A 57,671-nucleotide genomic window follows, 5' to 3' on the forward strand; every position below is an offset into this window, starting at 1 on the left:
TGGGAAGCGGTTGTCCGCAACAAAGGCCTCTTCTCGAACCTGAACGAATCCCAGATCGCAATCCGCAGGCTGCAAAAAAAGATTTTCAACAAGATGCCGATGAAGTGGGTGTTCGCCTTCCTGCATTCCTACTGTCTGAAGCTGGGCGTGCTTGACGGAAAAGCGGGGTTCCACTACGCGCTGGCGCGGTCGATGTATTACTGGCAGGTGGGTATCAAAATGTACAGCATGAACAGCGCCAATAAGGACAAAGCGCTATGACCGCATCCGTCAAAAGCGGCTTGTACATAGCTCTTGCACTTGTGATCTACGCGACGCTCAGCTCCCCGTTTCCGAAAAATCCCGGCTTGTTTGAAGCCGTCATCGCCTTGTTCCTGCTGCTGTTTGTCCGCATTCCGGTCGGTACGCTGATCGCCGCCGGTTCCTTTCGCGGGATGGAGCCGTACAGGAGCTTCCCGGCGTGGCTGCACATTCTTTTCTTCTTCCTGCTGTGGTGGGAGCTGTTTAACGGAGCCGTGCTGAAGGGCAACGGTTTAAGAGATATCATTCGCGATCTGATTCCGTTCGTTTATTTGTATATGCCGTTGTTCCTGCTTCCGGTTATAAACAAGTCGAAACACAATTTCGGAGCGATTCTGCCGTGGCTCATTTCGATGACAGGCGTGATTTTCGCAATTCGCTTCTATATAAAAGCAGGAGTCAGCCTGCTGGACATCGGCCGGATGTACTTTTCCGACTATCTCCTTTACTTCCCGTACGATCCCAGCGTCATCTTTGCCGGTATTTTCCTGCCGCTGACGGCGATTCAAATGTGGAAAATGTCCAGCCCGGCCCGCATGCTCGGCAGCATTGCGATGATCGCGGGAGGAGTCCTGGCCCTGGGCTCATTATTGGCGGTGGCCCAACGTGCGCCGATCGGTCTTGCCGCAGTCTGCTTTATTCTCTATTCGCTCGGCATGGCGCGGCAATCCTTGGCCAAATTCGTTCTGGTCGTAATCGTGTTCGCCGCCGTGTACGTCATCGCGCACGACCAGATTACAAGCTCCCTGGAGCTGCTGCAAGCGAAGCAAAGCGAATACGGCGCCAACGGAAAAACGGATGAAATGTTCACGATTTTTTCGGAAGTCGTAAGAGACCCCTCCGCATTTTTCCTGGGGAGAGGCTGGGGAGGGCTGTTTTTTGATCCGATCTACATGGATAAAGTGTCCTATACCCATTCCGTCATTACCTACTATATGCTCAAATCGGGGGTCATTGGACTTATAACATTCATTTTGTATATGGCGTGGATTTTGCATCATACGGCAAGGTCTTTGTCCATGAGCCGCCTGCCGGTCATTCTGGCGTCCATCGTACCGGTAAGCATCGGCATGTTTTTTCAACCCAGCTATAAATGCTTGTCTTACGGGGTTATTCTAACGGTATTATGCACACTTTCCCAGCGCGAACAAGTGAGGGAACGGGAACCGCAGAAGCGGGGCGCATCCGCATGTTGGCAAAAGCAAGCAGCTGACGAAGATGTATCGAAAATATGATACATATTGTATCTGTCGAAACAAAAAGAAAAAAAGAAAACCGACCCTGATGGCGTAGGATTTGCCAGAAAAAGGGAAATATATCTTCGAAAATGTTCTTGACACGATACAAGATGTATCATAAATTAGGTACATAAGAGAAAAGTGCTGCACATAATATGATTCTAAAAACGGTTGGAAAAGAGGTTCTTACATGAAAGAAGAAACTCCCATCACGCTTGACATATTGAAGGTGTTAGCGCAGCTTGGTTTGAAAGAAGAAGCGTTTATAAGCAGCGAGGACGATAAACTCGTTACTTTAGAGAACGCTCAGCCCTCACAAAAGCAATAAATCGCTTTGCTTCCTCGGGTGTCAATTTATTTCCGTCCACGGTTAGCGAAAACTTCTCAAGAATCGCATCGTCCGATAACTCCAGCTGGTCGACAAATTCCCGCACATCCTGATCAAGCACACTGTCCGATTTATTCGTTCTTCCTAACAAATAATCTATAGAGACGTGAAAGAAAGATGCGATTTTATCGATCGTATCGTAATCCGGTTCTCTTCGAGAAGTCTCGTAGTGAGATAGGGCCGCTCTGGAGATCCCCAATTTATGGGCCAATTCTTCTTGGGTAAGCGCATTTTTCTCGCGCAAAAAGGCAATCCTGTCCCCATACTTTGTCATAATGTAAGTTCCTCACATTTCGATAAGAATAATAGTAACCATTATTACCATTGTGTAAGACCTATTATACCAGTGTATGTAAGTTAGGAAAACCTAAAATATTGATTTTGTATATATTGCATGATACATATCGTATCTATGTTTAGTTCACTTTTGCCTGTTTATGAAAGGAAGATGAAAAATGTCCATGGCAAGAAGCACCTCGCAAAATTATAGAATCGGGTTCGCCCCCCGCATGCAAGGGGTTATGCAAATCGCCAGTCTCAACGGGCGGCGGATGGATTCCAAAATAGCTCCGATCGAGCTGTTGTCCGCAGATGCCGATGGCATCAGATTCCGCTCGGACCTTAAGCTGCCTGTCGGCGGGCAAGTCGTATGGCGGTTCCAATTTCATGGTGACAACCGCCATTCGGCAGAGGGCGTATTGGTCGCCGCAGCCGGCGAAGCGGGCGGTTATGAGTATGAAGCCGCCTGGCTGGACGGCGAAAAAGCGCGGAGTTCGCTGCTGGAATCTCTGTTCGTTTACGGGAAGCTGCAATACATTTTGTTTCAAGCGATGCGCAGCTATGTTAACCAGGATTCTCCCGACGCCCAGCGTCATACGATCAATTTACTAGGTTAGCGAAAGGGGGAACTTTATGCTTATCGACACCCATTGTCACATTTTGCCGGGGCTTGACGACGGCGCCGATCAGACGGATGACGCCATTGAGATGGCCAGGGAGGCGCAGCGGCAGGGCATACATACGATTGTAGCAACCCCCCACCATGCGAACGGCAAATATGATAATGCGGCGGTAGATATCGATCATGCAGTAGATGCGCTCAATCGGGAACTCCAGCTCAGAGGCATAGCGGTGAATATACTCGCCGGCCAGGAAGTCCGGGTCTATCCGGGATTGTTGAACGATTTATCCGCCGGCCTTATCCGCACATTGAACGGGTCGCGGTATTTGTTAATCGAATTCCCTTCGCAGAGCGTGCCCGCCTATTTTCAGGAGATGCTGTTTGAGCTGCAGCTGATGGAAATTACGCCGGTGATCGCGCACCCGGAACGCAACGCGGTTTTTTTGAAACAGCCGCGGGAGCTGGGCTCGCTGGTGAGCCAGGGAGTTCTATGCCAGGTCACTTCCCAATCGTTGTCAGGTTTGTTCGGCAAGAAGATTCAAAGATTTGCATTTGACCTATGCAAGGAGCAGGTCGCGCATGTCATTGCTTCCGATGCCCACAATATGGGATCGAGACCGTGCACCCTTGCCAGGGCATATGCTTATTTAAATTCCAGCCTGGGCGAAAAACACGTCGGGCATCTTGTGGAAAATGCCGGCCTGCTGATCCGCGATGAAACGATACGGATCTTTTCCGCAGGGCGGATAAAGAGAGATTGGCTGCGCTTTTTACGGCCGTATTCGAGTCATTTTTAAAATAATTCAGATACAAAATGTATCTTGTTATTTTGACTAATTGGCTTGTAAACAAATGAAAATTTTTGAAAATCACTTGACACTATACAAAACGTATCTTAAAGTAGAGTCATAGATACAAAATGTAACATAGAAAATGCAGCTGATGTAGAAAATCGTTTAGGCTGGAGGTCCAGATGGAACTAGAACTGAAAGAGTATGTAAGAATATTTCGCAAACGGCTGTGGATTATTTTCAGCATCGTGCTGGCCAGCACGCTGATCGCAGGAATCATAAGCTACTACTTCATGCAACCGGTGTATTCGGCAAGCGCCAAGCTGATCGTCAACAAGTCCGAGGACAGCAAAGGAAAAGAAGCGTTTGATTATGGGACCGTAAGCGTCGACATCAAGCTGGTGAACACTTATAAGGAAATCATAAAAACGCCCGCAATTATGGATAGAGTCGTGGAAAGATACCCCGAAATCAAGCTGTCATCGGAAGCTTTGATCAACAAAGTGAAAGTCAGCTCCGTGAACGAAACGCAAGTGATGACCATCTCCGTGCAGGACCAATCTCAGAAGCAAGCCGTGCGCATTGTCAATGCAATATCGGAGGTCTTCCAAAGCGAAATTTCCTCCATTATGAAGGTCGATAACGTTACGATTCTGAATCGTGCCAAAGAATCCGACCGGACCGCCCCCGTAAGCCCGAATCCGACTACCAATATCGCCATCAGCTTCCTGATCTCTTTGCTGGTTTCCATTGGAATCGCCTTTTTGCTGGAATATATGGACGATACCATTAAGACGGAAAAAGATGTTGAGAATTATCTTGGCATTCCGACGCTTGGCGTTATTACGAAAATCAAGCCCAAAGATGTAGTCAAAGGCTATTCGGCCAAAAAACAAAGAGTAGTGGGGGATGCAAAGTATGTCAACGTCAACCAATAAAAAGGGCATCCCGCTTATTACCAATACGAATCCGAAGTCGTACATCTCGGAAGCGTACCGTACGCTTCGCACCAATATTACCTTTTCCTCGGTAGATAAGGAAATACGTCGAATTCTGGTGACGTCCTCCCAGCCGAAAGAAGGAAAATCGACGACGATTACCAATCTCGCTGTAGCTTATGCTCAGGAAGGCAAAAAGGTTCTCGTGATCGACGCTGACTTGCGTAAACCGACACTTCATCATTATTTTCTCAAATCCAACCGGATGGGCCTTACCAATGTTTTGGCGAATCAATGCACGATGGAGGAAGTCGTCACGGCAACGGATATACCGAATCTGTCCTTTTTTCCTTCCGGGCCGGTTCCGCCCAATCCTTCGGAGCTGCTCGCTTCCCAAAAAATGAGCCTGCTGCTCCAACAGTTGGAAGCGGAGTTCGATCTGATCTTTTTCGATTCCCCTCCGCTGCTTGCGGTGACGGATTCGCAAATACTCGCCACATTGTGCGACGGAGTCATTCTTGTGGTTCAATCCGGCAAAGTGAAGCGGCAGCTCGCCAGACGGTCGCTGCAGCAGCTGGACAATGTGAAAGCGAACGTGCTCGGCGTCGTGCTGAACAACAAGCCGAATCTGAAGAACGACGATACGCCTTACTACTATTATTACGGTGCGACCGACAAGTAAATAAAGGATTAGGTAAAGTCTGCTGCACCTTTATCACTGCAGGCACTCGATCATGCTGTGGGTGTGCAAGCACCTTAGACGTATATCGTCGGTGGTGTGATGTGAGGAAGGGTTGAATGCCCCAAGTAAAAGTGCTAGTTATTCTGTTTTATGAAACGATAGCTTCTTAAGACGGAATACCTAACACTTTTATTTTAGACAGAAAGAGGCGTAGGAGCAGAATTCAGAAAATGGAGGTAACCGTATGAAACAAGTGAAGAAGGCAATTATCCCAGCTGCAGGACTCGGTACACGATTTCTCCCGGCAACGAAAGCAATGCCCAAAGAAATGCTGCCTATCGTAGATAAACCGACGATCCAGTACATTGTTGAAGAAGCAGTCGAATCGGGGATTGAAGACATCATCATTGTAACTGGGAAAGGGAAGCGGGCGATTGAAGACCACTTCGACAATGCCTTCGAGCTGGAGCAAAAATTACTCGAAAAAAACAAACTGGAACTGCTGGAGCAGGTACAGCGATCGGCGAAAATGGTGGACATTCATTACATCAGGCAAAAAGAGCCCCGCGGTTTAGGCCACGCCGTATGGTGCGCGCGTAAGTTTATCGGCAACGAGCCGTTTGCCGTGCTCCTCGGCGACGATATCGTAAAAGCTGAAACACCGTGCCTCCTGCAGTTGATTCATCAATATGAAATAACGGGCCGTTCGGTGATCGGGGTTCAAAGCGTGCCGGACGAAGAAGTTCACCGGTATGGCGTCATTGATCCTGCCGAATCGCTCGGCAGCAGACTGTATCAAGTGAGCAATTTTGTCGAAAAGCCGAGCAAGCTGATGGCCCCGTCGAATATGGCGATTATGGGCAGATATATCCTGACGCCGGAAATATTCAACTTTTTGGATAAACAAGAGGTGGGAGCCGGCGGCGAAATTCAATTGACCGATGCGATTCAGAGGCTGAACGAGCTTGAGCAGGTCTATGCCTACAATTTTGAAGGCACACGCTATGATGTGGGGGAAAAATTGGGCTTTATCCTGACTACTCTGGATTATGCGCTGATGAACAGCGAGCTGCGGGAGCCGCTTCTGGCCGCTCTGGAGCAAATGGTGAATCGAACCAATACTTATGCTAGATAAGGGGTATGAGTTATGAATCTGTCTGATGTAGATGTTGCTGCCCGGAGAAGCCAATATCAAGCTGCTCATTCGACAATTACTATCGAGAAAGATTTATCCTTGTACTTGTTTGTCAAAAGGACTGCGGATATTGTGCTGTCGCTGGGGGGAATTATTTTTCTGATCCCGGTATTTTTCTTCGTCGGCGCGTTGATCAAGATCGAGGACCGCAAGGGCCCTGTATTTTTCAAGCAGATTCGGGTGGGGAAAGACGGCAAGGAATTTTATATGTTCAAGTTTCGCTCCATGGTCAGCAACGCGGAGGAGCTGCTCGCAGACCTTTTGGCCAAAAACGAAGTGAGCGGAGCTATGTTTAAAATGAAAAACGATCCGCGGGTAACGAGAATCGGCAGATTCATCCGCAAAACGAGCATCGACGAGCTTCCCCAACTGTGGAACGTGCTGAAAGGCGAGATGAGCCTGGTCGGGCCCAGACCTCCGCTGCCCAGAGAAGTGGCGGAATATACGGCTTACGACAATCTGCGCCTGCTCGTTACGCCGGGCTGCACGGGCCTCTGGCAGGTAAGCGGGAGAAGCAACATCGGCTTCGAGGAAATGGTCGAGCTCGATCTGGAGTACATTATGAACCGCAGCGTAAGGAACGATCTGAAAATTATCGTTAAGACGTTTGCCGTTTTGCTTGGCTCCAAAGACGCTTTTTAATTTGGAAGAGATGTGAGGTGCCGTATGGAACTGAATGCCAACATATATGTGGCCGGCCACCGCGGTTTGGTGGGCTCGGCGATTTTAAGAAGCTTGCAGGCCAAAGGCTTTGCCAATCTGGTAACGCGCACGAGCGCCGAGCTGGACTTGCGCAATTTTGACGACGTGCTGAGCTTTTTCTTGAAAGAAAGAATCGAATATGTGTTTCTTGCGGCGGCCAAGGTCGGGGGCATCGTGGCGAACAACGAGTATCCGGCCGATTTTATTCGCGATAATTTGCTGATTCAGACCAATGTGATCGATGTATCGTACCAGACGAGCGTGCAGAAGCTGCTGTTCCTCGGTTCGACTTGCATTTATCCGAAGCTGGCTCCCCAGCCGCTCAAGGAAGAATATTTGCTGACCGGCGAACTGGAGCCGACCAACGAGCCTTACGCCATCGCCAAAATCGCCGGCATCAAAATGTGCCAATCATACAACCGTCAATACGGAACCCGCTACATATCGGCGATGCCGACGAATTTGTACGGCCCCAACGACAATTTCGATCTGGAAAAATCCCATGTGCTTCCGGCGTTGATCCGGAAATTTCATGAAGCGAAGGAGCAGGGGCTGCCTGCCGTAGAAATTTGGGGAACGGGCACGCCGAGACGCGAATTTTTGCATGCGGACGATTTGGCGAACGCCTGCGTCTTTTTGATGGAGCAGTACGAAGGCAGCGATATCGTCAATATCGGAGTGGGAGAGGATATTTCCATTAAAGAGCTGGCGGAGCTGGTCAAGGACATTGTCGGCTTTGAGGGCGGCATTGCATACAACACCTCTAAGCCGGACGGGACACCCCGCAAGTTGGTGGATGTAGCGAGAATCAACAGTCTCGGCTGGAAAGCGCAAATCCCGCTGCGAGACGGAATCCGCTCGGCCTATCGGTGGTTCCTCGACAATCAGCTCGCCGTAACCAAATAAAATACATTCTCTGGAGGATATATGATGAAAACAGCGTTAATTACCGGCGTTACAGGTCAAGACGGATCTTACCTGGCGGAGTTCTTATTGGAAAAAGGATACAAAGTGTACGGCCTGCGCCGCCGCACGAGCACGCCGAACTATGAGAACGTCGAGCACATTAAAGATCGAATCAACTGGATTTCCGGAGATTTGACCGACCTGGCTTCCCTGATTGAAGCTGTTCGCATTTCCCAGCCTGACGAGGTTTACAACCTTGCGGCCCAGTCCTATGTCGCTGCTTCATGGCCGCAGCCGCTCACGACAGGGCAAATCACGGCGCTCAGCGTGACGAATATGCTCGAAGCCGTGCGGATTATGAAGCCGGACGCGCGCTTTTATCAAGCCTCCAGCAGCGAGATGTTCGGCAAAGTGGTGGAAACCCCGCAATCGGAAACAACCCCGTTTTATCCGCGCAGCCCTTACGGCGTAGCCAAAGTTTACGGGCACTGGATCACCGTCAACTACCGCGAAAGCTTCAACATGTTCGCCTGCTCCGGCATTTTGTTCAACCATGAATCCCCGCGCCGGGGTTTGGAATTCGTTACGCGCAAAGTGACGGATGCCGCAGCGCGCATTAAACTGGGCCTGCAGTCGGAGCTGCGCATGGGCAATCTCGATTCGCTGCGCGATTGGGGTTTTGCCGGCGATTACATCAAAGCGATGTGGCTGATGCTGCAGCAGGATGAGCCTGACGATTACGTCATTTCCACAGGTGAAATGCACACGGTCAGAGAGCTGCTCGAAGTTGCGTTCTCCTACGCGGGATTGAATTACGAGGATTATGTCGTCATCGATCCGGCTTTCGTAAGACCGGCGGAAGTCGATCTGCTGCTGGGCGACTGCTCCAAAGCCAAGGAAAAATTAGGCTGGAAGCTTGAAGTCGGCTTCAAAGAATTGATCCATATGATGGTCGATTCCGATCTGAAAAAGGTAGAGGCCGAAGGAAGGGCGAAGCTCATTCAAGTCTGACCGGTAAGGATGCTGGACACATGCATGCAATCATCAAAAAAATCCCGGCGCTCTATGCGAAGTTCAGAAATCACGGCGATCTGAAAAAAATCGCCTTTAACGCCGGCTGGCTGTTTCTCGACAAAATTGTGCGAATGGGCGTCGGCCTGATCGTAGGCGTATGGGTGGCCCGGTTTCTCGGGCCCGAACAGTTCGGCATGTACAATTATGCGCAGGCTTTTGTATTTCTGTTCAGCCCTTTGATTACGCTCGGTCTGGACGGCATCGTCGTGAGAGATATCGTCAACAAGCCCGAGGAAAAGGAAGAAATTCTCGGCACCGCCTTTACGATGCGGATCGTCGGAGCCGCGCTGACGCTCGGCCTGTCGGTGACGGCCATCTCGCTCATCGACGACGACTCGGTCATCCGCTGGCTGGTCGGCATCGTGGCGGTCGGCACGGTCTTCCAGACGTTCGATACGATCGACCTCTACTTCCAGACGAAGCTGAGGTCGAAGCTGACGGTATATGCCAAAAACATTGCGTTTCTGCTCACCTCCGTCATGAAGGTGATTCTTATTCTGACGCAAGCGCCTCTTTTGAATTTCGCCTGGGTCGGATCGCTGGAAATCGCGATCGGCGCGGCCGGGCTGTTCGTCAGCTACCGGATGCAGGGCTCAAGCATCCGCAACTGGCGGTCGAACATGCGGCGCGCCAGGCAGCTTCTGGGCGACAGCTGGCCGCTTATTTTATCCGGCCTCGTCGTCATGATCTATATGCGGATCGATCAGATCATGATCGGCCAGATGCTCGGCCAGGCGAAAGTCGGCATCTACACGGCCGCCACGAAGCTGTCGGAGCTGTGGTACTTCGTGCCGACGGCGATCGTTAGTTCCGTTGCGCCTTCGATCATCGAGGCGAAGAAGCAGAACGAGGAGCTGTACTACGCGCGGTTTCATAAAACGTTTGTCCTGCTGATCGGGATGGCTTATGCAGTGGCCGTTCCGATTACTTTTTTGGCGGATACGATCGTGCGGATCATGTACGGGGAAGCTTTTCAGGAAGCGGGGCCGGTGCTGACGATTCATATTTGGTCGGCGGTGTTCGTGTTCCTGCAGCTTTCCACGGCTACCTGGTTTATTAATGAAAACCAGAGGCTCGAAGCTTTCCTCAGAAACCTGGCGGGGGCCGGCATCAACATTGCGCTCAATCTGTACACCATTCCCGCTTTCGGCGTGAAGGGCGCGGCCATCTCCACCGTATTCGCCTACGTGTTCGTGATTTGCTCCCCGGCGCTGTTCTCCAGGCCGTACCGGAAGCTGTTTCGGATCATCCTCAAGTCATTATTTTTAAGGAAGGTATAACATGAAAATCATTTCCTTATTCGATACATCGATTTCCAGTTCGAATCTTGGCGATCAGATCATTATGGATGCCGTCAAAAGCCATCTGACCGAGCTGTTCCGGGATTCCTTGTTCATTCCGATCCAGACGCATGACGTCATTTCCAAAAACTCGTACCGCTACATCCGCAAAAGCGACTTGAAGTTTGTCGGGGGAACGAACCTGCTATCCTCCAACATGAATGCTTACAGCCAGTGGAAAATCAACCTGTTCGATTCTTTGTTCATCCAGGACATCACTTTGATGGGAGTCGGCTGGTGGCAGTATCAGAACCCGCCCAACGCGTACTCCAGAATGCTCTACAAGCGGGTGCTCTCCGGCACGACGATGCACTCGGTCAGAGACTCGTTCACGGAGCGGCAGCTGAGGGCGGCCGGCATTCACAATGTCATCAACACGGCGTGCCCGACGATGTGGAGGTTAACCGAGGACCACTGCAAAGACGTTCCGGCGAGCAAACAGAAGGCAGTCGTCGTAACGTTTACGGATTACAATCAGGACAGAACGAACGATGCGAAGCTGTTTGAATTGCTTAGTAAAGAGTACGAAACGGTCTACTTCTGGACGCAGGGGCCTGCTGACTACGAATATATGCAAAGCATCGGCGGAAGCAAGGTGAAATACATTCCCCCGAGCCTGCAAGCGTTCGACCATGTTCTGGCCACTCTGGATTGCGATTATATCGGCACAAGGCTTCACGGCGGCATCCGGGCGCTGCAGCACAAAAGAAGATCGCTGATCCTGGCCGTCGACAACCGGGCCAAGGAAATTTCCAAAGACACCGATCTTCCTGTCGTGGACCGGGCGGACATTTCCGGCATCGGGGCGTGGATTGCGAAGCCGCAAGCAACGAAAATCCGCCTGCCGCTGGAACAAATCCGCGCCTGGAAAGAGCAATTCACCGGCGAAAGCAAGGCCGCAGCCGCCAGCCAGTTCGTATCATCGGTATAATCCCGCGTTTGTCGACCGGAGAAGGAGGGCCGTACATTGAACGCACTGCTAGTGAACACTACCGACATAGAAGGCGGGGCTGCGCGTGCGGCTTACCGGCTGCACAAAGGGCTGCAAGGCATCGGCCTGACGTCCAGGATGCTTGTGCAAAGCAAGAGCAGCAGCGACCACTCGGTATTCGGGCCGCTCAGCAAAACGGACCGGATCCGGAGCAGCCTGCAGCCGTCGATTGACAATCTGCCGGTGCATTTGTACCGGAACCGGGTGAAGTCGCCCTGGAGCATATCGTGGCTGCCCAGCAAAGTAGTGAAAAGCATTCACGCGCTGAATCCCGACATTATTCATCTGCATTGGATCAATCACGGATTCGTGCCCATTCATGCGCTCGGCAAATTCAACAAGCCTATCGTTTGGACGCTGCACGACATGTGGGCGTTTACCGGAGGCTGCCATTACTCCGGCAGCTGCACAGGCTACTTGCAAGGCTGCGGTTCGTGCAGCCAGCTGCAGTCGACCTCTGCCGGCGATTTGAGCAGCAGAATGCTCAAATGGAAAAGAAACGCCTGGGGAGATCTCAATCTGACCGTCGTCACCCCGAGCAAATGGATGGCGGACTGCGCGCGGGCGAGCACGTTGTTCCAAGCCGTGCGGGTCGAGGTCATTCCCAACGGCATCGACCTTGACCGCTTCAAGCCGCTGGACAAATCGCTGGCCAGGGCGATGCTGAATCTGCCGCAAGACAAGCGGCTGATTTTGTTCGGGGCGATGAGCGCGACGAGCGATCCGCGCAAAGGGTTCCAGTATTTACAGCAGGCGCTGCTGGAGCTTGCGGGCAAGGATGTTTTGCCGGATACGGAATTGGTCGTATTCGGCTCCGATCCGCCGGCGAACCCGGTGCCGCTGGGCATGCCGGTTCATTATACGGGCCGGCTGAACGACGACATCAGCCTCGCGCTGCTGTATTCGGCGGCGGACGTATTTCTCTCGCCGTCGCTGGAAGACAACTTGCCGAACACGGTGATGGAAGCGATGGCCTGCGGCGTTCCGTGCGTCGCTTTTCGGATCGGCGGCATGCCTGATTTGATCAACCATTGCCACAACGGCTATCTCGCCAAAGCGTTTGACGTGTCCGACCTTGCGCACGGCATTGCCTGGGTGCTGGAGGGCGAAGACCGCAGGTCACGGCTGTCGCAGGATGCGCGGGAGAAAGTCGAGAGCTCTTTTGAGCTGTCTCATGTTGCAGGCTGTTATGCGCAATTGTACGAGGAACTCATGCAGGAACGAAGAGCGTAATTGAGATAAGGGATACAAGGAGTCCGTCCGACGGAGTTACTCCCAGAAACGAACTATGAAGGGGAATTACAATGAACCGTTTGATTTACATAGCTGCCTTTTTACTGCCATTAGATAATTTTCCGTTCATGTTCGGGGGCGGCTACAAGCCGGTATCCCTTATTTTTATCGCTCTCTATTTGATGGTGAACTTGTTTTCGGTGTTTCGGGCGAAGTACAAAGCTTCGGAGATATACGTACTGCTTGTTATGATCACGTTCGTGCTGTGCACCTTTTTCCAAAATCTTTACTATCACTACGAAAATACGGGCTTAGTAGATGCGCTTTTGACGATCATGTCGGGAATAGTAATTTATTTAAGCTTTAAAATATTTGTCGCCAAGCATGAGGAGCCCGGCGCCTATCTCAAGCTTTTCAAGTATATGATCTACGGTTACGGAATTGCGATCGGCATAGGCGTGCTGCAAGTGATCTATGTCTACGTGCTGCCGGCCGGCTTCCTGTCCAAGTTCATCGGGCTGTTCGTCAGCAGAACCGGATATATGAGTACGGCAAGGATCCATTTCACCTTTTCGGAACCTTCCTATATCGCCTTGCATACGAATCTGCTGCTCGTCCCGGCGTTCATCGCTCTGAAAAGGGCGAATCAGCTCAACTGGGTCATCAAAAGCATCGTCATCGGACTGTTCGTCGTCTCCCTGTTCTCCTTCTCGCTGCGCTACTACATGGACAGCATCATTTTGCTGGTGGTGTTTTTATTCCTGTATACGAAGCGGGTCGTCAAGCTTAGCCTGATTACGGGATTCAGCCTCGCCGGCCTGTACGCCGTCTTGTATCTGGTGTTTGTGATCAACGTGTTCGGCATCAATGCCGACCATTTCGGGCGAATCGGCGCATTCCTGAAAAATCCGACGGAAATCAACCAGGACGAATCGTTTTCCATCCGCAGCACGTTCTCGAAGGTGGCGATGGATTCGTTCAAACAGAAGCCGCTGATGGGTTACGGGTTGGGCAACTATTACTACGGTTATAGGGAAAATTATTCCGAGATTGTCGACCTGAGCTCCATCAAGCAGAAGGAACTGCGGGACGCGGACAAAGACAAGACGCTGCATCAATACAACATGTATACGAGAATCCTTTCGGAAATGGGGCTGCTCGGCATTTTACTGGTTGCCCCGCTCTTGTATTTCGTCATTCACCAACCGAAGAAAAGCTATTTAAAAATGGTGCTCATCCTTTTGGCATGGTCGCAGGTGCAGTTCGATTCGTTCGCGCTGATCCAGATTTATTTGTGGCTGGCTCTTATGCAGCATCCGTACATAGCGGGGCTGGAGCTGAGGGAACCGTTGCCGCAGCAGGCTTTGAGAGCCCCGTCGCCGGCGAAAAGCCCGGTGATGGCCAAAACAACATTACATTATCGATAGGATGATTAGGGTGGAAAAAGAAACGGTGCTTATTGCCGACTGCTTGCAGCTGGTCGATGCGAACGGACAGCCTTCGGGTCACTATTGGAAAACGGCGGCGCAGTATGCGGAGACGTTAAAGGAACATTTTCACGTAGAGGTTACGGCCAGCACCAGCTACGTCGGCAAACTCAGCCGCTATCCGCTGCTGCCGCTCAAACATGCGATTCTCGACCATCAGAAAGGGCCCGTAAACAAAATCAAGCGGTTATACAAGCTGTTCGCCAATCTGTTTCGCATTCTGAACTCGGAATCGTCCAAGGTGATCATCCAGGCTGTCGACATATTTGCTCTCTGCTTATGCCTGCTGTTCTATGTCGGCGGCAAAGACATTTATTTGATCCGCTACGACAATCTGAGCCATAAAAGCGAGCTGAAGCGGTTCATGTTCCGCCTCGTCAGCCGCAAAGTCAAAGGCGTCATCTCCGGTCTGGAGGAGTCGATGAATTCCTACCGGAAGGACGGGATCGTCATTCCGGACTACCTGTTCTTCGAATCGTCGGCGCAGACGGCGGCCCGGAGAAAGTACGATTTTGTAACGGTGGGCATAATCAGGGACGACAAAAATATCGAAGATGTCGTAGACAGCTTCATCGGCACGCCATACAAAGTGTGCATCGCCGGACGGTTCGTCGATCCCGGCAGGTATGAAGCGATCAAGCCGAGGCTGACGGACAACATCGAAATCATCAACGATTACATCAGCGAGGAGCGGTACGACGAGCTTTTGGCCAGTACCGGATTCGTTATTCTGCCTTATCGCAGCAGCTACAATTCCACATCGAGCGGGGTCGTATTCGATTCCCTTTACAAATATAAGCCGGTGATCGCTTCCGACGTGGCGTGCATGCAGTTCATCAGGTCCGAGGATCTGGGTTACGTGTACGGGCAATCCGTCAGGGAGTTCGTGCAGTTCATGGAATCCCGCAGCGTGGAAGCTTTGCTGGAGGGCTACCAGACGCATATCAGGGCGTACATCGCCCGGCTGGACGAGGAAAGCAAAAACAAGCTGATCTTTTTCATCAAAGGGCAGCTGCAGTATAAACCGGTCAGACAAGCAATCTGAAAGGCCGCGCCAGGGGACCCAAGCAAGCCGGAGTAGACGAATCGTTCTGGAGGTTATCTTGATGAAGATTTTAACGAATGCCACAGCGTTGGATTCGAGAGGCGGGTATTCAGTCATTCACGATTTTCTGTATGAAATTGCAGGCAAATCCGATGTGCTGCGCGAGAGCCGGATTGAGTTAACCGCCCTGGTGGCTAAAGAAAATCTCTGCAAATTCGAAACCGGGCAGGTCAAAGTGATCTATGAGCCGTATCCGAAAAAAAGCCCGCTGCACAAATGGAACTATGAAAACCGCTTGCTCCCTGCATTTATCAAGGAAAACAAGTTCGATTTTTATTTGTCCCTGCAAAATTTCGGATTATCCAATCTGGATATTCCGCAGTACGTGCTGATTCATCAGCCGATTCCTTTCTCCGATTTGCGGGCGAACGAGCTGGAGCTGAAAAATTTTATCAAATATAAAGTAATGCTGCACTCTATCTATAAAAAGCAGCTGGCCCATGTCGACGGCGTGTTCGTGCAAACAAGCTGGATGAAAGAAGCGATTCAGCGCAAATACAGCTACCGAAAGGACATTCATATCGTGCGGCCCGCGATCCAGAGCATCGAAAACAATACGAACCCGCTCGGCAGCGATCTGGATCTGGAATTTCAGCGGGCCGGGACGAAGCTGCTCTATATGACGAACCGTGAAAAATACAAGAACAACGACATTCTCATCGAGGCGATCCGGGAATGGAACGCGCAGAACGGGGGCAAAGTCGTCCTGTATTTGACTCTGGACGGTCAGAGCTCGGAGCATGTCCGGTATATCGGCAAAATTCCGTACGAAAGCATATTCAAAGCTTACCAAAGCGTGGACGCCTTGATTTTCCCGTCTTTGACCGAGACTTTGGGCCTGCCGCTGCTTGAGGCGCAGGAGGCCGGGCTGCCGATTCTTGCCGCGGATTTGCCTTATGCCAGAGAGGTTTGCGGCTCCAATGCCGTCTATTTCGATCCGCGAAGCAAATCGGCGATCATGCGTTCCATCAACAGCTTCGTCAAGAAGCGCTATGTACGGACTCCCGTGCAGAACTACGAAAGCAATGCCGCTGCCCCGAGCGATAATTATATGACATATATCCGGATTATTGACAGCCATATCGAGCAGTACCGCGGTATTGCCAAGACAAATCAGATGCTGGGTGGAACATGAAAACTAACGTCGAACTGAACAAATATAATCAGGACTGGTATTCCCGGGGACGAAGCAAACTTGTCGTTATGCTGTGGTGGTTCGTACAGAGTACGCTATTCCGGCTGTCCCTGCACAACATGTACGGCTGGCGCCGGTTTCTGCTGAACCTGTTCGGCGCGAAAATCGGCCAAGGCGTCAGAGTCAGAGCTTCCGCCAAATTCCTGTACCCCTGGAAGGTCGAGATCGGCAGCTATTCCTGGATCGGGGATCAGGTGGAATTTTACAGTCTCGATCGGATCAAGATCGGCGAGCACTGCGTGATCTCGCAAAAAAGCTATTTGTGCACAGGCTCGCACGACATTCAGGACCCCCAGTTCGGACTCATTACGAAACCGATTCATATCGAGAACGGCGCCTGGGTAGCTACGGACGTGTTCGTCTATCCGGGCGTTATTATTCAGGAAAAGGCTGTGGTAGCTGCTCGAAGCACGGTAACCAGAAACGTACCCCGCAATGAAGTGCATGCGGGGATGCCTGCGAAATTTTTGAAATTTCGCTTTGAAGAGGGGAAGTAAGTAATGAAGAAAAAAATCGTATTCGTCGCCAATTACTTTTATCCGGATTTTGCCTCGACGGGGCAGCTTTTGACGGAGCTGTGCCTGGAGCTGCAAAAAGATTTTGAAATCATCGTTCTGGCCGTGCAGCCGGAGCAAAACAAAGACAAGAAAACCCGCCTGTTCGAAGAAGACTATTTGGAAGACATCAAGATCATCCGCGTGAAAACGCCTGAAGTCATCAAGACGAACAAGATGAGCCGGCTGAAGTTCATTACGGCGTATTTCATCCTTTCCACCATCGCCTTGCTGAGGATCAAGACGATCGACACGATCTTTACGATCTCTTCGCCGCCGGTGCTCGGGGGGCTGATCGGAACGATCGGCAAGCTGTTCAAGCGCAGCAAGCACGTGTACAACATTCAGGATTTCAATCCCGAGCAGGCCGAGGCCGTCAGCTACACGGACAAAAAATGGGTGTTCGACATCGCGAGGCGGATCGACAACTGGAACTGCAAAAAATCGGACCATATCGTCGTCGTCGGCAAAGATATGCAGGAGACGCTGTCCCGCCGGTTCCGCGGGCATAACGTGCCGAAAAGCAGCGTCATCAACAACTGGACGGACGAGAAAGACATTATCCCGCTTGGCAAGGAGCATCCGCACGTCAGGCGTTTCCTGGAAGAGCACCGGCTGCAAAATCAGTTCATTGTGATGTATTCCGGGAATCTCGGCTTGTATTACGATCTTGAGAATATGATCCGGGTCACCGAGGCGTTCAAGGATGAGCCGCAGCTTTCCTTTGTTTTTATAGGAGAGGGAGCCGTCAAAAAGAGCATGCAGCAGTTTGTCGAGGACAACAGCATCGGGAATGTGCATTTTCTGCCTTTTCAGTCCAAAGAGTTTATCAAATACTCCTTGAATGCGGCTGACGCCCACCTGGTCGTCAATCAAAAGGGCATCAAGGGCGTGTCGGTGCCGAGCAAAATTTACGGCGTCATGGCTGCGGGAAAACCGGTGATCGGCGTATTGGAGCAGGGAAGCGAAGCGCAGCGGCTGATCGAGGAGAGCTCCTCGGGCATCGTTGTGGAGCCGAATGATTACAACGGCATCATCGAGGCCATCGCAGCGATGCATAAGATGGAGCGGCAGCAGCTGCTCGAGATGGGTTTGCAGGGGCGAAGCTATCTGGAACGGCATTTGAAGAAAGAAATTTCCATAACCAAATACAAATCTTTGCTTGTGACCGTATAACAACGACGAAGGAGAGCGTCCACTATGAAAGGCAAGCTCTACGGTTGTATTCTCTTACCTGTCCTATTGACCGTGCTTCCGGGCTGCGGCGATTTTCAAGCCGGCGACAGCACGCGCGTATTTTATGTGTCAACGGACGGGAACGACAACAATAAAGGCACTTTGTCCAAACCGTTCAAGACGATAGAAAAAGCGCAGGAAAGTGTGCGGAAGGTAAACGGGAATATGCAGTCCGATATTGTCGTCTATCTGCGCGGAGGCACCTATTCGCTTGCGAATACGCTGGAATTCGATTCCAGAGACTCGGGCTCGAACGGTCATTCCGTCATCTTCAAGGCTTATCAGGACGAGAAAGTAACGATCAGCGGCGGCACGCCTGTATCCGGCTGGACGATGCACGATCCGCAAAAAAATATTTATAAGGCTCACGTCGGCGACCTGAAATCGCGCCAGCTGTTCGTTAACGGCACGCGCGCCAAGCGGGCGATCAGCGAGACCCCCTTGCCAGAGGCGAAGAAGCTGAGCGACGGCTTCTCCACCACCGCTGTCAAGCTCGCCGAGTGGAAAAACGTCAAGGACATGGAGCTTGTTTTCCTAGACGTGTGGACCAACTCCCGGGGGCTGATCGACTCTATCGAGGTGGTCGACGGCAAAGCTATTATCAAAATGCAGCAGCCGGGCTGGTACAATTTGACCAATAAAGGGCTGCCGGAATTGTCGGTGCCATGGTACCTGGAGAACGCGTATGAGCTGATTAACCAGGAAGGCGAGTGGTACCTGGACCGCACGAGCGGCGATTTGTTTTATAAGCCCTTGGCCGGCGAAGATATGAGCGCCGCGAAGGCGATCGTTCCCGTCGTGGAGACGCTGGTCGACTTGAAGGGCACGCCGGAAGCGCCCGTCCATCACATCGGCTTCGAAGGGCTTACTTTTGCCTATACGACATGGTATCAACCGAGCCTGACCGGTCTCCCGGACGCGCAGGCCAATATTATTAAAGAGAAAGTGGATGGGCTGCAGTACCACAAGGAAACGCTGATCCAGGCGAGCTTCGACGCCCAAATGGCGGAAAATATCGCCATTGAAGACTGCAGATTCGAAAAGCTGGGCGGCGCCGGCATCAATCTGACCGAGGGCAGCCAAAGCGTGCGCATCAAAGGCAACGTGTTCACCGACATTTCCGGCAGCGGCATTCAAGTCGGAGAGCCGGACCGGAACAACAAGGATAACTTCAACCCGGACGATCCGCGCAAAATCATTAAGGACATCGAAGTGTCCAACAACTACATTCGGGCGATCGGCAAAGATTACCGCTCATCGGTAGGGATCTTCGGAAGCTACACGCAAAATATGGTCATTCGGAACAATGAGCTGACCGATCTTCCTTATTCCGCGATATCGCTGGGCTGGGGCTGGGGAAAAGTCGACCCGACGTACAGCAAGGACAACAGAATTGAAAATAACCTGATCACCGACGTGATGAAGACGCTCTATGACGGCGGGGCGATTTATACGCAAGGGTCGCAGCCCAATTCCACGATCAAAGGCAACTTCATCGACAAGCAGGTGCATAAAGGCGGAGCGATTTATCCCGATGAAGGCAGCGCCTATTTTACGATCACCGATAACGTCGTCATGAATGTGCCGAGCTGGCTGCAAATATGGGCAAAGTCGGTTCGCGACAATACCGTGACGGGCAACTTTACGAATTCCAAAATGATGACGAATGCAGGCTCGAACAACGTTGTCGATAAAAACGACAACATCGAATCCGTCGATGCGAACGACAAGGCCGCGAAAATTAAAAGCCAGGCCGGTCTGGAGTTCACGTACCAGCATTTGAGAATGAAATAACCCGGAGCGGGGGGCGCAGCTTGCCCAGGGAAAGGAGGCGGTCCGGCATGAAGATCACAATGGCCTATTACATATCGGATTACGGCTTCGGCCACGCATCGCGCAGCATTGCGGTCATCCGCAAATGGCTGGAACGGTTTCCCGACTCCAGCGTCGTGATCTGCACCTCTTATGCGCTGGATTTTGTCGGGCAGTCGCTGGCAAGCTGGCCGCAAGTACAACTGCGGCGGGTAGCGACCGACATGGGCTACATGTTGCGGCGGGATTCGCTGGAGCCGGATATTAGCCGAATGAACGGTCAATTCGACGAGTTTGTGAAGGACGCGCCGGAATGGATCCGCGAAGAGACGCGGTTTCTGCGGGAAGCCGGGGTCGGCCTTGTTCTGTCGGACATTTCCCCGCTGCCGTTCGAAAGCGCAGACCAACTGGGCATACCGAGCATCGGGATATCCAATTTTACGTGGCTTACCGCTTACCGCAACTTGCTGCCGCCGGATAAACTGGCATTCCTGCAGCAAGCTTACCGCAAAATGGACTATTTTTTCGAGCTGGCCGCAAGCCATGAGCCGCCATGGGGCCGGCGCGGCAGGCGGACTTTCGGGCTGGTCAGCCGGGAAATCGATGCGGCCGAGCTGGCGAAAGTGACCGCGGCGGTAAAGCCCGTGAGCGCCAAGCCGCTTGTGTACGTAGGCTTCGGCATGAAAACCCGGCTGGAATCGGTCCGCTCCTGGAAGCTGTGGGATAACGAGGCAGTGAGCTTTCTCGTCTCGGGCAGCCATCCGGTCGATCATCCCAACGTCGCCGTCATCCCTTCCGGCAGCACGGAAACGCAGCATTATGTCGCGGCCGCCGACCTGATCATCACCAAGGCCGGTTGGGCCACGGTCGGCGAAGCCGCGATGAACCGCAAGCCGCTGCTTATTGTGGAAAGAAATGCGCTGGAAGAGGATCGCAACACTTCGCAATTCGTGGTGGAACAAAAGCTGGGCGAAATGATCCGCTGGGAGCAGCTGGCGGATTTGCGGCTGGACGCCGCGGCGATCGCCGCCATGGCAAGCAGGCTGCCGAGCGTTCGCCGGCATGGCGATTCGGCCGCGAGCATCATAGATGCCATACTGGAAATTATATATGCCAATCAATCGGAAAAGGATGTGGGCTAATGCAATTAGTGCTGTTATCCGGAGGTTCGGGAAAACGTCTCTGGCCGCTGTCCAACGACGCGCGTTCCAAGCAATTTTTGAAGGTGCTGCGCAGTGAAGCGGGCGGCCTGGAATCGATGGTTCAGCGCGTCTGGAGCCAGGTCGCGAAAGTCGGCTTATCCGGCTCCGCGCACGTCGCTACCGGCAAGGGCCAGCTGGATATGATCTACAGCCAGCTGGGCGTGGACGCGCCGATTATTATCGAGCCGGAACGTAGGGATACGTTCCCGGCGATCGCTCTTGCAGCGACGTATTTGTACTCGATCGTCGGCGTCAGCCTCAGCGAAGTCGTTACTGTGCTGCCGGTGGATCCTTACGTCGAAGACGACTTCTTCGTCCGGCTGAAGGATCTGGAGCAAGCCGTGCACGAGGCATCGGCGGATATCGCGCTGATCGGTGTGAAGCCGACGTATCCGTCCGAAAAGTACGGATACATCGTTCCCGCCGAGCCAACCGGCGCAGCCGGTCATGCGGACTACAGGCAGGTCAGCAACTTCAGAGAAAAACCCCGCGAAGATCAGGCGCAGCGGCTCATTGAGCAAGGCGCGCTCTGGAATTGCGGGGTTTTTGCTTTCAAGCTGGATTATGTGATGAATCTGCTGATTGAGAAGGGATTGCCGATCCGGTACGAGGAATTGGCGAAACAGTACCCTAAGCTGAACAAAATCAGCTTCGACTACGAGGTAGTCGAAAAAGCGGAGCGCATTTTCGTGCTTCCTTACGAAGGTTACTGGAAGGACCTGGGCACGTGGAACACGTTGACGGAGGAAGTCAGCGGCAATTTGATGGGCAAAGGCATTATTAGCGACGACTCCCATAATACGCACGTTTTGAATGAGCTGGAAATTCCGGTGACTGTCATCGGCTTGTCCAACGTTGTCGTGGCTACGAGCGCGGACGGCATTCTCGTCGCCGAGAAATCGTCGAGCCCCCGAATTAAGGACATAATGAAAAATTCCGACCAACGTCCGATGTACGAGGAACGGCGCTGGGGCTGGTACCGGGTGCTGGACTCCGGCATTTTGAACGACGGAAGCCAGGTGCTGACGAAGAAAATTTTTATCCAGGCCGGTAAAAATTCCAGCTACCAGCTGCATCACAAGCGCTACGAGGCTTGGACGATCATAGCCGGGGAAGGCGAGCTGATTCTGAACGACAAGCTTATCGACGTCAAGGCCGGTGACGTGATTCAGATTCCGATGCGGGCCAGGCACGCGATCCGGGCTATTACCGATCTGGAATTCATCGAAGTGCAGACGGGCAGCGAACTGATTGAAGAGGATAACATTCGGCTTTACACCGATTGGGAAGAAATTGTTGAATTTGTCGTCAGATAGACGAATCCGGGATCTGTAGATGAGCCGCTGAACCGCGCTCGTCTGCAGGTCCCGTTTTCGTTTAAGGGCTTTTTGGGGATTCGTAAGGAGGAGATTGTGATCAAGCTCAAAGCAGCAGGACTGTTGTTTATCGTAACCGTATCGATCTTGTTGGGAAGCAATTGGTATTTGCATGAAAATCAAATCAAAAAAGCAGTGGACGATTGGCAGCCGATGTCCATGATTGATGTCATCCGCGATATTCATGTGATGAAAGGCAGCGTCAACATATCCACGCTCGGCAGCAGCGTAACGGCGGGCGCGGGCGTGAGCCATGTCGACAAAAGCTGGAGCTCGATGCTGCGGGACTATTTGAAAGACCTGGACGGCAAAATGAACGTTACGCTCACGAACAACGGATTTAGCGGCTACAGCACCGACCTGATCAAAAGCAAGGTGGACACGATCGTCTCGCAAAAGCCGGACGTCGTCATTTTTGAAACGTGCCTTATTAACGACTTCGGACAAGCGGTGCCGATCGAAAGAACGCTCGACAATATTTCATCTGTCGTCGACGCGCTCCATAAGGATTTGCCGGATGCGCTGATCATTCTGCTGTCTCCCAATCCGAGAGCCGATACGGGTCAAAATTCGGAAGGACTCACGTATGAGAATTACGTGACCAAGACGAGGGAGCTGGCCGCCGGGAAAGGCTGGCTATTCATCGATATTTACACGGGATTCAAATCCCGCAATGCCGACCTGACAGAAGTGCTGAACAAGGACGGCGTGCATCCGACCGAGGCCGGCTACAAGCTGTGGTTTGAAATCATGAAGGAGGAATTGGGGAAAAAGATCATTCAAAAAGCTGCTAAATAAAAAAATTATAGAATAAAGCGGGTTGATTCAATGAAAACGGACGCCGGAAAGAGCAAAGGAAAATTGTTCTTGATTGCCATTTTCATGATGGCATGGATGGGGACGATCTTTGTATTTTCGTCGCAGTCTTACGACCAGCAAAACTTAAGGCCATGGCTTAAAACGCGGATCCCTAGTGAGTGGACTCATTATTTCGCCGATGTCAAGTTTACTTACGAAGGCACGACTATTAACGTGAAGCAGAACGGGGTAACGGAACTCGTTGAATTCGTCATCAGAAAGATGGCGCATATTGTAGAATATGCATGTTTTGGTATCCTGGTATGTCTGCTTGTCAATCTGCTGCTGAAAAGGCGGGCGTTATTGGTATTTATCGTCACGATGGTTCTGTGCCTGGCGTTCGCGGCCACCGACGAATATCATCAGCGGTTCGTATTCAGCCGGACCCCGAAGGTAGGAGATATCGTCATCGATGGTGTGGGCGCGCTGATCGGCAGCTCGCTGACGCTTGCTTTTTTAGCGATCCGCAGAAGATTTCGGGCAAAAAAAGGAATAACCTCTTGATTTGTTACATATTGTAACATATAATGGTTGATGAATACATTATGTAACAATGTGCGACAATATTTAACAAATCGAGGAGGGAATGGGTGTGGATGCATTTGAAACTGTCTATTGTGTGGGGTGCAACACAATTGTTTCTAAATATCACGCCGAGCGTGTGTTTAAAACCGGTTATTATAAAGTGAAAATTCCGCTCGCTCAGTGCAAATCATGCGCTCATAAAGAATGCAAGAAAGAAAGCATGCTGATGGATTCGACACCCGGCTTCATGGGTTATACAGTTGATCTGCCGCTCTTGGCGTAAGGGCGATGGATCAGCTTTTTTTACTTTTGAAATGGAAACGCTCTCATCGGGAGCGGACGGCAAGGCCGTCTCCGGCACCTGCTTTCGCACCTCGCAAAGTCCCGGAGCGCGAGGCTGCGCTGCATGACGGCGGTCGGTCGACTGCATACTGCCGGGAAACAGCCGCGGGCTTGTTTATTTAAAAAGAATCATGCCGTCAAATTGAACGTCAAAATGGATCGCCGTGCCGTCGGGAGCGTTCAGCTTGCTCTGCACCTGAAGCTGTTTGCCGTTCATGCGCGGGGACAGCACTTCAATGTTGCCGTACTGTTCGCCGCCAAGCTTCACAGCGGTCAGGGCGGAGCCGTTCCAGCTGATTTTATACATCTGGCTCGTGCGGATGCCGCTGAACTGCGTGACGACGGACAATACGCCTTCCGCGGAAAGCCCCAGGGTGAATGTGTTCATCCAGGGCGTGTAGCCTGAATTCACTTTGGCCTGGATGATTGTTCCGTTATCCCTGATGTTGACGGGCACGGTATAGGAATTACTGTAACCGATATCCCCCGTTTTATTATCGTAAAAAGAGTTGCCGGAAATCATCCAGCCGCTGCCTGAAGAATACAGGTACAACCCGTATCCTGCATTGTTTCTCGTTGTGTTGTTCGTCATGCGCAAATTATCCTGCTTGCCCCCGACCACGATGCCGTGCCCCGCATTATCCGTCACCACATTCTCCGAAACGACCAGGTTCGCCTTCCCTTCGGCGACAATTTTCATGCCGCCCGCGCCGTTCTTCGTTACCGTATTGCCGGTAATCGTCGTGTTGGAAGCGGTATTGTTCGGGTCGATCTCCAGATGAATACCGTAGTCCGCAGCATCGCTGATCGAGTTGCCGGTAATCGTAATGTAGTCGCCGTCGATGACGTAGATGCCGGAATTGAGCCCGTTATCGGGGTTGCTCTTCACGCCGTTGATAATATTCCCGGTAATCGTAATGTATTTCGAATTATCCTCGATATGAATGCCTTCATAGCGGACATTCTCGATGGTATTGCCGCTGATGGTCACGTCCGAGGCGCCTGCGATGCCGATTCCGAAGCCGCTCGTCGGCGCGTTCCCATATTCCGGCGGCACCGAAATATGGTTGTTGGCGATGACGATGTTGCTGGCTTTCGCCGTCTCCGGCCCGCCGGGATGGTTGATCTCGATCGCATCGGCGTACACGTTCGCGAACACATTTTGGACGATGCGCAAATCCCGCAAATTGCTGGCGTTCCGGTTGGTCAGAACCCCGTAGGCCACTTCCTCGAACCGGTTGTCCGATACGAGCACCTGCTTGATATCCGCGGCGTTCATATTGACGGCCTGCGAATTAGGCCCGGTAAACGAATTGCCGCGCACCTGAATATTGGACGAGCCGTCCGCAATATCGATCATCATGCTGTCCGACTTGCTCAAATTTTCCAGCCAAAGTCCTTCAATAGTAATGTCGCTTTGCTTCGCCATGATCATGATCACGGTGTACCCGAGCCCGCCGTCCGCTTTTGAAATTTTGGCCGAATACCCGACGAGATTCGTATTTTTGTAAACGTACAGATTTCTGGTCGTTCTGTATGTACCTTTGGGAAAAAAGACCGTGCCGCCGCCGGAGTCCTTGGCTAGATCGAGTGCTTTTTGAATAGCGAGACTGTCATCGGCCACCCCGTTGCCGACTGCTCCGAATTTGGCGTCTTTTACATTGAATGTGGATTGGATTTCTTCTGCGGATGCGGGGATTGCTGCGTTCGAGGGGTGAGGTCCTAAGCTCCATAAAAGAGCAAAGCAAGTGAGCGGGATGAAGAAACGTTTCATTATCATTCTCCTTTGTGCTGTATGCTTGCTGCCGTAAATTGTATAATTTCAAGTCCTCCTTGTTAGTATGTCAAAAACGTCGGAAATTATTGGAAATCGGCCAAAACCGTCTATGAATCTGCGAATCTTCTACTTATAGATTAACAGATTCTTGAATATAATGGAATGAATTGTCGACATAAAAGGCTTTTTTTCGCGAAAAAAAGCCGCAGCTGGCCGCCTGATGCTCCGATCATCGTGTGAAGCGGCATTGTCGGGCGGGAAGCGCGCTCCGCTGGCGGCGCAGTCCTTTCCCGTCGCTCGTTGCGGCGCTGTACAGCGGGGGCGTGAGGCGGCTTGGGTTNCTCCGATCATCGTGTGAAGCGGCATTGTCGGGCGGGAAGCGCGCTCCGCTGGCGGCGCAGTCCTTTCCCGTCGCTCGTTGCGGCGCTGTACAGCGGGGGCGTGAGGCGGCTTGGGTTGCGGCGCTGTACAGAAGGTGGTACGAGGCTGCTTGGCAGACCAGGCCGGGGAAAAACCTGCAAAAGTGCAGGCTTTTCCTGTTAATATGGTCCATTTTGGCAAAAAGCCTGCGAAAGTGCAGGAATTTTCGACGAAAATGAATCGGAGGCCGTGTGTCCGGCAAAAAGCCTGCACAATTGCAGGAATTTTTCGCTGACAGCGTATCGACGAGCAAAAAACTGCACTTTTGCAGGTTTTTACTCGTTTCCAAGTAAATGTGTGACCTTCCAGCGTGAGAGTATTAACAGTCTGACTCGGTTTTCTGCGCGTTACCTGGCAGATGTGCTGCTGGCTCCGGCGTGTGACTTTCTCAAGCAGCCTGGAAAGTGCAGGCTGTTTCGAGGAAACCGACTTGTTGGAGGAAAAGCCTGTGATTGTTGTGCAGGAATTCCTGAGCAAATGGAACTGAGCCCGACTGGGCCCCGCGCATGAGCGGAGAAGCCTGCAGATTTGCAGGAACATTTCAAGGCATGCGGATCGGGGAGGAGCAAAAAGCCGCACTTTCGCAGGCTTTCTGTGGACAACCGGTTTATGCGTAAGAGATGCCTCCCGCCACGAAAGCGGGGTCTCCTCAGCTTTCGGAACTGCGCTGAAGGGATGAAAATTTCAAGCTTTCCTTTCCATCTAAAATCCTGAATAGTTAAAAAAAGGAATATTGTATGCTATGCTAACTAGGGGATATTGATCAAGCAATTAGTATGGAGGTAAGTTTTTCTGTTTACAATTGATAATCGAAGTATTAAACGTGAAACTAAGAGTTCAATTGTAAAAAGCGTTACAGGTAAGGATAATGCATTTGTTTTTGATCAGTATAAGTTGAAAATATGGAATCTAATTGATCATGTTCCTAATCTTTCGGTGCATGATTTAGGCCATTGGATTCTTTTTCATGAACGATGGTTGAAAAGCCTTGCACATGGGGATAGGACAACTTACTATGCTCCCGGTACAATCTTAATGGCGGATCTTGGCGCTACAAATTTTGGTCATGAACCTCAGTTTGAGCATCCATGTGTCGTGCTCATCATTGATTTTAATAGTATTTTAGTTGCTCCTTGTAGCTCGAAAAAATACGGTCGAGGATACCCCAATGTTATTGATGCAACACCAGCTGACGGGTTTCAAGTAAACACTGGAATTCAAATGAGAAACTTTCGCTAGGTTGATAAAAAACGTGTAACCAATAATATGGGCTCGATAACCATTCCTTTACTTTTGAGTGAATTAGAGGACTATGTGCTGAATTTGTTTCCGAGCTATAGTAGAAATTTACAGGCTGACAGGCTGATCCAACTACTTAAGAGCCTTTCAGAGCAAAGTGGAGTAGAAGCAATGATTCAAGAAGCAGCCGCAGCAGCTGGTGTTGATCTTTCAAAGCTCTAGATTATGTAGATATATGTTGCGTATGCAGTACATACGTGATATAGCATTAATAATAGGAATAATGGATTCAATTGCATATATGTTTATTCACCGCAAGGTGAAATCACGTGTTGAGAAAAGCTTCTGTGAAAACGGGGCTTTTTTCGTTTTTATAAAGTTTTTTGCTAGTGGGCCTGCTTTCGATCTAATATGCCCAGTTGTGTTTCCTTATACAGAGGACATTTTGTTTTTGCCTTTGCTAAGCGTGTTGACACGGGATACGGATGAGGAGGCGCTGGAAGCAGAACAGCAACAGTGAGTGACTTTGATCTGAAGCCGCATCTTGGGAGGCTTGGTCGTATGTTCTCTGGTCATGACTTTTCCGAGTTGTTATTAAGAAAGCGCGGAGTTGATTACACGCGACCCTATAAATATAGCTGCAGATGGCCCTGGACAGCTAGTACCGGCGCAAAAAGCTGCTCCCTGAAGCCGATTCAGGCTTGACGGGGAGCAGCTTTTTGCGCTTAATTCAACAGATGCTTGTATGCGCTATAGTCGATCTGATGTTTATCCAGGAAGTTGGTCAGGCTCCGGTAATCTCTGCGAGGAGTTGCCAATATGTATCCTTTGATGCAGTGGTCGCGCGTCACTTCCTTGGCTTGCTCCTCCAAAGCGACTTCGCCGATCTTGGCGGCGATGGAATGCTTGGCGATATCGCGGAACGCCGTGGGCACAGGGGAGACCAGTTGGTCGAGGAACGCTTTCGAATCGTCGGTCCACAGGTGGCGGGAAGATTCGACGTAATGATTTTGCCAGTCGAGCTTGGATTTGCCGTCTTCTTTGGGCAGCACCTTCAAAAACTTGCGGAACATGAAATACCCGCCCACCGACATGAAAAACAGCAGAACGAATACCCAGAAAATAATAAACCACATAAACGCGGAGTTGTTCACGATACTTTTCACCTCTGTTACGAGTCGTAGCCATATAAATTATATATCATTTCTAGATTTCTTGCGACTTTCTTAGTAAAATAGACAAGAACTAACCAAAAGCAAAGGAGCAAGAAACATGCCGAAAATCGGGTCGCACGTTTCGTTCTCGGATAAAGGACTGCTGAATGCCGCTGAGGAAGCCGTTACCTACGGTTCTTCCACATTTATGATTTACACGGGTGCACCGCAAAATACACGGCGCAAGCCGATAGAATCGCAATACATCGAAGAGGGCAAGGCATTGATGGACAAGCACGGGATTGACGAAATCATCGTGCACGCTCCGTACATCATCAATTTGGGATCATATAAAGAAGATACTTTTGATCTCGCGGTGAATTTCCTGCAGGAAGAAATCCGCAGAACCGACTATTTGGGAGTGCGCAATATCGTTCTGCACCCCGGCGCTTATACGGACAAGGATGCCGAATACGGCATAAACCGCATTGCGGAAGGGTTGAACATGGTTCTTGAAGGAACCAAAGAGACGAAAGTGAATATCGCTTTGGAGACGATGGCGGGCAAAGGCTCGGAAATCGGCAGAAGCTTTGAGGAAATTGCCGCAATTATCGAAAAGGTGCAGGATAACGGCCGTCTGACCGTATGTCTGGACACCTGCCACGTGCACGATGCCGGATACGATATCATCAACGATCTGGACGGGGTTTTGGAGCAATTTGACCGCACCGTCGGTCTGGACCGCATTGCGGTTATTCATTTGAACGACAGCAAAAATCCGCGCGGCGCTTCGAAAGACCGCCATGCCCCTGTAGGGTCGGGCTGGATCGGTTATGAGGCCATGAGCAGAGTTGTAAATCACGAGAAGCTCAAATCACGGCCGATGATTCTGGAGACGCCGTGGATCGGGAAGGAAGACAAAACGCAGCGTCCGATGTACGAAGCCGAGATTGCGCTGCTGTCAGGCAATTTGAGCGGGCGTTTCGGGGGCGAGTTCCTGGATCATGTGGAGCGCATCGATCATTTGCTGACGAAGAAAGACATTCATCACCGCGACTATATTTTAAAAACATGGGATCTGCTCAAAACGGATGCCAAAGCGAAAAAAGCGGACGGCCGCGAGCCGATGGAACGCTTGTACGATTTGCTTCATGAGGAGGGGTTATTCCCTGAACTCAGCGAAGAACAAATCAACCAAAGGCTGACTGTTTGGCTGGCCGGCAAAGAGGCGCTGAAGCAAGCTTAATCCAAGCCGCAAACAACACAGCACAAGCGTCGCTTTTACTTGAGGAGGATAAGATGGAACGGGTAACAGGCAATTCCTTGACAAAACCAGCAGCAGAACAAAACAATCGGGCCAGGATGCTTATCTCTTGTCCGGATCAGCCGGGCATCGTGGCTGCGGTATCGCAGTTTTTGTTCGAGCACGGCGCAAACATCGTGCAATCGGATCAATATACGATGGACCCGGAAGGCGGGCTGTTCTTTATCCGGATCGAATTCGACCTTCCGGAGATCGAGCGGAAAATCGGCGGCTTTCGGCAGGATTTTGCCGCGGTGGCCGACAAGTTTCAAATGGATTGGAATTTGAGCTTGGCGAGCAGAAAGAAGCGCATCGCCATTTTCGTCTCGAAGGAGGACCACTGTCTGCTTGAGCTGCTGTGGCATTGGCGTTCGGGCGATCTCGACGTCGAGATTGCGATGGTGGTCAGCAACCACCCGGATACGAAAGCTACGGTGGAATCGTTTGGCATTCCGTTCCACCACATCCCGGTGACCGCCGACACGAAGCAGCAGGCCGAAGAGCAGCAGCTTTCCGTGCTTGGCGACAATGTGGACGCGATTATTTTGGCCAGATATATGCAGATTATCTCGCCGTCCTTTATCCGGCATTACGCCGACAGAATCATCAATATCCACCATTCGTTCCTTCCGGCGTTTATCGGCGGCAAGCCGTACGATCGCGCGCATAACCGCGGCGTGAAAATTATCGGGGCGACGGCGCACTACGTGACGGAGGAACTCGATGGCGGACCGATCATCGAGCAGGACGTCCAGCGCGTCAGCCACCGCGACAACGTGGAGGATCTGAAAAGAATCGGTCGCCAGATCGAGCGCAGCGTTTTGGCCAGAGCCGTCGCTTGGCATGTCGAAGACCGCATCATCGTGCACAACAACAAAACGGTCGTGTTCTCCTAAATATCTATTTTTCCAGCCACAAAAAGAGGCTGATCCCGGCGCGAATCGGGGTCAGCCTTTTTGCCGTCAGCCAACGGATCAGATGAAGGGAATTTTTTCGTAGGATTTGAAAAGAACGCCCTGTGCATCCCCCTTGAGCCAGGAATCGATCAGCGTGTAGTAGATGGACCGGAAATCCACGGAGTATATAAGGTCCCCGTTGTCAAGCTTGCTGAGGCTCGGATAGGAGCCGTACAAGCCGCCTTTGACGCTGCCTCCAAGCACGAATACGGGAGCCGCCGTGCCGTGATCCGTCCCGCCGCTGCTGTTTTCCTTGAGGCGCCGTCCGAATTCGGAAAAAACCATAACGACGACATCGTTTTGCAGCTGATGCAGCTGCAGATCTTTGTAAAAAGCGCTCAAGGTGCCGTCTAGATCGTTCAAAGTCCGGTTATGCTGCTGCGCCTCATTCGCATGATCGTCAAACCCGCCCAGCTCGGCATAGTAAACGCGAGTGCCGGATTTGCCGGAAATCAGCTTGGCGATCAACTGCATGCGCTGGGCGAATTTGGAGTCCGGATAGGCCGTCAGCGGCTGATACTTGCTGGTCATGGCCTCGATCGCCTCGGCGTATTCAAAGGCGCTCCTGCCTCTTTGGGCGGAGACGCGGAGATATTCCGGCTTGCCGGGAGCATTGTAAATGTCCTTCAAAATTTGCTCGAGCTTGCCGTTCTCCGCGGCACTCTGCTTCGGATTGAAGGCACGGAACTGCCCTAGCGATTGGACGACCGGCACATCGTAGTTTTGGGTGTACAGCGCTTTGTTCGCCCTATCCCCGATCTGAATCGCCGGAAGGGGAGCGGACGGCTTGGACAAATCCACATAGCGGCCCAGCCACCCGCTAATGTACTGTTTCGCGGGCTCGGCGGTCTGCCAGATGTCCATGGAGCGAAAATGCGAGCGGTTCGGGTTCGGATAGCCTACGCCCTGAATGATTGCCAGCTTGCCTTCCTGATACATTCGATGCATCTCCTCCAGCTTCGGATGGAAGCCTAGCTGGTTGTCGATGGCGAGCACCTGGCTTTGCTTGAAGCTTAACTTAGGCCGGGTATCGTAATATTCGCCCGCCCCGTAGGGAATCAGCGTATTCAGGCCGTCGTTACCCCCCGAGAGCTGGACCACGACCAGTACGGGATTTTTGACTTCAGGCTTGGAGGCCGCCGAGTTCGCATAAAGGATGGAATCGGCATCCGCGCTCAGAAAGGCGCCGCCGAAGCTGAGGGTGGCCAGCAGCCCGGTCCCTTTTTTCAAAAATTGTCTTCTCGTCAGTTTCATTTTTTAAGCTACCTCCCTTCCTATTTGAGCTGGGCTTCGGGACACATGAGCAGCAGCTGCAGCAGCTTTCGTTTGGCATGTTCCTTCAAATCGCCGGGATCCGGAGCCTCGCCCGCATAACGAAGCAGCCCTTTCAAGGAGACGTCGCTCAATTTGCCGATTCCCAAAAGGCGGCACCACGCTTTGATCATCGTTTCGGCCTGAACCGGCTCTTCCCACTGGGCGAAAAATTTCGCCGAAGCGCGCGCCGCGGCATACTCGGCAAACTGGAAGCGGGCCAAATAATAGTTGGTCGTCAGCCATTCGGCATGCCCGGGCCATCCGGCTACATTCGGCGGAGCGTACAATTCCTGCCCCATTTCCTTGATCGCATATGCAAAATGAATATCCGTAGAAAGCGAGAGGGTTTTGATAATAGAGGTCATGTATTCGGGAGGGGATTTGACCAGAGACATCATTGTGGAATCATGGTAAAACTCATCGGACGTCAGCAGAAATTTCATCGTTTCTCCGATATTTTTCGCTTTGGTCAGGTGGGAAGCAAGCTTATGGACCCACGCATCCGAAGGATTTTCCACGGCGAACGCCTGCAGCAGCTTGCGGGCCAGAAAAGCGTACAACGCTTTTTGTTTCAGCAGAACGTCGATCACCTCGACAAGGCCCAGGTTGCCGGTTTCGCCGAGATACGTTTTCGTGCCGCTGTCGAAATGTTTGGCGTCAAAGACAACTTTGAAAGTTTCGGCATTGTAGCTCCAGCCGGTAAGAGCGCGGGCTCCTTCGCGAACGTCCTGTTCGGTATAATTACCGATTCCCAGTGTGAACAATTCCATAAGCTCGCGCGAATAGTTTTCGTTGGGGTTTCCTTTTTTGTTATAGCCCGCATCGAGCCAAAGCATCATGGCCGGATCTTTGCTGACGGCAATAAGCAGGTCGCGGATGGGGCCGAGGGCGTGGGTGCGGAGTGTCTCGATTTGCTGCAGCATAAGCGGCATGCTTTGGACTTTGTAAAACGATGTGGCAAAATGCCCATGCCAAAACAACGTCATTTTTTCGATCAGGGGAGCTGTGGAATTCATCATCCGGTACAGCCAGTACACAATCTGGTCGTCCAGCAGCTTTGCTTGCAGCGTTCCGTCGCCCGATTTCAACTCATTGATGGCGGACAGAGGGGCTGCCGCGGAGACCAGCGGTTTGCCGGCGATAAGCCGCTTTACGGTTTCCTCCTTGCCGAAGGACAAGCAGGCTTCGATGGCTGCCGGGTTAACGCTAAATGCGGTGCGGTTTAACAAATGAATCACTTCACGTTCCGTCCAGGCGGTCGGCACGATGGGCACCTCCTAAGGCACATTTAGGGTATCTATAGTAATTAGACGCGTGGGCGATACGTTTTGTTTCGAAAATTAACGAAAAATTTGGCTCTTTTTTCCGAAAATGAAGTTCTATCTTCATTGAGGGGCTATGCCATTACGGGTGCCAATCCCGCCGCCACAATCACCAACACGTCTCGCACCATCTCTTCAGCCAAGCGATTTTGAGGACTTCGACTCCACTGTACGGCTGTCCCCAATATGCCCCAACTTATGACGAGGGCTGTGGATTCAACCATCTCTTGTGAGACGGAATCATTCGACTCTTCACTCAACCATTTGAACAGAAGCTGATAAAGTTCTTTTTGCATCGCGATTTCAAACAGCGGTTCATACTGACTGTTCTCCGGAGTCCGAGTCATGTACTGCCTGGTAAGGGCAAGAAACTCGAAAACGGTTAAAATGAGGGTTCGCAAGCTACCCATATTTGATATTGAAGAATTAGGCAATGTTTCCGCCAATTTTCTTTGGAATTTTTCCCTCATCCAACACTCAAGGAAAGCATATTTATCTTCGAAGTGTGCATAAAACGTGGCGCGATTCACTGTCGCTCGATCAGTAATGTCTTGCACTGAAATGGAGTAGATATTCTTCTTTTGTTCAAGCAGTTCCATAAAGGATCGTATTAACAACTGACGCGTGCGTTTCACGCGGGGATCGTTTTGGTTTACCGGCATGTTCAACCTCGCTCCTCAAATTAGGAATACTCAGGACTCCCCTTCGGACATGAAATCAAGATATATTTGTTACTCAAAGTCAACAAAAAGGCAAAGATGTTGTCTATACAACGATAACGGCCGTTTGCTGATTGCTCGGATCGCTCGAACTGTTTATCATTCATTATACAGTATAGTTTACACGAAATTGTTGTTTAAACAACACTGTATTGTTTCTAAATTGGCCGTTCGAACGAGTTCATTTAATTCCAGCAAAACACAAGAAAGGATGATTGGTTTTCATGATGGTCATAACCACTCCCACCGGCCAGATCGGCCGCCAGGTCCTTGACATTGTCCTTGATAGCGCAGAGGCAATTCGCTTGATCGCGCGCGATCCCTCCCGTCTTTGCCCGCACGTGCGCGAGCGCGTCGAGGTCGTGCAGGGGTCGCATGACGACATCGATGTCGTCACCAAGGCGTTTGCAGGCGCTGACTCCGTATTTTGGGTGGTGCCCCCGAACCCACGCGCCAAGAGCGTCCAGGACCATGTTCTGAACTTCATCCGGCCGGTGTGCGAAGCGATCAACAGCCAGGGCGTCAAGCGCGTCATCGGTGTCTCGAGCCTGGGCCGCGGGATATCCAAGAACGCCGGACAGATCTCAGCGATATTCGCCATGGACGATCTGATCGAGAGCACGGGCGTGAGCTACCGCTCGCTGTGCATGCCGGGATTTATGGAGAATATGCTCTGGCAGGTCGAGCCGATCAAACGCCAGGGGATGTTCTTCTATCCGATGTCCGGGGATCGCAAGGTCCCGCACTGCGCTACCCGCGACATCGCCGCCGTCGCCGCCAAGCTGCTGCTCGATCACTCCTGGAGCGGGCAAGATAGCGTCCCGGTATGCGGTCCCGAGAACCTGTCCTTCAACGACATGGCACAGATCATGTCCGAGGTGCTGGAGAGGCCGATTCGCTTTCAGCAGGTCCCCGGCGAGGCCTACAAGGCCACGATGGTGCAGCATGGGATGACCGAGTCGTGGGCGCAGGGGCTGATCGATATGGCGGCCGCGGTCGACCGGGGCATATACGACGCCGAGATTCGCACCCCGCAGTCCGTTACCCCTACCAGCTTTCGCCAATGGTGCGAAGAAGTGCTCAAACCAGTCGTTCTGGCTTGAGCGCTGTCTCGGCGGAGCATGCATTCATTCGCAATGGGGGCGGAACGATCCGATGGGAACCTCTCGCATCCTTCGTTGCAATGCTGCGAAATATATGGCGTCTATAGCGTGAAATAAAAAATAAATGAGCGGATCCCAAAATATCTAGGGGGTCCGCTTTATATTTTCTTGGAACAAATCTGCCCGTAAGCTTAACTCCGCTGCCAGTCTGCAATATTATTTTCATCTGACGCCAGAAGATTTTAACGGTTTATTGTGGCAATGCCTCAAAGCAAATGGTACAATAATTCAAGTGAGAAGACTGACTTGTATGTACAAGTAGGGGAAACAAGCAGAAAGAACCACATATAGGAGGGAAACTTTGATGACAGTTACGAACCAAAACATCGACCAGCTTGCTGTAAACACGATCCGCACACTCGGTATCGATGCGATTGAAAAGTCGAAATCCGGACATCCCGGCATGGTGATGGGCGCCGCACCGATGGCCTACGTGCTGTGGACCCAGCATATGAAGCACAATCCGGCGAATCCGAAATGGGTCAACCGCGACCGCTTCGTTTTGTCCGCGGGACACGGCTCCATGCTGCTCTACAGCCTGCTTCACCTGTGCGGGTATGACCTGTCGATCGACGATATTAAAAATTTCCGCCAATGGGGAAGCAAAACTCCAGGGCATCCCGAGTACGGCCATACGGCCGGCGTAGACGCTACGACGGGTCCTCTCGGACAAGGCATCGGCATGGCTGTCGGTATGGCTATGGCTGAAGCTCACCTGAGAGAAACTTACAATAAAGATAATTTCCCTGTCATCGATCACTATACATATGCGATTTGCGGCGACGGGGACATGATGGAAGGCGTATCTTCCGAAGCGGTATCCCTGGCCGGGCACCTGAAGCTCGGCAAGCTGATCATGCTCTACGATTCCAACGACATTTCGCTGGACGGCGAGCTGAACATGGCTTTCTCCGAAAACGTGCAAAAGCGCTTTGAAGCTTACGGCTGGCAAGTGCTGCGCGTCGAAGAGGAAAACAATTTGGCCGCGATTTCCAAAGCGCTGGAAGAAGCGAAAGCGGACACGACCCGTCCGACATTGATCGAAGTGAAGACGACAATCGGCTTCGGCAGCCCGAACAAAGGCGGCAAAGGCGGACATGCGGGCCCTCACGGTTCCCCGCTCGGAACGGAAGAAGCCAAGCTGACCAAGCAAGCGTACGGCTGGCCTGAAGAGCCGGACTTCCTCGTGCCGGACGAAGTCAGAGCGCACTACGCGAAAGTTAAAGAAAACGGAAGCAAAGCCGAACAAGCTTGGAGCGCGCTGCTTGCTGATTACGTCAAAGCTTATCCTGAGCTTGGCGCTCAGTTCAATATGGCTGTCGGCGGCGAGCTGCCTGCAGGCTGGGATGCGGAGCTTCCCGTATATACGACGGAAGACAAGCCTCTGGCGACCCGCGCGGCTTCCGGCAACGCGATCAATGCGATTGCAGGCAAGCTGCCGCAATTGATCGGCGGTTCGGCCGACCTCGCCAGCTCGAACAACACGATGATCAAAGGCGAAGCCAACTACAGCGCCAGCAGCTATGCGGGCCGCAACCTGTGGTTCGGCGTGCGCGAATTCGGCATGGGCACGGCGATGAACGGCATGGCGCTGCACGGCGGTCTGAAAGTGTACGGAGCGACTTTCTTCGTATTCTCCGACTACCTGCGCGCATCGATCCGCCTCGCTGCCCTGATGAAGCTGCCTGTCGTCTACGTCCTGACGCACGACAGCATCGCCGTCGGCGAAGACGGACCGACGCACGAACCGATCGAGCAGCTTCCTGCGCTGCGCATTATCCCTGGCATCACCGTTCTGCGTCCGGCGGATGCGAACGAAACTTCCCAAGCGTGGCGCTATGCGCTGGCCCAGCAGGAAGGTCCGGTCGCGCTGGTACTGACTCGTCAGAACCTGCCGATTCTGGAAGGCTCCGCAGAACTGGCGAAAGCGAACATCGACAAAGGCGCTTACGTCATCGCCGATGCGGCTAACGGCAAGCCTGACGCGCAAATTTTGGCGACCGGCTCCGAAGTTCAGCTGGCTGTGGCCGCTCAGAAGCAGCTGCAGGCGGAAGGCATCCACGTCCGCGTCGTCAGCATGCCGAGCCTGGAGCTGTTCGACAAACAGCCGCAAGCTTACAAAGATTCCGTCATCCTGCCTGACGTGAAAAAACGTCTCGCCGTCGAGATGGCTTACCCGCTCGGCTGGGAAAAATACGTAGGCGACCAAGGCTCGATCCTCGGCATCAGCACGTTCGGCGCTTCTGCGCCTGGAGATAAAGTTCTGAAAGAATACGGCTTCTCCGTCGAGAATGTCGTAGCCAGAGTCAAAGCGCTGTTGGCTTAAGCAAAGCTGCAGCAGCCGACCGCTCATGGGATTATTTACACGTATCGTATAGGGGGAACCGCTACCGATGTCCAGCTTTGAAAATGTAACTGTACTTACGAAAGCCAACGTTTATTTCGACGGCAAAGTAACAAGCCGCACCGTCGTATTTGCCGACGGAACGAAAAAAACGCTCGGCATTTTGCTCCCGGGGGAGTATGAGTTCGGCACCGACACGAAAGAAATTATGGAAATTCAAGCCGGCGAGCTGAACGTTCTGCTTCCGGGCAGCAGCGAATGGATTTCCATCAGCGGACAAGGCGAGTTCACCGTTCCGGCGAATGCCAAATTCAAGCTCGACGTGAAAACCGTCAGCGACTATATTTGCTCTTACATTAGCGAGTAAGCTGAAAGGGCAAGCAGCAAAAGACCTTCCGGTCTCCGAAGTGGATTGTTCCACGGACGAGACCGGGAGGTCTTTTTTTTAATTGCCCCCGCCGGGGGCGGATAGTGGCTTTGCTGCAATAAAGTGCAAAGCCGGTCAAAGCGCGCGGCAAGATTTTTTTAATGCATTCAAGCGGCGCTTCCCCTATAGTCAAGTTGAATTTTCCCCAGCGAACAGATGCAGTTGTAGAAGAAAGGAGTGTGGGGATGTGAAGGCCGCGATAAAGCAGGATATGTTTTTATACTTATTGGTTGCGCCAGGGCTTCTGTATTTTCTCGTATTTAAATATGTGCCGATGTGGGGGGTACTGATCTCGTTTCAAAATTATTCGCCATACACGGGCTTCTGGCATAGCGAATGGGTCGGTTTCGAACATTTCGCGAGGCTGTTTGCCAGCCCGGATTTTTACAAAATGCTGCGGAATACGATGGCGATCAATGCGCTGAGCCTGCTGTTCTTTTTTCCGATTCCGATCATCCTGTCGCTAATGCTCAATGAGGCCCAAAAGGAATGGTACAAGAAAACGATTCAATCGATCGTCTATTTGCCCCATTTCCTGTCGTGGGTCATTATCGCCGGGATGAGCTTTCTGCTGCTTTCCCAGTCGGAAGGGGTCGTCAATCAACTGCTTGAATTCCTTGGCTTTGCGCGGGTGGACTTTTTGACCGAGCCCCGGTATTTCTGGGCGCTGCTTACGCTGCAGTCCATCTGGAAGGAAGTCGGCTGGGGGACGGTCATCTTCCTGGCGGCCATGGCCGGAGTAGACACCCAGTTGTACGAGGCAGCCAAGCTGGACGGAGCGGGACGCCTCAGGCAGATGTGGCACATCACGCTTCCGGCAATCAGGAACGTCATCGTCATCCTGCTGATCCTGCGGATCGGCCATATTATGGACGTCGGCTTCGAGCAGGTTTACCTCATGATGAACGGCGCCGTCTCCGAGGTCGCAGAAGTATTTGACACTTACGTGTACCGGGTGGGCATCTTGCAGGGGCAGTTCAGCTACAGCACTGCGGTCGGTTTGTTCAAATCAATCGTCGGCCTCGTGCTGGTCATTATCGCGAACAAGCTTTCGAAAAAATTCGGCGAGGAGGGCGTGTACTGATGAAAATAACCGCTGCGAAAAGTCTCTTCGACCGCGTGTTCGATACGGTGAACACCGTTATGCTGCTGCTGATCGGCATCGCCTGCTTGTTCCCCTTTTACTATGTGCTTGTCATCTCGTTTGCTACGCCGGAGGAATACCGGCAGGGAGGACTGCTGCTGTTTCCCAAAACGTGGACGCTCGCTTCCTACGAATACCTGCTCTCTACCAATACGTTCCTCCGGGCGACGGGAGTCAGCGCGTTCCTGGCGGTCGTCGGCACGGCCTGCAGCCTTGTCGTTACTTCCTCGCTCTCTTACGGTCTGTCGAGAAAAAGGTTGAAAGGCAGAAAAATACTCATGCTGCTCATTTTGCTGACGACACTGTTCAATCCGGGGATTATTCCGGGATATTTGGTGGTCAAGGATTTGGGGCTGATCAACAGCATCTGGTCGTTAATTATACCGGTGCTGACAAGCGGCTGGTATGTACTGCTGATGAAAGGATTTTTCGATTCCATCCCGGCCAGCCTGGAGGAAGCGGCGCGGATCGACGGCTGCAACGACCTGACGGTGTGGATCAAAGTGATTTTGCCGCTGTCGCTGCCGTCGCTGGCCGCCTTCGGCTTGTTCTATGCGGTAGCTTACTGGAACACATTTTTCACAGCTGTGCTTTACATCAACAAGCCCGAGCAGTGGCCGCTGCAAATTTTGCTGCAAAATATGCTGATCGATTCATCCACATCGATGGGCGCGGGGGCCGTCGCCGACTCGGCGGTGCAATCGATCCCCTCGCAGACGAAAAAGATGGCGGCTGTCATCATTTCGACACTGCCGATATTGCTGGTATATCCATTCCTGCAAAAGCATTTTGCCAAAGGAGCCATGGTTGGCTCGGTCAAGGAATGAGACATATAATGAACAATAGGGAGGCCGAACGTATGAAAAAGAAAAAGAGAACAGGGGCGCGCTTGACGTTCCCGCTCGCCGCGCTGCTTGGCGTGACGCTTGTGACTGCCGGCTGCGGCAGCGGGGCAGGAGGAACTGCGGATACGAACAAAGACGCGGAGCAGAACAAGCCGACGGAAATCAGCATCATGTCCATTTTTTACCAAAAGGAACCGCCCGCACCCGACAATGCGATCCTCAAAGAAGTGGAAAAGCGTACGAATACGAAGCTGAACATTACGTGGATCACACCGAACAATTTCAACGAAAAAGTGAACGTGACTCTCGCTTCCGGCGATTTGCCCGATTTGATGCTCGTCACGGATACTGGCAATGCGGCGTTCCGCAATATGGCCAAGCAGGGGGCGTTCTGGGATTTGACCGACTTGATCAAGGAGTATCCGAATTTTAAAAAATTTCCGGATATTACGTTCCGGAACAACCTGATCGACGGCAAGCTGTACGGTGTGCCGCGGGTCCGGCCGACGGAAGGCAACGCCCAGCCGCTCATTCGCACGGATTGGCTGAAGCAGCTCAATCTGAAGGCGCCGGAAACGATGGACGAGCTCTACAGCGTGATGAAAGCGTTTAAGGAAAAAGCTCCCGACGGCCAGGCCGGCACCGTCGGCTTGAGCGGGTTTGTCAACCAGGCCGATATGGGCCAGTTGAGCTTCGTTCAGGACGTATTTACCGGCAGCAGCGGTAAGTATAAGGCCGTTAACGGCAAGCTGGTCGACGTCACGTTCGATCCCGGCATGCGCAAGTCGCTGGAATGGCTGAAGAAAGCTTACGACGAAAAGCTGATTCCACAGGATTTCGGTTTGCTCAAACTCGATCAGGCGAAGGATTTGATGTTCGCGGGCAAGGCCGGCATCTTCGCCGATAAACCGAACCAGATTCCGGGCATGCTGCGGGAAATTAAAAAATCCGGGAAAACCGATGCGGATTTGGAGTGGATTCCCGTTTTGAGCGGGCCGAACGGCAAGTATGCGAGCAAAGGTAACGGGCATTTCGGGATGTTCGTCATTAGCAAAAAAGTACCGCAGGACAAGGTGAAAAAACTGCTGGCGTTCCTTGACTACGGCGCTTCGGATGAAGGGCACGAATTGGCCAACTACGGTATCGAGGGCGTTGATTTTACGAAAAAAGACGGCGCCTATGTCCTGACGGAAAAAGCGGGCAAAGATCCGAGCTTTCAGTTCATGCAAAACATTTTCATGAAATTCGATAAATATGCGAACCTCGGGACGGGCCTTTCGGCTGATAAACTGCAGGCGGAGAAAAAGCTGATCGATCAAGCCGCCGATGTGAGCATCGCCAGCCCAATCTCCGGGCTTTCGTCCGAGACGGCTTCCAAACTGGGCAGCGATTACGACAAGAAAATTCAGGATTTGAAAACCAAAGTGATTATGGGCAAAACGTCCCTTGAAGAGTGGGATACATTCGTAGAAGGATTGAAAACGGACAGCAATTATATGAAAATATTAGATGAGTACAACCAAGCTTATCAGGAGCGCACCAAAGCCAAATAATGGGGGGAACTGCCCTTACAGCTCTGCATAGAGGCTGTGGGGGCATCTGCATACTTGCGGTTGGGTGCCGGAGGTGGATTCATGAGACAGAGACTGCGGGAACGGCTTAAGCAGCCGGATTCGGCCGAAAAAGGCCAATATTTTCGAAGGAGTCTGGTTCTTGTCCTGCTGATCACAAGCATTCCTTCGCTTTTTATCGCTGCTAGCAACTATGCAATCGGGATTAATCAAGTGGAGAAGGAAGTGTTTAAATCCCATCAATACAAAATCGAGCAATACTCGGAGATTATGAACAAGCAGTTCGATCAAATTTCGATGGTGATGAGCCGATGGTCGAACAACCCGCTTTTTGGCGATTATTTGGACCAGTACGAGTTTATCGAGCATATCGATGACATGCAGAAGCTGATGCAATCGATGCTCGTGGTAGGCGGCTCCAACGTTCTGGTCGATGAAGCCGACCTGTTCCTGAACCGGCAGCAGGCATTGGTTACGGCAGCAGGGATCGATTATTTGAGCGGCGACGGATTGAAGCGGTATCAAACTTTGCTGCAAAAAAAGGAAGGCTTGTTTCTGACTTACGGGCTTCCGTCGGGCAACGGGCGGCGAACGTTCCCCGTATCGATCATTTTCAAGCTGCCGTGGCATTCGGAGCAGCCCTTCGGCGCTTTTGTATTGAATTTGAACCGGGACGAGCTTGAGCGGACCATCGGCTACATGCAGTCCAGCAGCGATAAAGGGACGACATTCCTGATGCAGCAATCGGGCGACTGGGTGCTGGAGCCCAAAGAGACAGTGCTGGATTTCTCGTTAGCCTTGAAGCAGCAGGTGCTGGACAAAGGGCACGACGTCAAGTCGTTTCCTTTCAAATGGAACGGCGAGACGTACATCGTATCGTTCGGAGATGTAACCCGGGCAGGCTGGATCTATGTGACCGCCAGCCCGTTATCCGAGCTGACGAAGCCCGTTCTGCTCACCTCCAGATGGATCCTCGCCTGCAGCTTGGCGGGCCTGACGGCGGCGCTGCTGCTCGCCTGGCTCGCTTCGCGCCGGCTGTATCGGCCGATCGGACGGCTCGTTGCGCTTTTTGGCGCAGGCAAGGAAGGGGCGAAGGGCGAAGCCAAGCACGAGATTGAGTTTATCGAGCAGCAGTGGGCTTCGCTTACCCGCGAAAGAAGCACGCTGCAGGAACGCTTGCAGCAAGCGGTACCTTCGCTTCGGGAAGGCTTTTTGCTGCAGCTCGCGCAAGGGCATTTGTACGCGACGAACGAGGCCGGCCTGCGTCAGCGGATGGAGCACTTGGGCTGGGAAACGGAAGGACGCCGATTTACCGTGCTGCTGATTCAGCTTTCGGGATTTCACGAAGGGCCGGGCAAATTCATGGAACAGGACAGGCAGCTCGTCTCATTTGCCGCAGCCAATATTGCCCAGGAGCTGTCGGCGGGAAGGCTGATGCAGGCGCATGCGATTAATTTTCAGGATTTATCCGTCGGGTTGTTGTGCATTGCGGACCCGGGGACGGATACCGGAGCATCCCGAAAAATGCTGCACGAGTTGTCGCAGGAATTCATTGCCGTTCTGAGCAAAATATTGCGCATGCATGTAACAGTGATCGTCTGCCCATGGATCGGGCAGGTGAGCCGGGTTCCGCTGCTGCTGGAAGAGGCTCGGCAGGCGTCGCGTTTTCGCGGGCTGCAGGAAGTTCATCAAGTCATTGACCTGGAGGCGTACGAACCTCCTTATCCGTCCAGCGTGCAGTATCCTTTTGCCCAGGAAAAGCAGTTTTTGCATGTGATGCGGCTTGGACTGGAGGAGGAAGCGTATGCTTCCTTCTCGGCCTTTATGGACGAAGCGGAACGGCTCAGCGACAGCGAAGTGCTCGTTCAGCAGGCGATTTTGCAACTGCTTGGGAGTACGAGACATATGCTCATCGAGCTTGGCTTTACCCGGCTTCCGCTGTTTAACGAAGTTCAGCTGTATGAGGAAATGTTTGGGCTTCGCGATCCGGCCGCGCTCAAAAAGTGGTTCCGCCAAAAAGTGATCGCCCCCTATCTGGAGGAATTCGGCAAGGTCCAAAACATCAGCTCCAGAAGGTTGGTCGAGCAGGCCGCCGAGATGTTGGGCACTCGCTATATGCACGATATTTCTCTGGAAGAATGCGCCGAGCAGTTTCATACGAGTCCGTACACGCTCAGCCGTTCCTTCAAGCAGGTTCTCGGGATCAATTATGTCGATTACATCATGAAGCTGCGGATGGACAAAGCGAAAGAACTGCTGACGACGACGCAAATGCAGATCAATGAAATTGCCGAGCGGGTTGGTTATCAGCATTCGTATTTCAATAAAATTTTTAAAGGGGAGACACAACTGACCCCGACGCAGTACCGCAACCAGTTTCGAGAAAAATAAGCAGTTTGCAGGAGGAGGCCGCCTATCATGATTCGTTTGTTTCAAACACATAAGGTTCGCCGCATCGCGGAGTTGGACGGGACGTGGGATTTTACGCCGGTTGAAGGGGATTTTACCGATACCGCTTCCCTGTCATATGGTTATCAATTGATCGTCCCCGGTTGTTGGGAGACGCATCCCCATTTTGCAACGTACCGGGGAGTCGGGGCTTACCGGAAAAAAGTGACGCTTGACCGCAGCGCCAACCTGCGGTTCGAGTTCAAAGGGGTCAGCCATACGGCCCGGATTTATTGGGACGGCGTGCAAATTGCCGAGCATTATAATGCGTATACCGCTTTCGAAGCTTTCGTACGCGGTGTGGAAGCCGGCGAACACGAACTGGTCGTGGTTGCCGACAATTCGTTCGGCGAAGCGTCCTCTCTGCATGTGCCGAACGACTATTATACATACGGAGGCCTCATCCGTCCCGCCATTATGGAAGAGGTTCCCGATGTCCGGATCGGGCGAATCGCTTTTACGCCGAGCCGGGATGCCGGCGACAGCGAGAGTGGCGGCGGCTGGAAGGCGGACATCCGCGTTGCGCTATGCAACACGGGGACCGAGGCGGCCGAAGTGATGCTGCGCGGCACGCTGGCCGGGCAGGAATTCGACCTCGGGTCGGCCGTGATGGAAGCGGGAGCTGCAGTTGTGTGGGGCGGCGAGTATGCGTGCCCCCGGGCGGAGGCTTGGTCTCCTGGCGCGCCACGCCTTTATGAGCTGGACGTGAAGCTGTATGCTCAAGGTCATGCCGAGCCTTTGGACGATCTGATCGAACGGGTCGGATTCCGCACGGTTACGGTGGAACAGGGAAGCATACGGATTAACGGGGAAGCCGTCGTGTTCAAAGGGTTTAACCGGCACGAGGATCATCCGCTGGTCGGAGCGGCATTTCCGGTTGCCCTTATGGCCCAGGATCTCGATCTGATGGCCGACATGGGAGCGAACGCCGTGCGTACCAGTCATTATCCGAACGATGAGCGGTTTCTCGATCTGTGCGACGAAAGAGGCTTTCTCGTATGGGAGGAAAATCATGCGCGGGGATTCAACCTGGAGCAAATGCGCAACCCGAATTTCGTCCGGCAGTGCGGGCAGGTTAACCGGGAAATGGTGGAGCAGCACCGCAATCATCCGTCGATTGCGATCTGGGCGATTTTGAATGAGTGCGCGAGCGATACGGAGGAAGGCAGGGAACACTACAAAAGGCAGTTCGCACAAATCCGTGCTCTTGACGCCAGCCGTCCCCTGACATTCGCTTCGCATCACCGGGACAAGGAGCTGTGCTTCGATCTGGCGGATATCGTCTCGTTTAACTTGTACCCGGGCTGGTACGGAGATGAAGACCCCGGCGAGCTATGCGACCAGGCTAGAGGCTGGGCCAATGCGGCCGGCGGCTCAGGCAAGCCGATGATCATGAGCGAATTCGGCGGAGACGGGCATTACGGCCACCGCAATCCGACGCGGGTGCGCGGCACGGAAGAGCGGCAGGCCGATATTATCGCAGCGAATCTGGCGGCGTATACATCCCGGCCTTATCTTTCCGGGATGTTCATTTGGCAGTTCTGCGACTGCCGGGTGACCGAAGGCACCGGCTGGCTGCTGGCGCGGGCCGGCACGCAGAACAGCAAAGGAATCGTCGACCGCTACCGCCGGCCGAAGCTGGCCTACTCCGTCGTGCAGCAATACTTCAAGCCGTCGCGGCAATAAAATAAACAGCCAGCCTTCTATGCGAATAGATCGGCTGGCTGTTTGTTTTTACAAAGCTTTTTCGATGTTTCGCTCGATGTACTGCTCCAACTTGATGCGTACAAAAGGCGGCAGGCCGGACAGCATGCAGCCGTAGCTGAATTGGTCGCTGTCCGGTTTGGATTCGACGCGGATTACGCGCCCGGTAATCGGAGGCAGATCCGCTTCCCGCGGGAAGTGGATGACGATGAACATGTCCTGCGCGAGCGGGAAGCCGGACGCAATCTGCAGGCCGCTTTCCGACAGGTCGTACAGCGTTCCTTCGATGTTTTGTCCGGAGAAGGAGCCCTCCTGCTCCCACTGGTAGACGGACAGCATCAGCTTGATGTCCAGCTTCACGCGCGTGTTGCGCCGGCGTTCGTGTCCTGACAGCGGGGAAGCCGGCTTCGCTTCGGCTGCCGCGGTTTCTTCGTGCGGTCTTGCGACCTGCTGCCGGATCCAGTCCTCGTAGCATTGAACGACCGCACACAAATCGTCTTCGCCGAGCCCTTTGCTGAGCCCCATCTGGAATAGCGCGGTAGCCGAGTGCAGCATCGGCGAAGGCAGTTGGAACTTGCCGGTCAGGTCGGAGGCCAGCAGCAAGTCTTTGAGCATCAGTTTCAGCGAAAACTGATTGCTGAAATCGCGGTCGATGATTTTGTCGCCCTTGAGCTCGGCCTGTCTGCTGTTCGCCGCGCCGGCGCGTACGATTTCCAGGAACTGGGCAGGATTGACGCCTGCCTTGGTGGCGATGGCGAGGCCTTCCGCAAGGCCTGCCGCATTGATGCCCACCATCGTATTGTGGGCCAGCTTCGCATACGAGCCTGCGCCCGAAGGCCCCAGATGGAGGGCTTTGCTGCCGAGCGCCATGAACAGGTCGAAGTGCTCGTCGAACACTTCCCTGCTGCCGCCCACCATGAACGTCAGCGTGCCCGCCTCGGCGGCCGGCTTGCTGCCCGTAACCGGGGCGTCGAGGAAGTCGACGTAATGCGCGGCAAGCTCTTCGGCCAGCCGTTGGCTGGTCTGGGGAGCGACCGTGCTGGAATCGATAATCGTCAGCGCCGGATGAAGGCCGCTGAGCACGCCTTGCTCGCTGTAAAACGTCTCCAGAAGAGCCGCGTCGTTGCTGATCATGGTGAAAAGAACATCCGAATCTTTGGCTGCGTCCGCAGGTGTCCGGGCCAGATCTGCGCCGAGACTGACAAGCTCGTCCGTTTTTTCGGCAGTCCGATTATATACCGTTACGGTATAACCTTTTCTAATCAGGTTTGCGGCCATAGGTTTACCCATAGTCCCAAGTCCGATGAATCCAATACGCTTCATGACCATCACCTCAAGCTATATTTTATCAATCATTTTATCATGCGGAGCATGCCCTGTGAATGCCTGATCGACTTGCATTTGTACGAGCAAATAAGTATGCTAGGTAGAGGAAAAAAATAGAGTGGAGGAGAGAATAATGAGTACTAAACTTCATTTTGATTACAGCAAGGCGTTATCCTTTATTTCCCAGCATGAGGTCGACTATTTGGCCGCGCAGGTGAAAGTTGCCCACGAGCAGCTTCACAACGGGAGCGGAGCGGGTTCCGACTACCTGGGATGGGTGGATCTTCCGGAGAACTACGACCGCGAAGAGTTTGCCCGCATTGGAGCAGCCGCCAAACAAATCCAATCGGACTCGGATGCCCTCGTAGTAATCGGAATCGGAGGCTCCTACCTTGGCGCCCGCGCCGCGATCGAAATGCTGTCGCATTCTTTCTACAACATACTTCCAAAAGGCGCCCGCAAAACGCCTGAAATATATTTTGTCGGCAACAATATCAGCTCTACATACGTTACCCATCTGCTTCAGCTGCTGGAAGGCAAAGATTTCTCCGTCAACGTGATTTCCAAGTCCGGGACGACGACCGAGCCTGCCATTGCATTCCGCATTTTCCGTGAAGCGCTGGAGAAAAAATACGGCAAGGAAGCGGCCCGCAAACGCATCTACGCAACGACCGATAAAGCGCGCGGCGCGCTGAAGACGCTGGCGACGGCGGAAGGCTACGAATCGTTCGTCATTCCCGATGACGTAGGCGGACGCTACTCCGTTCTGACAGCGGTAGGTCTTCTGCCGATCGCGACTGCAGGCATCGACATCGAAGCGATGATGAAAGGCGCGGCGGACGCGCGCAAGGAGTTCGCGAACCCGAACCTGAGCGAGAACTTGAGCTATCAGTATGCAGCTGTGCGCAACGCGCTGTACCGCAAAGGCAAAACGATCGAGATTCTCGTCAACTATGAGCCTGCACTGCATTTCGTTTCGGAATGGTGGAAGCAGCTGTTCGGCGAAAGCGAAGGCAAAGATAACAAAGGGATTTACCCGGCTTCCGTTGATTTCTCCACGGACCTGCACTCCATGGGACAGTTCGTGCAGGAGGGCAACCGCATTTTGTTCGAAACGGTCATTCAGGTCGATCAGGTCGCTGAGCAAATTACGATCGGCACCGACAGTGAGGATTTGGACGGATTGAATTTCCTGAGCGGCAAAACGATGGATTTCGTCAACAAAAAAGCGTTCGAAGGCACCATGCTCGCCCATACGGACGGAGGCGTTCCGAATCTGATCGTGACGCTGCCGGACATTTCCCCGTATACATTCGGTTATATGGTTTACTTCTTTGAAAAAGCATGCGGTATCAGCGGCTACCTGCTTGGCGTCAATCCTTTTGACCAACCGGGCGTCGAAGCGTACAAAAAGAACATGTTCGCTTTGCTCGGCAAACCGGGCTATGAGCAGGAAAAAGCGGAGCTCGAAGCGCGCTTGCAAAAATAACGGACAAAAAACGATCAATCCTTAGGGATCGATCGTTTTTTTATAGGCGATTTACCAATATTTATGTAGTAAATTTTCTTTCCATATTGTAGAAGCAAACTGATGTGTGTAGAATGAAATGAAACAGATGTTTCCCTTCTACCAAGAAAGGTCGGCTATGTTAGCACATTTTAAAACTGTTGAGTCGTACGGATCGGCGGAAATTGTCATTAAAAAATCGCGTTTCATCGGACATGCCAAGCCGGTGGAATCGGAAGAAGAGGCCATCGAATTTATTGAAGCTGTCAAAAAGCAGCACGCCTCGGCCACGCACAACTGTTCGGCGTACATGATCGGAGAAAGGGATCAGATACAAAAGCAGTCTGATGACGGAGAACCGAGCGGCACGGCGGGCAAGCCGATTCTGGAAGTCATTAAGCATCAGGGGCTCAAAAATGTCGCGGTTGTCGTCACCCGTTATTTTGGCGGCATTATGCTCGGCGCGGGCGGACTTATCCGTGCGTATACGGATGGAGCCGTGGCGGGCATTGAAGCGGCGAAGCCGATCTACAAGGTCAACCACCGGAGGGTGCTGGTAGAGGTTGATTATACGTGGTACGGCAAGCTGGAGAACGAGCTGAGGAATCAGGGCATGCTGCTCGGGGAGATCGCTTTCACGGATAAAGTGTCTGTGACGTGCTTCCCGATCGCGGATCAGGCGGATTCTTTTATTGGTTGGCTCACGGATATAACGCAAGGTCAAGGTGTCATTCTTTCAGGAGAGAACGAGTACATTATACACAAGAGCCTGCCCTAAGGGGCGGGTTCTCGGATTCGGAGTACACACATAACCGCATACGGCTAAGGATTCGGAGGGATTGGAATGGCGAGGAAAGCAGTCGCGCAGGAGCTAAGCAGAGAAAGAATTCTGACGGAAGCGCGGGATTTATTCAATACTTACGGCTATCGTGCTTTAACGATGCGAAGCATCGCTAAAGCAATGGGCTACAGTCATGGAGCATTATATTATCATTTTAACGAAAAAGCGGAACTGTTCTATGCATTGATTAAAGACGACTTTTCCTTGCTGCTGCAGCGGCAGAGAGAGATGATTTTGCGCGAGCAGGGCTTCAGCGTGAATCTGCTTCAAAAGCTGATGCTGGAGTTTATCTGGTTCGGTCTTAACAATCCTAATCACTATGAAATGATGTTCATGATTCATGAGCCGGAGCTTCAGCAGTATTCCCGAACCGAACAAGCGCAATGCCTCGAAATGTTTGCGGTTGTCATCCGACAGGTGATGGCCGGCGAGCCGGGAGCGGAAAGTAGAAAGTATACGCTTCCCTGGAACTTGTTCATGTCCATGCACGGTCTTATTTCTTACAGCATTCAATTCGGGCAAAGCTATGAAGAAGTACGTAAGCTGGCCGAAGAGCATGTCCGGCTAATCTGCGTGAGCCTTGGTCTGGAAGGGCACGAACAGCGGCCGCACGTAACGCTGATCAGCCCCGAGTCGGCCTAGTCACGCGCCGGGTCGGGGCGGTCTCCTGGCTGCGATACCAGGGAGACCGTCGTAAAGCTCGCGGGCAAAGAGGCATCGCAGGGCATGCGTGCGAAGTCTAGCTGACCGCGGGACTGATGAATGCTTGCCCGGTGGAAGCTGCGCGGCTATTTGGCAGGACCAGCAAGCCAGCAAAAGTGAGACCGACGCAAAGCTCGCGGGCAAAGAGGCATCGCAGGGCAAGCGTGCGGTGTCTACCTGACCGCGGGACTGACGAATGCTTGCCAGGTGGAAGCGGCGCGGCTATTTGGCAGGAACAGCAAGCCAGCAAAAGTGAGACCGACGCAAAGCTCGCGGGCAAAGAGGCATCGCAGGGCATGCGCACGGAGTCTATCTGACTGCGAGACTGACGAATGCTTACCCGGTGGAAGCGGCGCGACTATTTGGCAGGAGCAGCAAGCCAGCAAAAGTGAGACCGACGCAAAGCTCGCGGGCAAAGAGGCATCGCAGGGCGTGCGCGCGAAGTCTAGCTGACTGCGAGACTGACGAATGCTTGTCCGGTGGAAGCGGCACGATTATTTGGCCAGGAGCGAAAAGCCTGCAAAAGTGCAGCTTTTTGCTCCTTCGTATGCTCACCGAGAAATATTCCTGCAAAAGTGCAGGTTTTTCTCTAAAATTTGAGGCTTAGCCCTCTCACGATCGGAAATTCCTGCACAATTGCAGGAATTTCCTCCAAACGAGCCGTTTTCTTCGAAAAAGCCTGCACAATTGCAGGCTTTGCCGCGGCGGAGCCGTCTAGGAGCACGAAAATTGTGCTGTTGCGGAGCTTTTCGGCGTTTCTCAAGCATCGCAGCATGCGTCGGCGAGCCCGAGAGGCGTACTCGGCACCCGTCCGAACGATGCCGAGCATCGATGTATGCGCAAGCGGAGCCGAACGGGCCGCGCGTCTCTACCGATGCCAAGCATCGCAGCATGCGTCGGCGAGCCCGAGGGGTGCGCTCGGCATCCGCATCCGAACGATGCCGTGCATCGTTCGCAGGCGGCTTCGCGCCACAGTCGCGAAGCGATTGCATTTCCCTGCCATCCCTAATCGGGGGGCAGGCTGAAGGTTTACCGGAATAGGCTTCCCCATAAGTCATCGGACTTTGGGAAGCCCTTTCTTTTTTTCACATACGTTCCAGGAGTGAAGCGATTTGTGCGATATGATGTCGGCTGTGCCAGGCGTATCTTTGGGCGGCGACATCCAGGCTCATGAGGCCGTGGGTGGGGCTCGTAAATGTTTTTTGAAAGTCCGCAGGGGACAGCGAACGGAGCAGCTCTGCAAATCGGCTGTGAAGCGATTCCAGGAGAAGCAGCGACGGTTCGAGAGGCGCTTGATAGTCGCTTAATTCCGCCCACAAATCTTCCCGATACGAATTGGCCGTGGGATTATACTCAGTGAGTGCTCGCTTGAAACGAATATAGGCATTCATGTCATTATCGGCCATATGATGGACAACTTGCCGAATGGTCCAACCGCCAGGGCGGTATGGCGTGTCCAACTGCACCGGAGTCAGGTGCTGCGCGGTCCTTCTGAGCGCTGCCGGTATTTCGAGAATGTCCTCGATCCAGCGGCTGCGTTGTTCAGGGGTTGGGTTCCGCAAGGGCTCGAACTGTCCGATCGGGTAACGGTATGGATCCATAGGCTCGCCTCTTTCCAACATGTAATTATACCGCGCGAAGCTCCCAGCGCGTGGTGTTGCGCTGCATGACGGCGGTCGGTCGAGCACATGCGGCCCACCTACGGTGCAGCGTCGCAACGGGCGCCGGGAGAGGCGCGTTGGGTTTGGGCTTGTAGTTCGGCGTCTGTCTCATTATACTGCTAACAAGCAGGCGGAGTCAGGTATTTTTGGCATTCGTGCTGTTCACAAACAATACCAGGAGGATCACAATTAATTATGGACAGATAATGCGGACCCGCGATGCCTGTAAAAGTAAAAAAGTGACGTGCGCTCGCTTAGGCAGTAAATAAATGAGCGCACGGACTTAATATTCATGGCATATGTAAGCGCAACCAAATGTGATAGCATGAAAATATCAACAGAACAGAGATGTTGATGCTACAACTTATATCAGGGAGGTTCAAGCAGTATGAAAAAGCTATCAAGCGCAGTCGTGCTGTCGGCGTTGTCCTTGTCGCTGGCATTGACAGGTTGTTCCCAGAGACCGGAATCCTCAGCCAAGTCGTCGGATACGGCGAAACAGACGGAAGCGGCTGCAAGCACGGCGGCGGCGAAGGAGGCGAGCGGCGGGAACAAGAAGCGAATTACGGTGTACAGCGCGTCGTCGGATAAGCCGGTGCAGGAAGTGTACAAACAAATCGTAAGCGATTTCAATAAGGAGAATCCGAATATCGACGTAGACCTGCAATTTCCGGGCACTGAGTACGAAAACATGATGAAGGTCAAAATGGCGGCGAACGATTTGCCGGATATTTTCGATACGCACGGGTGGGCAGTGATCCGGTACGGCAAATATTTGGCCGATCTGAGGGATCAGCCGTGGGTGCCGCAGCTGACCGACACGATTAAAGATGTCGTCACGGATAAAACCGGCAAAGTGCATGCGCTCGTGTTGAGCGAGGCGAAGGACGGTTTAACGTACAACGCCGATCTGTTGAAAAAGTACAACATCGAACCGCCGAAAACGTTTGACGAGCTGTTGGCGGCGGCGGACAAATTAAAGACGGAAAGCAAGGGCGAGGTGACGCCGTTTTACTTCTCGGGGATCGACGACTGGATGATCGGGCAGTTTTTCGATTATTTTGCGACATCGCTCCTGATCAGTCCGAAACAGAACGAAGCGCAAAACCTGCTCGACAATAAAATGGATTGGCGGAAATGGGACCCGCTGCCGGAGAAATTCCTGGAAATATCGAAGAAAGGTTACGCCAACAAGGACGTTCTCACGGCAAAATACAGCGATCTGTCCTCGCTGTTCGCTCAGGGCAAAGTAGCTTTCACGCTGCTCGGACCTTCTTTTGCGGATGAAGTGCACAAAGTGAATCCGAATGTGAAAATCGGGTTTATGCCGGTTCCGGCGATGATGCCGGGTGACGAGCCCAACTTCTCAGGCGGCGAGCGTCTGACGATGGGCGTCTTTAAGGACAGCAAAAATATCGATGAAGCGAAAAAGCTGGTCGCCTACTTTGCCAAGCCTGACAATATGAGCAAGTTCGCCAACGTGACCAAGCTTCCTCCGGGCCTGAAAGGCGTGACGGCCAAGCACGAATTTACCGAGTATTACGATAAATATGCCAATGTTCGCGTATTCCCTTATTTTGACAGGGTGTATTTGCCGAACGGCATGTGGGACGTTTTGTGCAAAACGGGAACAGCCCTTCTGGCCGGCCAGGTGACCCCGCAGCAGTATTCCGACAAAATGAAGCAGGAAGTCGAACGATTGAGGAACAAATAAGGCATCGGCGGGGAGCGGGGCGATGCGGCAGCGGTGGTCCCCCGTTCTCCACATATAAGGGGGGAGTGAATTTGTCGGTAAAAGAAATCGTTCAAGCGCAAATGCCGGCCGCTGTGAAGGGGAATCGGCAAAGCCGTTTGGGCCAATCGCTCGGTTCCGCTTCCGTTTTGAATATTTTGTATCTCCCGGCCTTGCTGCTGTTTTGCATCTTTATTTTTTATCCGTTTTTCAAAGGGATACAGATTTCCTTCACGAACTGGGACGGTTACTCTCAGGACTATAAATGGGTTGGCGCAAGCAATTATGGGCGCATGTTCTCCGATCCTGACATCGCCAGAGTCATCCGGAATACGTTCATTTACGGTTTGGGCAGCACGCTTTTTCAAAACATCATCGGCCTCGCCTATGCGCTGTTTTTAAATCAGAAGATCCGCCTCAAAGGCTTGGCGAGAACGATCATCTATTTGCCGGCGATTATAAGCCCGTTGATTATGGGATACATTTGGTATTTCTTCTTTCAATACAGGGGAGGGGCCATTAACGATATCATTTTATTGTTCGCCGATCAGCCGGTCAACCTGCTGGGGATTACGAATCTTAACGTCTGGATCATCACTTTTGTCAACACGTATCAGTTTGTAGGCGTTGCCATGGTCATTTATCTCGCAGGGCTGCAAACGATTCCCAAAGATTACTATGAAGCTGCCAAAATCGACGGCGCCGGTTCCGTCTTCCGGTTCCTCCACGTCACTTGGCCTCTGCTGGCCCCTTCGGTAACGATCAGCATCGTGCTGAATATTATTGGCGGGCTGAAGCTGTTCGATGTCATTGTAGCTTTAACCAATAGCGGTCCGGGGTATGCTTCCGCCTCGTTGTCCACGCTCAATTATCAGCTGTATTTCGGTCGTCAGGACGCCGGATACGCGGCTGCAATCGGTATTCTCATGTTTGCGATCATATCCGTCGTCAGCATCACGACGCTGTTTTATTTAAGACGCAGGGAGGTAGCGGCATAATGAAGAAGCGTTCTTTTTGGCTCGGCACAGGGGCTCTCCTGATCTGTCTCATCCATGCGCTGCCTTTCTATATCTTGTGTACGACCTCTTTTAAAGCTGCCGACGATTTGACATCCAAATGGGTATCTCCCGGATACGTATATCTGGACAATTTTATAAACGCGTGGAATGAAGCCCATCTGGGCACGGCTTTTATGAACAATTTTATCGTTACGTTCAGCGCAGGCGTTCTTATTGTCGTGCTTGGCTCCATCGCTTCGTACCCTCTGTCCAGACACCAGACCAGGCTCAACAAAATGATGTATACGGTGTTCATCTCGGCGCTGATCGTGCCTCCGCTCATGACTCTAGTGCCGCTTTACAAGGTGATGGTGGATATCGGGGCGATGAACCATTATTGGGGCATTATTTTACTGCACGTTACATTCAGCCTGCCGATGACGATTTTTCTGTATACGGGGTTCATCAGCTCCATTCCGTATGAAATTGACGAAGCTGCGCTGATCGATGGGGCTGGGCGTTTTATGCTGTTTTACCGCGTCATCCTGCCTCTGCTGAAGCCGATTACGGCTACCGTTATCATTTTGAACTGCGTCAACATATGGAACGACTTTCAGTTCTCGCTGTTTTTTTTGCAAAAAACGGATACCCGGACGATTACGGTCGCGCTGTCGGGCTTTTTCAGCCAATACAACAACAATATCGGTTGGGTAGCCGCCGGATCGCTAATGGGCGCCGTGCCGATCATTCTCGTGTATTTGTTCCTGCAGCGGTATTTCATTAGCGGGATGGCCTCCGGTGCCGTAAAAGGGTAAACAAGCCCGCTTCCCTGCTTTATCCGCCTGGGTTAAGATGGGGTTACGGATACAATGGGGAAGAGGTGCTGCTATGAGGGCGGCGATGTCCATTCGCTCGAAGCTGATTATTTTGTATTTGCTGACGGTCATTGTGCCTGTCGTTATCATTATTTTCGTGCTTCCCTATTACTACAAAAACTTGTTCGTCAAACAGACGACGCTACTGTCCGAAGGCACGCTGACTTCGCTGACCCGCAACGTGGAAATGTATTTGGACGATCTGGAACGGCTGACGATCACCCCCTATTTGAACGATGATGTGATGGTGGGGCTGAAGTTGAAAGCGAGCGATCAATACGCGCAATCCAGCGAATACTCCCGGTTTATGGCGGAAAAAGCACTGAGATACGCGCTGCCCAGGCAGCTAATCAACACGCGGAAAGATATTCTGGGGACAATCCTTCTGCCTGAAGACGGCTCCGTGTATGTCATCACCTCCGAGAACACATCCGATCCCGCGCCGAATTACCGTTACAAGGAGCAATCGTGGTACTTGAAGGCGCTGGAACTGGACGGCAAGGTCGCCTATATCAGCAATCACAAGCAGGATTATTTGCAGACGGACAATCCCAGGGAAGTGTTCTCCATCTCCCGGCTGCTGAAGGACCCCGATTCCGGCAAGCCGCTGGGCGTGATCATGACGGATGCGGCAAATATCGTTCTGGAAAAAATGTTAAGCGAGGTCAAATTTAACGTCACGACGATCATTGCGCTGCTGGATGAAAACAAGAAGCCGCTTTATTCCAATCAGCCTCTCAATGAAAAGATGCGCGCGCAGCTGGCGGCCGGCAAATCTACGGTGGCGGGAGACAGGGATACGTACCGGGTCGTTGTCAAGACGATGGACCAATCGGGCTGGAGCATTGCCGTCTTGTTTTCCAACGGCGAATTCGAATCGCAGCTGACGTGGATATATTGGATCGGGGCCCTGTTCGCCGCTGCGGGCACGCTGCTTACGCTGTTTTTGAACATATCGCTGTCGCAGTGGATCGTCAAACCGTTCCGGGATATGGTCCACGTTATGAAAAGCGTGCAGCGCGGCAATTGGGACCGCCGGCTTAACGTGCGCGGCCGGGATGAGATCGCCCAGCTCGGCATGACGTTGAACATGATGATCGCGCAGTTGAAAGAGACGATCGACCGCGAATACCGGGCCGTGCTCGGCCAGCGGAATGCGGAATACCGCGCGCTCCAGGCGCAAATTCACCCCCATTTTCTGTACAACACGTTGAACGGGTTTATCGGATTGAACAGGTCCGGTCAAAGCCGCCTGCTGGAAAAAGCGATACTGTCCCTCAGCAGTATGCTGAGGTACATGCTGGAGCATCAGGATATGGCGACGGTGAAAGAGGAGGTCGCATTTTTGCAAAAATATTGCGACCTGCAGCAGATCCGCTTCGGCGTCAAATTGCATGTCGCGATCGATATGGATGCGCGCGCCGAGCCGGTGCAGCTGCCTAAGCTTTTGCTTCAGCCGCTGGTGGAAAATGCGATTATTCATGGCATAGAACCGCTGAAACGCCAGGGAGAGCTTGCGATTCGGGTGCGTATTCTGGATGATGCCGAAGGGAGTACAGGGAAGGCGGTGCACATATCGATCGCCGATAACGGCGTCGGATTTTATCCGTACCTCGCAGCGGACAGCGTAGGGATTCCCAATGTTCGGGAAAGGCTCCTGCTGTTTCGCCCGGCAGCCCGGTTTTCTTTGCAAAGTGTTCCAGGCGAAGGAACGATCGTGGAAATCCAGATTCCCTTTAAGGAGGCGAAGATCGGATGCATATCGTGATTGCAGATGACGAACCTTTGGTAAGAATCGGACTGATCAG

General features: G+C 52.5%; 51 protein-coding genes (2 of these 51 running past the window's edge). 43 read left to right on the forward strand and 8 right to left on the reverse strand.

Annotation, left to right across the window (positions count from 1 at the left end):
- Together AC0LWT_RS25130 and AC0LWT_RS25135 are read left to right on the forward strand one after the other, a co-directional pair.
- Window positions 1-261: the final stretch of a glycosyltransferase family 2 protein gene (locus tag AC0LWT_RS25130; protein WP_474684015.1), read on the forward strand. The gene continues 594 nt to the left of window position 1, outside the view; 261 of the gene's 855 nt are visible here — the last part of the coding sequence; its start codon lies beyond the left edge, outside the window; its stop codon occupies window positions 259-261.
- A complete protein-coding gene (locus tag AC0LWT_RS25135; RefSeq protein WP_474684016.1) occupies window positions 258-1,535 on the forward strand; it encodes a hypothetical protein in 1,278 nt (425 codons plus the stop codon). The genes AC0LWT_RS25130 and AC0LWT_RS25135 overlap by 4 nt, the downstream gene beginning before the upstream one ends.
- Before the next feature lie 293 nt (window positions 1,536-1,828).
- Here AC0LWT_RS25135 and AC0LWT_RS25140 read toward each other — a convergent pair whose 3' ends face one another.
- Window positions 1,829-2,200: a helix-turn-helix domain-containing protein gene (locus tag AC0LWT_RS25140; RefSeq protein ID WP_474684017.1), complete on the reverse strand. Its 372-nt coding sequence runs from the start codon at window positions 2,198-2,200 to the stop codon at window positions 1,829-1,831.
- Between the two features lie 181 nt (window positions 2,201-2,381).
- Here AC0LWT_RS25140 and AC0LWT_RS25145 point away from each other — a divergent pair, with 181 nt between their 5' ends.
- The 22 genes from AC0LWT_RS25145 to AC0LWT_RS25250 all read left to right on the forward strand — a co-directional run bounded on the left by AC0LWT_RS25145 (window position 2,382) and on the right by AC0LWT_RS25250 (window position 24,312).
- Window positions 2,382-2,822, forward strand: coding sequence for a hypothetical protein (locus AC0LWT_RS25145; RefSeq protein ID WP_474684018.1), 441 nt, complete (start codon window positions 2,382-2,384; stop codon window positions 2,820-2,822).
- A 16-nt stretch (window positions 2,823-2,838) separates the two neighbouring features.
- A complete protein-coding gene (locus tag AC0LWT_RS25150) occupies window positions 2,839-3,624 on the forward strand; it encodes a tyrosine-protein phosphatase (RefSeq protein WP_474684019.1) in 786 nt (261 codons plus the stop codon).
- A gap of 176 nt (window positions 3,625-3,800) precedes the next feature.
- Window positions 3,801-4,556 carry a YveK family protein gene (locus AC0LWT_RS25155; protein WP_474684020.1) on the forward strand — a complete coding sequence of 252 codons (756 nt, stop codon included), beginning with the start codon at window positions 3,801-3,803 and terminating at the stop codon, window positions 4,554-4,556.
- Complete coding sequence (locus AC0LWT_RS25160; RefSeq protein WP_474684021.1) at window positions 4,537-5,238, forward strand: CpsD/CapB family tyrosine-protein kinase; 702 nt, start codon at window positions 4,537-4,539, stop codon at window positions 5,236-5,238. Before AC0LWT_RS25155 ends, AC0LWT_RS25160 begins: the two co-directional genes overlap by 20 nt.
- 244 nt (window positions 5,239-5,482) lie before the next feature.
- Complete coding sequence (gene galU / locus AC0LWT_RS25165; protein ID WP_474684022.1) at window positions 5,483-6,373, forward strand: UTP--glucose-1-phosphate uridylyltransferase GalU; 891 nt, start codon at window positions 5,483-5,485, stop codon at window positions 6,371-6,373.
- 12 nt (window positions 6,374-6,385) lie between these two features.
- A complete protein-coding gene (locus tag AC0LWT_RS25170; RefSeq protein ID WP_474684023.1) occupies window positions 6,386-7,075 on the forward strand; it encodes a sugar transferase in 690 nt (229 codons plus the stop codon).
- Window positions 7,076-7,099: 24 nt separating this feature from the next.
- Window positions 7,100-8,041 (forward strand): GDP-L-fucose synthase, encoded by a 942-nt coding sequence (fcl, locus tag AC0LWT_RS25175; protein ID WP_474684024.1) that lies wholly within the window; start codon window positions 7,100-7,102, stop codon window positions 8,039-8,041.
- Window positions 8,042-8,065: 24 nt separating this feature from the next.
- Window positions 8,066-9,052, forward strand: a complete 987-nt coding sequence (gmd, locus tag AC0LWT_RS25180) for a GDP-mannose 4,6-dehydratase (RefSeq protein WP_474684115.1) — start codon at window positions 8,066-8,068, stop codon at window positions 9,050-9,052.
- Window positions 9,053-9,072: 20 nt separating this feature from the next.
- Complete coding sequence (locus AC0LWT_RS25185) at window positions 9,073-10,395, forward strand: flippase (RefSeq protein ID WP_474684025.1); 1,323 nt, start codon at window positions 9,073-9,075, stop codon at window positions 10,393-10,395.
- Between the two features lies 1 nt (window position 10,396).
- Window positions 10,397-11,386: a polysaccharide pyruvyl transferase family protein gene (locus AC0LWT_RS25190; RefSeq protein ID WP_474684026.1), complete on the forward strand. Its 990-nt coding sequence runs from the start codon at window positions 10,397-10,399 to the stop codon at window positions 11,384-11,386.
- Between the two features lie 36 nt (window positions 11,387-11,422).
- Entirely contained in the window at window positions 11,423-12,679 is a 1,257-nt protein-coding gene (locus AC0LWT_RS25195; RefSeq protein ID WP_474684027.1) for a glycosyltransferase family 4 protein, read from the forward strand.
- A 71-nt stretch (window positions 12,680-12,750) separates the two neighbouring features.
- Complete coding sequence (locus AC0LWT_RS25200; protein ID WP_474684028.1) at window positions 12,751-14,106, forward strand: O-antigen ligase family protein; 1,356 nt, start codon at window positions 12,751-12,753, stop codon at window positions 14,104-14,106.
- Between the two features lie 10 nt (window positions 14,107-14,116).
- Window positions 14,117-15,211, forward strand: coding sequence for a glycosyltransferase family protein (locus AC0LWT_RS25205; protein ID WP_474684029.1), 1,095 nt, complete (start codon window positions 14,117-14,119; stop codon window positions 15,209-15,211).
- A gap of 61 nt (window positions 15,212-15,272) precedes the next feature.
- Window positions 15,273-16,406 carry a glycosyltransferase gene (locus AC0LWT_RS25210; protein WP_474684030.1) on the forward strand — a complete coding sequence of 378 codons (1,134 nt, stop codon included), beginning with the start codon at window positions 15,273-15,275 and terminating at the stop codon, window positions 16,404-16,406.
- Complete coding sequence (locus tag AC0LWT_RS25215; protein ID WP_474684031.1) at window positions 16,403-16,963, forward strand: WcaF family extracellular polysaccharide biosynthesis acetyltransferase; 561 nt, start codon at window positions 16,403-16,405, stop codon at window positions 16,961-16,963. The genes AC0LWT_RS25210 and AC0LWT_RS25215 overlap by 4 nt, the downstream gene beginning before the upstream one ends.
- A gap of 3 nt (window positions 16,964-16,966) precedes the next feature.
- The gene (locus AC0LWT_RS25220; protein WP_474684032.1) at window positions 16,967-18,196 is read left to right on the forward strand and encodes a glycosyltransferase family 4 protein; all 1,230 of its coding nucleotides are present in this window, start codon (window positions 16,967-16,969) and stop codon (window positions 18,194-18,196) included.
- A gap of 24 nt (window positions 18,197-18,220) precedes the next feature.
- Entirely contained in the window at window positions 18,221-20,050 is a 1,830-nt protein-coding gene (locus tag AC0LWT_RS25225) for a right-handed parallel beta-helix repeat-containing protein (protein ID WP_474684033.1), read from the forward strand.
- Between the two features lie 47 nt (window positions 20,051-20,097).
- Window positions 20,098-21,210, forward strand: a complete 1,113-nt coding sequence (locus AC0LWT_RS25230) for a glycosyltransferase (protein ID WP_474684034.1) — start codon at window positions 20,098-20,100, stop codon at window positions 21,208-21,210.
- Window positions 21,210-22,586 carry a sugar phosphate nucleotidyltransferase gene (locus AC0LWT_RS25235; protein WP_474684035.1) on the forward strand — a complete coding sequence of 459 codons (1,377 nt, stop codon included), beginning with the start codon at window positions 21,210-21,212 and terminating at the stop codon, window positions 22,584-22,586. Before AC0LWT_RS25230 ends, AC0LWT_RS25235 begins: the two co-directional genes overlap by 1 nt.
- A 96-nt stretch (window positions 22,587-22,682) precedes the next feature.
- Window positions 22,683-23,444, forward strand: coding sequence for an SGNH/GDSL hydrolase family protein (locus AC0LWT_RS25240; protein ID WP_474684036.1), 762 nt, complete (start codon window positions 22,683-22,685; stop codon window positions 23,442-23,444).
- 30 nt (window positions 23,445-23,474) lie between these two features.
- Window positions 23,475-24,008: a VanZ family protein gene (locus tag AC0LWT_RS25245; RefSeq protein WP_474684037.1), complete on the forward strand. Its 534-nt coding sequence runs from the start codon at window positions 23,475-23,477 to the stop codon at window positions 24,006-24,008.
- Window positions 24,009-24,096: 88 nt separating this feature from the next.
- A complete protein-coding gene (locus tag AC0LWT_RS25250) occupies window positions 24,097-24,312 on the forward strand; it encodes a hypothetical protein (protein WP_474684038.1) in 216 nt (71 codons plus the stop codon).
- A gap of 174 nt (window positions 24,313-24,486) precedes the next feature.
- On the opposite strand, the gene AC0LWT_RS25255 is transcribed toward AC0LWT_RS25250, so the two are convergent.
- Window positions 24,487-26,145, reverse strand: a complete 1,659-nt coding sequence (locus AC0LWT_RS25255; RefSeq protein ID WP_474684039.1) for a right-handed parallel beta-helix repeat-containing protein — start codon at window positions 26,143-26,145, stop codon at window positions 24,487-24,489.
- A gap of 1,317 nt (window positions 26,146-27,462) precedes the next feature.
- Here AC0LWT_RS25255 and AC0LWT_RS25260 point away from each other — a divergent pair.
- A complete protein-coding gene (locus AC0LWT_RS25260) occupies window positions 27,463-27,807 on the forward strand; it encodes a hypothetical protein (protein ID WP_474684040.1) in 345 nt (114 codons plus the stop codon).
- 725 nt (window positions 27,808-28,532) lie between these two features.
- Here AC0LWT_RS25260 and AC0LWT_RS25265 read toward each other — a convergent pair.
- Complete coding sequence (locus AC0LWT_RS25265; RefSeq protein WP_474684116.1) at window positions 28,533-28,943, reverse strand: DUF2621 domain-containing protein; 411 nt, start codon at window positions 28,941-28,943, stop codon at window positions 28,533-28,535.
- A 136-nt stretch (window positions 28,944-29,079) separates the two neighbouring features.
- Here AC0LWT_RS25265 and AC0LWT_RS25270 point away from each other — a divergent pair, with 136 nt between their 5' ends.
- Both AC0LWT_RS25270 and purU read left to right on the forward strand, forming a co-directional pair.
- Entirely contained in the window at window positions 29,080-30,207 is a 1,128-nt protein-coding gene (locus tag AC0LWT_RS25270) for a deoxyribonuclease IV (RefSeq protein ID WP_474684041.1), read from the forward strand.
- Window positions 30,208-30,260: 53 nt separating this feature from the next.
- Window positions 30,261-31,160, forward strand: coding sequence for a formyltetrahydrofolate deformylase (purU, locus tag AC0LWT_RS25275; protein ID WP_474684042.1), 900 nt, complete (start codon window positions 30,261-30,263; stop codon window positions 31,158-31,160).
- Window positions 31,161-31,238: 78 nt separating this feature from the next.
- Here purU and AC0LWT_RS25280 read toward each other — a convergent pair whose 3' ends face one another.
- The 3 genes from AC0LWT_RS25280 to AC0LWT_RS25290 form a co-directional block, all read right to left on the reverse strand.
- A complete protein-coding gene (locus AC0LWT_RS25280) occupies window positions 31,239-32,474 on the reverse strand; it encodes a DUF1501 domain-containing protein (protein ID WP_474684043.1) in 1,236 nt (411 codons plus the stop codon).
- 20 nt (window positions 32,475-32,494) lie between these two features.
- Window positions 32,495-33,799, reverse strand: coding sequence for a DUF1800 domain-containing protein (locus AC0LWT_RS25285; protein WP_474684044.1), 1,305 nt, complete (start codon window positions 33,797-33,799; stop codon window positions 32,495-32,497).
- A 131-nt stretch (window positions 33,800-33,930) separates the two neighbouring features.
- Window positions 33,931-34,518 carry a TetR family transcriptional regulator gene (locus tag AC0LWT_RS25290; RefSeq protein ID WP_474684045.1) on the reverse strand — a complete coding sequence of 196 codons (588 nt, stop codon included), beginning with the start codon at window positions 34,516-34,518 and terminating at the stop codon, window positions 33,931-33,933.
- 281 nt (window positions 34,519-34,799) lie between these two features.
- Here AC0LWT_RS25290 and AC0LWT_RS25295 point away from each other — a divergent pair, with 281 nt between their 5' ends.
- The 8 genes from AC0LWT_RS25295 to AC0LWT_RS25330 all read left to right on the forward strand — a co-directional run bounded on the left by AC0LWT_RS25295 (window position 34,800) and on the right by AC0LWT_RS25330 (window position 46,203).
- Window positions 34,800-35,678, forward strand: a complete 879-nt coding sequence (locus AC0LWT_RS25295; RefSeq protein ID WP_474684046.1) for an NmrA family NAD(P)-binding protein — start codon at window positions 34,800-34,802, stop codon at window positions 35,676-35,678.
- A gap of 364 nt (window positions 35,679-36,042) precedes the next feature.
- Window positions 36,043-38,064 (forward strand): transketolase, encoded by a 2,022-nt coding sequence (gene tkt, locus AC0LWT_RS25300; protein WP_474684047.1) that lies wholly within the window; start codon window positions 36,043-36,045, stop codon window positions 38,062-38,064.
- A 67-nt stretch (window positions 38,065-38,131) separates the two neighbouring features.
- Window positions 38,132-38,449 (forward strand): pyrimidine/purine nucleoside phosphorylase, encoded by a 318-nt coding sequence (ppnP, locus tag AC0LWT_RS25305; RefSeq protein ID WP_474684048.1) that lies wholly within the window; start codon window positions 38,132-38,134, stop codon window positions 38,447-38,449.
- Between the two features lie 271 nt (window positions 38,450-38,720).
- Complete coding sequence (locus AC0LWT_RS25310) at window positions 38,721-39,593, forward strand: ABC transporter permease (RefSeq protein ID WP_474684117.1); 873 nt, start codon at window positions 38,721-38,723, stop codon at window positions 39,591-39,593.
- Window positions 39,593-40,480, forward strand: a complete 888-nt coding sequence (locus tag AC0LWT_RS25315) for a carbohydrate ABC transporter permease (protein ID WP_474684049.1) — start codon at window positions 39,593-39,595, stop codon at window positions 40,478-40,480. The genes AC0LWT_RS25310 and AC0LWT_RS25315 overlap by 1 nt, the downstream gene beginning before the upstream one ends.
- 32 nt (window positions 40,481-40,512) lie before the next feature.
- Window positions 40,513-42,051, forward strand: a complete 1,539-nt coding sequence (locus AC0LWT_RS25320; RefSeq protein WP_474684050.1) for an extracellular solute-binding protein — start codon at window positions 40,513-40,515, stop codon at window positions 42,049-42,051.
- 81 nt (window positions 42,052-42,132) lie between these two features.
- Window positions 42,133-44,460, forward strand: a complete 2,328-nt coding sequence (locus AC0LWT_RS25325; protein ID WP_474684051.1) for an AraC family transcriptional regulator — start codon at window positions 42,133-42,135, stop codon at window positions 44,458-44,460.
- 27 nt (window positions 44,461-44,487) lie between these two features.
- Window positions 44,488-46,203: a glycoside hydrolase family 2 protein gene (locus AC0LWT_RS25330; protein WP_474684052.1), complete on the forward strand. Its 1,716-nt coding sequence runs from the start codon at window positions 44,488-44,490 to the stop codon at window positions 46,201-46,203.
- Between the two features lie 48 nt (window positions 46,204-46,251).
- Here AC0LWT_RS25330 and AC0LWT_RS25335 read toward each other — a convergent pair whose 3' ends face one another.
- On the reverse strand, window positions 46,252-47,544 hold the full coding sequence (locus AC0LWT_RS25335) for an NAD(P)-binding domain-containing protein (RefSeq protein ID WP_474684053.1): 1,293 nt from the start codon (window positions 47,542-47,544) through the stop codon (window positions 46,252-46,254).
- Between the two features lie 136 nt (window positions 47,545-47,680).
- Here AC0LWT_RS25335 and AC0LWT_RS25340 point away from each other — a divergent pair, with 136 nt between their 5' ends.
- The 3 genes from AC0LWT_RS25340 (at window position 47,681) to AC0LWT_RS25350 (ending at window position 50,537) form a co-directional block, all read left to right on the forward strand.
- Window positions 47,681-49,036, forward strand: coding sequence for a glucose-6-phosphate isomerase (locus AC0LWT_RS25340; RefSeq protein ID WP_474684054.1), 1,356 nt, complete (start codon window positions 47,681-47,683; stop codon window positions 49,034-49,036).
- A 157-nt stretch (window positions 49,037-49,193) separates the two neighbouring features.
- Window positions 49,194-49,832 carry a YigZ family protein gene (locus AC0LWT_RS25345; RefSeq protein ID WP_474684055.1) on the forward strand — a complete coding sequence of 213 codons (639 nt, stop codon included), beginning with the start codon at window positions 49,194-49,196 and terminating at the stop codon, window positions 49,830-49,832.
- Window positions 49,833-49,898: 66 nt separating this feature from the next.
- Window positions 49,899-50,537: a TetR/AcrR family transcriptional regulator gene (locus AC0LWT_RS25350; protein ID WP_474684056.1), complete on the forward strand. Its 639-nt coding sequence runs from the start codon at window positions 49,899-49,901 to the stop codon at window positions 50,535-50,537.
- Window positions 50,538-51,682: 1,145 nt separating this feature from the next.
- On the opposite strand, the gene AC0LWT_RS25355 is transcribed toward AC0LWT_RS25350, so the two are convergent.
- Window positions 51,683-52,198 carry a YfiT family bacillithiol transferase gene (locus tag AC0LWT_RS25355; protein WP_474684057.1) on the reverse strand — a complete coding sequence of 172 codons (516 nt, stop codon included), beginning with the start codon at window positions 52,196-52,198 and terminating at the stop codon, window positions 51,683-51,685.
- Between the two features lie 448 nt (window positions 52,199-52,646).
- Here AC0LWT_RS25355 and AC0LWT_RS25360 point away from each other — a divergent pair, with 448 nt between their 5' ends.
- The 5 genes from AC0LWT_RS25360 to AC0LWT_RS25380 form a co-directional block, all read left to right on the forward strand.
- Window positions 52,647-53,972: an ABC transporter substrate-binding protein gene (locus AC0LWT_RS25360; RefSeq protein ID WP_474684058.1), complete on the forward strand. Its 1,326-nt coding sequence runs from the start codon at window positions 52,647-52,649 to the stop codon at window positions 53,970-53,972.
- A 101-nt stretch (window positions 53,973-54,073) separates the two neighbouring features.
- The gene (locus AC0LWT_RS25365; protein ID WP_474684118.1) at window positions 54,074-54,988 is read left to right on the forward strand and encodes a carbohydrate ABC transporter permease; all 915 of its coding nucleotides are present in this window, start codon (window positions 54,074-54,076) and stop codon (window positions 54,986-54,988) included.
- On the forward strand, window positions 54,988-55,803 hold the full coding sequence (locus AC0LWT_RS25370) for a carbohydrate ABC transporter permease (protein WP_474684059.1): 816 nt from the start codon (window positions 54,988-54,990) through the stop codon (window positions 55,801-55,803). Before AC0LWT_RS25365 ends, AC0LWT_RS25370 begins: the two co-directional genes overlap by 1 nt.
- 73 nt (window positions 55,804-55,876) lie before the next feature.
- A complete protein-coding gene (locus AC0LWT_RS25375; protein ID WP_474684060.1) occupies window positions 55,877-57,631 on the forward strand; it encodes a cache domain-containing sensor histidine kinase in 1,755 nt (584 codons plus the stop codon).
- On the forward strand, window positions 57,619-57,671 hold the 5' end (the start) of the coding sequence (locus AC0LWT_RS25380) for a response regulator (protein WP_474684061.1). Its footprint extends 1,435 nt past the window's final position; the window shows 53 of its 1,488 coding nt (coding positions 1-53); its start codon is at window positions 57,619-57,621; its stop codon lies beyond the right edge, outside the window. The genes AC0LWT_RS25375 and AC0LWT_RS25380 overlap by 13 nt, the downstream gene beginning before the upstream one ends.

The organism is Paenibacillus sp. sgz302164, from assembly GCF_056120505.1.

Excerpts from the sequence above, each read along its gene's own strand:
- AC0LWT_RS25135 (WP_474684016.1), top strand. The coding sequence starts at position 258 with ATGACCGCATCCGTCAAAAGCGGCTTGTACATAGCTCTTGCACTTGTG.
- AC0LWT_RS25140 (WP_474684017.1), bottom strand. The coding sequence starts at position 2,200 with ATGACAAAGTATGGGGACAGGATTGCCTTTTTGCGCGAGAAAAATGCG.
- AC0LWT_RS25145 (WP_474684018.1), top strand. The coding sequence starts at position 2,382 with ATGTCCATGGCAAGAAGCACCTCGCAAAATTATAGAATCGGGTTCGCC.
- AC0LWT_RS25150 (WP_474684019.1), top strand. The coding sequence starts at position 2,839 with ATGCTTATCGACACCCATTGTCACATTTTGCCGGGGCTTGACGACGGC.
- AC0LWT_RS25155 (WP_474684020.1), top strand. The coding sequence starts at position 3,801 with ATGGAACTAGAACTGAAAGAGTATGTAAGAATATTTCGCAAACGGCTG.
- AC0LWT_RS25160 (WP_474684021.1), top strand. The coding sequence starts at position 4,537 with ATGTCAACGTCAACCAATAAAAAGGGCATCCCGCTTATTACCAATACG.
- galU (WP_474684022.1), top strand. The coding sequence starts at position 5,483 with ATGAAACAAGTGAAGAAGGCAATTATCCCAGCTGCAGGACTCGGTACA.
- AC0LWT_RS25170 (WP_474684023.1), top strand. The coding sequence starts at position 6,386 with ATGAATCTGTCTGATGTAGATGTTGCTGCCCGGAGAAGCCAATATCAA.
- fcl (WP_474684024.1), top strand. The coding sequence starts at position 7,100 with ATGGAACTGAATGCCAACATATATGTGGCCGGCCACCGCGGTTTGGTG.
- gmd (WP_474684115.1), top strand. The coding sequence starts at position 8,066 with ATGAAAACAGCGTTAATTACCGGCGTTACAGGTCAAGACGGATCTTAC.
- AC0LWT_RS25185 (WP_474684025.1), top strand. The coding sequence starts at position 9,073 with ATGCATGCAATCATCAAAAAAATCCCGGCGCTCTATGCGAAGTTCAGA.
- AC0LWT_RS25190 (WP_474684026.1), top strand. The coding sequence starts at position 10,397 with ATGAAAATCATTTCCTTATTCGATACATCGATTTCCAGTTCGAATCTT.
- AC0LWT_RS25200 (WP_474684028.1), top strand. The coding sequence starts at position 12,751 with ATGAACCGTTTGATTTACATAGCTGCCTTTTTACTGCCATTAGATAAT.
- AC0LWT_RS25210 (WP_474684030.1), top strand. The coding sequence starts at position 15,273 with ATGAAGATTTTAACGAATGCCACAGCGTTGGATTCGAGAGGCGGGTAT.
- AC0LWT_RS25215 (WP_474684031.1), top strand. The coding sequence starts at position 16,403 with ATGAAAACTAACGTCGAACTGAACAAATATAATCAGGACTGGTATTCC.
- AC0LWT_RS25220 (WP_474684032.1), top strand. The coding sequence starts at position 16,967 with ATGAAGAAAAAAATCGTATTCGTCGCCAATTACTTTTATCCGGATTTT.
- AC0LWT_RS25225 (WP_474684033.1), top strand. The coding sequence starts at position 18,221 with ATGAAAGGCAAGCTCTACGGTTGTATTCTCTTACCTGTCCTATTGACC.
- AC0LWT_RS25230 (WP_474684034.1), top strand. The coding sequence starts at position 20,098 with ATGAAGATCACAATGGCCTATTACATATCGGATTACGGCTTCGGCCAC.
- AC0LWT_RS25235 (WP_474684035.1), top strand. The coding sequence starts at position 21,210 with ATGCAATTAGTGCTGTTATCCGGAGGTTCGGGAAAACGTCTCTGGCCG.
- AC0LWT_RS25245 (WP_474684037.1), top strand. The coding sequence starts at position 23,475 with ATGAAAACGGACGCCGGAAAGAGCAAAGGAAAATTGTTCTTGATTGCC.
- AC0LWT_RS25255 (WP_474684039.1), bottom strand. The coding sequence starts at position 26,145 with ATGAAACGTTTCTTCATCCCGCTCACTTGCTTTGCTCTTTTATGGAGC.
- AC0LWT_RS25265 (WP_474684116.1), bottom strand. The coding sequence starts at position 28,943 with ATGTGGTTTATTATTTTCTGGGTATTCGTTCTGCTGTTTTTCATGTCG.
- AC0LWT_RS25270 (WP_474684041.1), top strand. The coding sequence starts at position 29,080 with ATGCCGAAAATCGGGTCGCACGTTTCGTTCTCGGATAAAGGACTGCTG.
- purU (WP_474684042.1), top strand. The coding sequence starts at position 30,261 with ATGGAACGGGTAACAGGCAATTCCTTGACAAAACCAGCAGCAGAACAA.
- AC0LWT_RS25280 (WP_474684043.1), bottom strand. The coding sequence starts at position 32,474 with ATGAAACTGACGAGAAGACAATTTTTGAAAAAAGGGACCGGGCTGCTG.
- AC0LWT_RS25290 (WP_474684045.1), bottom strand. The coding sequence starts at position 34,518 with ATGCCGGTAAACCAAAACGATCCCCGCGTGAAACGCACGCGTCAGTTG.
- AC0LWT_RS25295 (WP_474684046.1), top strand. The coding sequence starts at position 34,800 with ATGATGGTCATAACCACTCCCACCGGCCAGATCGGCCGCCAGGTCCTT.
- tkt (WP_474684047.1), top strand. The coding sequence starts at position 36,043 with ATGACAGTTACGAACCAAAACATCGACCAGCTTGCTGTAAACACGATC.
- ppnP (WP_474684048.1), top strand. The coding sequence starts at position 38,132 with ATGTCCAGCTTTGAAAATGTAACTGTACTTACGAAAGCCAACGTTTAT.
- AC0LWT_RS25310 (WP_474684117.1), top strand. The coding sequence starts at position 38,721 with ATGTTTTTATACTTATTGGTTGCGCCAGGGCTTCTGTATTTTCTCGTA.
- AC0LWT_RS25315 (WP_474684049.1), top strand. The coding sequence starts at position 39,593 with ATGAAAATAACCGCTGCGAAAAGTCTCTTCGACCGCGTGTTCGATACG.
- AC0LWT_RS25320 (WP_474684050.1), top strand. The coding sequence starts at position 40,513 with ATGAAAAAGAAAAAGAGAACAGGGGCGCGCTTGACGTTCCCGCTCGCC.
- AC0LWT_RS25325 (WP_474684051.1), top strand. The coding sequence starts at position 42,133 with ATGAGACAGAGACTGCGGGAACGGCTTAAGCAGCCGGATTCGGCCGAA.
- AC0LWT_RS25330 (WP_474684052.1), top strand. The coding sequence starts at position 44,488 with ATGATTCGTTTGTTTCAAACACATAAGGTTCGCCGCATCGCGGAGTTG.
- AC0LWT_RS25335 (WP_474684053.1), bottom strand. The coding sequence starts at position 47,544 with ATGAAGCGTATTGGATTCATCGGACTTGGGACTATGGGTAAACCTATG.
- AC0LWT_RS25340 (WP_474684054.1), top strand. The coding sequence starts at position 47,681 with ATGAGTACTAAACTTCATTTTGATTACAGCAAGGCGTTATCCTTTATT.
- AC0LWT_RS25345 (WP_474684055.1), top strand. The coding sequence starts at position 49,194 with ATGTTAGCACATTTTAAAACTGTTGAGTCGTACGGATCGGCGGAAATT.
- AC0LWT_RS25350 (WP_474684056.1), top strand. The coding sequence starts at position 49,899 with ATGGCGAGGAAAGCAGTCGCGCAGGAGCTAAGCAGAGAAAGAATTCTG.
- AC0LWT_RS25355 (WP_474684057.1), bottom strand. The coding sequence starts at position 52,198 with ATGGATCCATACCGTTACCCGATCGGACAGTTCGAGCCCTTGCGGAAC.
- AC0LWT_RS25360 (WP_474684058.1), top strand. The coding sequence starts at position 52,647 with ATGAAAAAGCTATCAAGCGCAGTCGTGCTGTCGGCGTTGTCCTTGTCG.
- AC0LWT_RS25365 (WP_474684118.1), top strand. The coding sequence starts at position 54,074 with ATGCCGGCCGCTGTGAAGGGGAATCGGCAAAGCCGTTTGGGCCAATCG.
- AC0LWT_RS25370 (WP_474684059.1), top strand. The coding sequence starts at position 54,988 with ATGAAGAAGCGTTCTTTTTGGCTCGGCACAGGGGCTCTCCTGATCTGT.
- AC0LWT_RS25375 (WP_474684060.1), top strand. The coding sequence starts at position 55,877 with ATGAGGGCGGCGATGTCCATTCGCTCGAAGCTGATTATTTTGTATTTG.